Here is a 49,723-nt window from a genome sequence, read left to right as displayed (position 1 = left end):
CCTGTGGCCCGGTGGCCCGGTGGCCCGGTGGCCCGGTGGCCCGGTGGCCCGGTGGCCCGGTGGCCCGGTGGGCCGGTGGCCCGGGTGGCCGGGTGGCGTGGGGAGGCTTGCGGTGATCGTGTTCCTGTCGGCCAAGTCGTGATCGTTTCGTGAGTGAAGTCGGTTTGGAATTTAGGTGCGTCGGGCAATTAACGGTCACGACAGGAAGCACACACATCGTGTGTCAGACATTCTTGAAGGAGGGTGGCCGTGGAGCTCACCGTGTGGGGCATCATCACTGCGATCGTTGTTGGTCTCATCGTCGGCGCGCTCGGCCGCTTGGTCGTCCCGGGCCGGCAGAACATGCCGATCTGGCTGCACCTGCTGATCGGTGTCGGCGCCGCGCTGCTGGGCACCGTGCTGGCGCGGGCCATCGGCATCGCGACCGAGACGAGCGGTGTCGACTGGGGCGAGCTGCTGGTGCAGGTCGTGGTGGCCGCGATCGCGGTCGCGCTGGTGGCCGGCGTGGGTCGCCGCCGCAGCGTCACCCGATAACGACCCGGCATCATCTGGCGACACCGCAGCACTGGTAGAAGAGCACGACTGAAAGAGCGCCCGGCCGAGAGCCGGGCGCTCTTTCGTGCTGAAGTGCCCGACTTCGGCCCGGTGTCCGGGCGCCGTTGGTCGTGCCGCTGCGGTACGGTCGCGACGCTTCGGCCGGTCCCGCCCACTGTCGTAAAGGAATTCTCCGTACTAGGGTGCGGCGGAGAAGGTTAGTTCCAGGCGGCGCGAGGGGAGAAGTGGCGTGAACAGGTGGAAGCGGCTGGCCCCGGTCACCGCCATGGTGGCCTCGGCCGCGATGGTGCTGACCGGCTGTGGGGGCTCCGGCGACGACGCGGCCGACGACAGCAAGCTCACGGTCTGGATGATGGGCGAGGGCGGGGACGCGCAGAACTCCTTCCTCGACGGTGTCGAGTCCGAGTTCCGTCAGAAGCACCCCGACACCGACGTGGTCGTGCAGTACATCCCGTGGCTTGAGGCGCCGAAGAAGTTCCAGGCCGCGCTCGCCGGCGGTGAGGGACCGGACATCACCGAGCTGGGCAACACCGAGACTCAGGGCTGGGCCGCGCAGGAGGCGCTCGCCGACGTGAGTGGTCGGATGGGCGGCTGGGCCGACGGCAAGGATCTGCTGCCCGACTTGGTGCGCAACGCGCAGCTCGATGGCAAGCAGTACGGCGTGCCCTGGTACGCGGGTGTGCGCGCCATCTACTACCGCACGGACTGGTTCGCCGAGGCCGGCGTTCAGCCCCCGAAGACCTGGGACGACCTGGTCACCGTGGCCAAGGCCGTGCAGGCGAAGAAGAAGGGCACCTACGGCATCGCGCTGCCGGGCAATTCCGAGCTGCCCTTCTACTCCTTCCTCTGGGGCGCGGGCGGCGAGATCGCCAGCAACCAGGGCGGCACCTGGAAGTCTGGCTACACCACCCCCGAGGCGCAGCGGGCCGTCAAGTTCTGGACCGACCTGGTGACCGTGCACAAGGTGGCTCCGCCGGCGGCGGCGGGCTGGAACGAGATCGACGCGCGTACGCAGTTCGCCACCGGCAAGGCCGCGATGGCCTTCGCCGGCAGCTGGCAGCAGGGCGCCATCAAGAAGGACAACCCCGAGATCGAGAAGGTCTGGGGTACGTTCCCGATCCCCGGCCCGGACGGCAAGGCGGCGCCCGGTTTCGCGGGCGGGTCGGACGTGGCGATCTGGAAGGACAGCGAGCGGCAGGACCTGGCTTGGGACTACCTGACGGTGCTGCTGAACAAGAAGAACGCGCAGAGCTTCGCGAGCAGCCTCGGCTTCTTCCCGGTCTACCAGGACCTGGTCTCCGGGGACGCGTACGCGAACGACAAGGTGATGGCGGCGTTCGCCACCACCATGCAGAACACCAAGCTCACGCCGCTCACCCCGAAGTGGGTGGAGGTCAGCCGGACGAAGACGGTGACCCAGGCGATGAACAGCTCGGTCATGAAGGGTCAGAAGACGGTCGAGAAGGCTACCGCCGATGCGGCCGGTGAGATGGAAAGCATCCTCAACGCCAAGTGACCACGCTGACCGAGGTGCCGGAGGCGGCTGCCGCGCGGGAGACCCCCGCGCGGCGGCGTCGCCGGGTGGACCGCCTGCCCTACCTGCTGCTCCTGCCCGCTCTGGTGATCATCGGGGTGCTGCTGCTCTGGCCGCTCGGCCAGGTGGTGGTGATGTCCTTCTACCGGTTGAACAACGTCCGGCAGTTGCGCGGCGACCGGGAGTGGCCGTGGGTGGGGCTCGGCAACTACACCGAGATCCTCTCCGATCCGTTCTTCCTGACCGTGCTGCGCAACACGGTCCTGTTCGCCGCGGCCAACGTGTTGCTCACGATGGTGCTCGGGACCCTGGTGGGGCTGCTGCTCAACCGGCTGGGTCGCAAGATGGCCACGTTCGTGGCCAGCTGCGTGATGCTCGCCTGGGCCACCCCGGCGCTGACCGGCACGATCGTTTGGAAATGGATCTTCGACGACACGAGCGGCCTGGTCACCTGGCTGTTCAACGCGCTGCCGGACGGTCTCTCGAACAGCCTGTTCGGGCGCAGCGACTGGACCGGCTACGGCTGGTTCAACTCGCCGCTGCTCTTCTTCGCCATCCTCACCCTGGTGGTGGTCTGGCACTCGTTCCCGTTTATCGCGGTGAGCGTGCTGGCTGGTCTCAAGAGCGTGCCGAGTGAGCTGCACGAGGCGGCCCGGGTGGATGGCGCGAGCCCGTGGCGGGTGTTCTGGAAGATCACCTTCCCGTTGCTGCGCCCGGTCTTCGGGATCCTGATCGTGCTCTCCACCATCTGGGACTTCAAGGTCTTCACCCAGCAGTTCGTGTTGGCCGGCGGCACCCAGGACCGGCCGACGTTCATGCTCGCCATCTACTCGTACGCCGAAGCCTTCTCTCCGCCGCCGAAGTACGGGCTCGGCGCGGCCATCGCGGTGATCCTCACGCTGATCCTGCTCGTGGTCACCGGCTTCTACGTACGGATGGTGCTCAGGCAGGAGGACGAGTCGTGAAGAAGGTCGCCCTCAACGGCGCCGGGCTGTTGGTCGCGCTCTTCGCGGCGTTCCCGGTCTATTGGATGATCTCCACCTCGTTGAAGCCGAGCAGCGAGATCTTCTCGGCGACCCCGCAGCCGGTGCCGACCCATCCGACGTTGGCGCACTACCGGGAGATCCTGACCGGCAACCTGATCCCCGGCGTCAGCTTCCTCGACTTCTTCCTCAACAGCGCGCTGGTCGCGGTCTCCACGGTGGTGCTCAGCGGTCTGGTCGCGTTGCTCGCCGCGACCGCGGTGGCCCGGTTCCGCTTCAAGCTGCGGACCAGCTTCCTGATCATGCTGCTGGTGGTGCAGATGATCCCGCTGGAGGCGCTGGTCATTCCGCTGTTCCTGATGATCCAGCGACTGGGCCTCTACAACACCCTGCCCAGCCTGATCCTCACCTACCTGGGCTTCTCGCTGCCGTTCGCGGTCTGGATGCTGCGCGGCTTCGTCGCCGCCGTACCCAAGGAGTTGGAGGAGGCGGCGGCGATCGACGGGGCGAGCCGGGCCCAGACCTTCCGCCGCGTCCTCTTTCCGCTGGTGGCGCCCGGCCTGGTGGCCACCAGCATCTTCTCCTTCATCACCGCGTGGAACGAGCTGATCTTCGCGTTGACGTTCATCAACGACCAGGGGAGCTACACGCTGCCGGTGGCGATGACCTTCTTCTTCGGTCGGGACGACACCAACTGGGGGCCGGTGATGGCCGCGTCCACCCTGTTCACCCTGCCGGTCATCATCTTCTTCCTGCTGGTGCAGCGCCGGATGGTCTCCGGCCTGGTGGCCGGCGCCGTGAAGGGCTGACGCCGACCCCGACCCCGGCCCCGGCCCCGCGCCGCACGGGGCTGGCCCGGCCCTGGACCGCCACTAGGCTGACGGGCATGACGGGCAGGGTGGCAGCGGTGAACCTCGGCATCGTGACCGAGGCGCAGTGGGCCGGCGACGCGAGCGGTCGCAGCGGCATCGACAAGCGGCCGGTCGACGGACCGGTGCCGCTGCTCACCGGCGGCCTCGCGGGCGATTTCATCGGCGAGCGCGCCCATCACGGTGGTCCTGACCAGGCGGTCTACGCCTATGCGGAGGAGGACGCCGTCTGGTGGACGGCCGAACTGGGGCGGCCCGTACCACCCGGCGGCTTCGGTGAGAACCTGACCACCTACGCGATCGACGTGACGGGTGCGGTGATCGGCGAGCGGTGGCAGGTCGGTTCCGCCCTGCTCCAGGTCACCAAGCCGCGAACCCCCTGCACCACCTTCGCCGGGTTCTGGGGCGTACCGGATCTGATCAAGCGGTTCACCGTCCGGGCATCGCCCGGGGCGTACCTGCGGGTGCTGCGCGAGGGGGAGGTCGGCGCGGGTGACCCGATCGAGGTGGTGGAGCGGCCCGCGCACGGCGTGACCATCGGCGAGGTGTTCCGGGCTACCAGCCTGGAGCCGGAGTTGCTGCCTCGGCTGCTCGACGCCGAGGACCTGCCGGAGCCGATCCGGGAGAAGGCCCGCCGCCGTCTCGCCGCCCACGGCTGACCGGCCGGGTTCGCTGACCCAGCACCGGGCCGGCCGACGGCATCCGCCCCCGATCCCGTGACGGGTGTCCGGCCGTGCCGACGGGCCCGGCACCGGATTCGGTTCGGAAGAACCCCGATGGCGGGTTCACCGGTGGACTTGCCCGTATCGTCCCCACGGAGGGCATGCGGCGGGGACCGGGTGGAGCGCGATGTCGATGGCAACGGACGGCGGTGCCGCGGCGGCGTCACCCACCGATCCGGACTTCGAGCGCCCGGCGTTCCTGGAACTCTTCTTCGACCTCGTCTACGTCTTCGCGCTGGTCACCTTGGCGACGGTGCTGACCGACGACCTGACCTGGACCGGCCTCGCCGAGACGCTGGTGTTGCTGCTCGGGTTCACGATGATCTGGGCGCTGACCGTGTGGGCGGCGGACAGCGTCGACCTGTCCCGCCCGGCCGGGCAGGGGCAGTTCGTCTGGGTGGCGGCGGCCAGCCTGCTGTTGGCCGCGCTCGCGGCCGACGCGTACGGCGACCGTCGGCTGCTCTTCGCCACCACGTACGTGGTCATCCATCTCAGCACCACCGCCTATTACGTCCTGGTCGTCTCGTCCAGGAGACCGCCGCGGCGCACCATCCGGATCCAGGTCTGGGAGGCGGTCGCCGGCATCGGCTGGATCGGTGGGGCGCTCGTCGGCGGTTCCGGGCAGTTGGCGATCTGGGGGCTCGCTGTCGCCGTCGAATACTGCGCGGCCGTGCTGGGCTGGCCGGTGCCCGGCATCGGCCGCTCACGTCCGCGCGACTGGCGGCTGGTCGGCGCGCGGGTGGCGGAGCGTTACCGGCAGTTCGTCATCGTCGCGCTCGGTGTCTCGATCTTCGTGACCGGAACGACCTTCAGCATGAGCGAGTACACGCTGGAGCGGGCCTCGGCACTACTCGTGGTGTTCAGCACCGTCGTGTTGATGTGGAGGATCTACATCTACCGCGCCGGTGAGCTGCTGACCGACGCCATCGCCCGGTCGTCCAACCCGGCGCTGCTCACCCAGTCCGCCGCGGTCACCCATCTGATCATGGTCGCCGGCATCGTCGGCGCGGCGGTTACCAGCCGGCTCGTGGTGAGCCGCCCGTTGGGCGAGACCCCGCCCTCGTGGGCGGCGGTGATCCTCGGCGGACCCGCGTTGTACCTGGTCGGTCGGGGCGTCCTCGATTTCACCGTGTTCGGGCGGATCTCGCGGTCCCGGTCGGCCGGGCTGGTGCTGCTGGCGGGCGTGGCACCGGCCACGCCTCTGCTGCCGCCGGTGCTGGTCGCCCTGCTCGCCATGACGGTGCTGCTCCTGATCGCCGCGGCGAACCTGGTGAGCACCCGGCGACACGCCCGTGCTCCGGCGCCGCCGATGCTTCGGTGACTCGGGACGGCGGCCCCGGACGGCCTTTCACGGCGATGGCGTGGCGGCCTCGACCAGGCGACCTCGCGCGGCCAGCCCTTCCCCGACCAGAGTGATCAGCAGGACCAGGTTCGCCAGCACCAGCGCGGCCAGGGGCGGAAGCAGGAGTGTGGCGGGTGCCATCAGGGCACACAACACCACGATCGCCACCACCCGGGACCAGAGCGTCCGGCCGGTCACCACGGCATCGAACAGGACGCTGCCGAGCAGGAACAGGACCGGCCCGCCGAGGGTGGCGACCATCAGCTCGACCGGGGCGCGGCCGAACGGCCGGTCGATGACCAGCGAGGTGCTGGTCGAGACCAGCACCACCCCGGCCACCATGACCAGATGGCTGTACGAGGTGGAGGTGCCGGAGCGGACCCGTTCCACGGTTGCGACGCTCGGTGGCGCCAGGATCCGCTGGACCCGCTCGAAGTAGAGCTGGAACAGCAGGACCGCGCTGGCGAACGCGACCGCGCCGGTGGCCACCGCGCCGGCCGTGAAGCCGCTTCCGGCCAGTCCCGTGCCGGTGCTCAGGATCAACTCGCCGAGCGCGACGATGAAGATGGCACGGTGCCGCTCGGAGAGGTGGACGCCGGTGAAGATCTGGCTGGCCAGCTCGGTACGCCCCAGCCCCGGCGTGGGCCAGCCGACCCGGGCCGAACCGAGGTCGACCGCCACGGCGAGCGACCAGAGCACCAGCCGAGCCGTCCCGTCCACGAACACCCCGGCGACCCAGGGCACCACGGTGAGGCCGAACCAGAAGAACACCCGGATGCTCCTGGCCTGGATCGACGGGTTGACCCGGGTGCCGGGGATCAGCACGGCGTCCCGGACCAGGTGAATGCCGAAGTAGGCCGCGACGAAGAGCCACCCGTACCGACCGAAGGCGTGCGGAGTCGCGATCGCCATCAGCAGGGTGCCGAGCATGACCAGCAGGGTGGTCGCCTGGATGATCGGCAGTCGGGGGTTGAACAGGTCGGTGAGCCACGCGGTCAGCACCCAGACCCACCAGGCGGCCAGCAGCAGGACGGCGGTCTGCGCCGCGCTCCGGGCGGTGAGGTTCGCGGCCAGGCTGGCAGCGAGCCGGGAGAAGATGAAGATGTAGACCAGATCGAAGAACAGTTCCAGGAAGGTTGGGTACGCGGGCTCGCCGCGGCGGCGGAGGATCCGGGGGAGCGGAGCGGACGTCACTGCGCTGCCTCCTGTGCCACCCCACGCCTGGGCGCCGCGCCCCGACCTGCGCACCCGCCACGCTACCGACAGCGCGGTCCCGATGGTCGGGAACGGGCCCGCCCGAGCGGCCGGGGCCGCAGACGAGGAACGGCCCCCTGCCGTCGCTCGACGAGGGCAGGGGGCCGTTCTACCGGCGGGCGGTCAGCGCAGCCAGGGGATGTTGCGGTCGAGCAGGCCGCGCTCCTTGAGCTCCTTGCGCAGCGGGATCTCGTCGTCGACGTACCCGTCCCAGTTGATGCCCCAGTAGTTGGCGGTGTGGGTGCCCTCACCGATCAGCTGGCGCTGCACGGGGGTGCGGTTGCGGTACCACTCGCCGTTCACGTCGGGGTGCAGCTCGTCCAGCGGACGGATCCACCGGTAGGTGTAGCCGACGAAGAGCATCTTGCGGGTGATGTTCGACAGGTTCGTCGACCGCGAGTGCCACTGCCGACGGTCGAAGATGAAGGCGTCACCCGGGTTGGCGGTGATCTCCACCGTGCCCTCCGGGTCCGGGTTGTGCACGCTGAGGTCCTTGGGCCGGTCCAGCGAGTTCCACAGGTGGCTGCCCGGGATGACCTTGGTGGCGCCGCGGCCGGTCTCGGAGAGGTCCGACAGCACGTACGCGACCTTCAGCGAGAACATCGGCCGGGGCAGGTTCGGGTCCATCGTCTCCGGGTCGGAGTTCTGCCGGTACCCGTCCTGGTGCCAGCCCCAGTAGGGCTTCTCCGGCTCGAGCGCCGGGGGCGTGACGTCCAGGTGGTTGTGGTGGGTGTAGATGTTCCAGCCGGCCAGCCCCCACATGTACGGGAAGGCGATCGGGTGGGTCAGCAGCTCGCCGAAGAGCTCGTCGCGCTCCAGGAAGCCCAGCAGGTGCAGCGTGCCGTCCTTCTTGGTGGTGCCCTTCGCCTGCTCCTCCGCGTAGACGCGGTCGACCGCCGCCTCCAGCGCCGCCCGGTGGTCCTCCGTCAGGACGTTGCGCAGCAGGAGGAAACCCTGCTCGTGGAACTCCTTGCGGTCAGTGTCGCTGATCGGTTCGTAACCGGTCCGGTCGCCGTAATCGAACACCGCGTCGTACCCCTCCCCATGAGGTGAAACCTTTTCTGGCACAGGCCGCCGATCGTAACGCGGTGGTCCAGACATCGGGGAGGGTGTGTTGCCGGCATTGGGCCGCAGCGGGACCGCCCGCAGCGAGGAAAACGCACAGAGTGAGATTTAGGAGATCAATAGAGCGCTCTAATGAGATTTGTCCGATTGTGCGGTGACTGCCGGTTAAGAGATCCGGGCCGCTCAACCCTCGTTGAACACCTCGGCCACCACCTGACCGGCCGGGCCTTGCTGGCCGTCCACCCGGCCCCAGGAGCCGTTCCGGGCGGTCCACTCCAGGTCGCCGAAGCGGACCCGCTTCACCCCGTGGTCCTGGGCGTGTGACACCAGCCAGTGCGCGTACCGCCAGCCGTCGCGCTGGTCGCCGGGGGTGACCGCCAGCCCGGTCGGGTCGGTCGGGTCGGTGCCCTTCAACCCCCAGTCCAGCACCAGGTTGCGGGTCAGCTGCGCGGCCGCCGCCGCGCCGTGCATCACCGGGGTACGCCCCACCGTGCAGGCGACCGCTCCGCTCGCGTCGCCGAGCAGGGCTCGGCTGAGGACCTCGGAGTCGTCGGCCCACTTCTGGTACGCCTCGGGGAAGGCCGAGCGCTGCACCCGCTGGGCGGCGTCGGTGACCCGCATCTTCTCCCAACCGCGCACCTTCTTGAGGGCGGCGTAGAACCGGTTGGCCGCGTAGCGCGGGTCGCGGATCTGGGCGGCGGTGCCCCAGCCCTGGCTCGGTCGCTGCTGGAACAGGCCGACCGAGTCGCGGTCGCCGTCGGCGAGGTTGCGTAGCCCGGACTCCTGGTACGCGGTGGCGAGCGCGACCACCACGGCCCGTTCGGGCATGCCGCGCTTCGCGCCGATCGCCGCGATGGTCGCCGCGTTGGCCATCTGGTCGGCGTCCAGCGCGACCCGGCCATCGGCCTGCACGGTGCACTTGCGGGCCACCAGGGGCAGTTGGAGGTTGTCGCCGACCTGCCGTGCGACGAGCCAGATTGCGATCACGGCGACGAGGATGAGCACCACTCCACCCGCCACGGTTGCCCGAGTTCGCACCCACACCCCCAGATCGACAGTCTGCCAAGCGTACGTCCCCGCGCGGCCCCTCCGGGTCGTCCGAGCGGTTCAGGCCCGCCCTGGCCGGGTCCGGCCGGTTCGGGGTCGGCTCCGCTGTCGGGTGCCGGTTGGCGACGTTCCCGCTCTGGATGCGATCTCACCTGCCGTGCCGTTCTGTCACCCGTCCCTGCGGCGGCCGGGCCGTCCTGCGTCGGCCGGGCCGTCCTGCGTGCCCACCCAAGATCGTGCTTCATCCAGGGAAAAGGCCCCTCCCCGAGGCGCGAGGCCACTACCACAAGGATCGAGCACGATCATCGAGTGGCGGCCGTCGCTCATCATCGCGCGCCGCTGCCGCCCGTCATCGGGCGATCGGGACAGTCAGCGTGTTGGCGCGCGGGCGGATCGGCCGTGGGCGCGTGTGGACACCACGGGGAGCGTTATGACACACAGGCATATTCATGCCTGTGTGTCATAACGCTCAACAGGAACCTGCCGCCGACCGGTGGGCGTCCGGGCTGTGCGGCGGAGGCGAGGCGGCGACAGCGAGGGCAGGCACGTCACTGGGCCGGCGGCGGTCCGCGCGCTCGGGCTTCGAGTGCCCAGCAGGGCGCTTCGATGCGGCTCCCAGGCCCACTGCCGCCCGGTCGAGGGCTGTCGTGCGCGTCACCGGGTAAGCGAAACGGGAAGCGATTGACCGGTCAAGGACTTATCGCTGTTGACATGTCAATCAGACCTACCGCCTATACCGGACGCGCAGGTCATCGAACGAGGGGAAGTTCCATGGGAACGCTCGACGGCAAGGTCGTGCTCATCACCGGCACCGGCGGCGGTCTGGGCCGCGTCGCGGCGCTGACCTTCGCCCGCGAGGGCGCGAAGGTCGTCGGGGCCGACCTCCAGGTCGCCGGCAACGAAGAGACGGTCGAGCTCGTCCACCGTGCGGGCGGCGAGATGACCGGGATGGCGCCGGTCGACCTGACCGACACCGAGCAGGTACGCAAGCTCGTCGACGACGCTGCCGCCGCCTACGGCGGGCTCGACGTGGTCTACAACAACGCGGCGGCGCTCCGCTTCGGCCCGATGCCCGACTTCTCCGTGCAGGACTGGCGCTACACCATCGCCGGAGAACTCGACATCCCGTACCTCGTGTCGAAGTTCGCCTGGCCGCACCTGGTCCGGCGCGGTGGGGGCGTCATCATCAACGCCGCCTCCATGGCCGGAATGATCGCCGGGCACGTCCCGCCGATGGTCGGTCACACCGCCGCGAACGCCGGCATCATCGGCATGACCCGGCAGCTCGCGCTCGAGGGCGCGCCGCACGGGATCCGGGCGGTGGCGGTCAGCCCCGGGCCCACCCTCACCCCGGCCAGCGAACGCGACCTCGGTGACAACCAGGAGGCGCGGGACGCCATCACCGCCAAGACGCTCCTCAAGCGCTTCGCGCGCCCCGAGGAGGTCGTCGAGTTGGTGGTGTTCCTCGCCTCCGACCGGGCGTCGTACATCACCGGGGCGAACTACCCGGTCGACGGCGGCGCGACCGCCTGGTGAGCCGACCGCCTGGTGAGCCGACCGCCTGGTGAGCCGACCGCCTGGTGAGCCGACCGCCTGGTGACCCGGCCGAAACGGGGGCGCCGCCACTCGTCGACGACGGCGCCCCGAACCCCCTCAGTCGTCCAGAGCGGGCACCCAGCGCGCCGGTCGACGTTCGCGGAACGCGGTGACCCCCTCGCGCCCCTCGTCGGAGAGGAAATAACCGGTCGAGACGGCGGAGAGCCGGGCCAGGTCAGCGCGTAGCTCGGTGCTGCCCGGTCGACGCAGCAGCTCCTTCGCACCGGCCAGCGCCCTGGGCGCGCCACGCACCAGCGAGTCGCAGTAGCCCCGTACCGCGTCGTCCAGCCCGTCCGCCGGAACCGAGGCCGTGACCAGGCCGATCTCGGCGGCCCGGCGGCCGTCGAAGGTGTCCCCGGTCAGGTACAGCTCGGCGGCGGCGCGGGCGTGCAGGCGCGGCAGCACGGTCGCCGAGATCACCGCCGGGATCACCCCGATCCGTACCTCGGTGAACGCGAACGTCGCCTCGTCCGCGCAGACCGCCAGGTCGGCGGCGGCGATCAGGCCCAGCCCACCGGCCCGCGCCGGCCCACCGACCCGGGCCAGCACCGGCTTCGGGCACTCCCAGAGCGCCGCCAGCACGTCGCCCAGCATCCCGGCCGGCACCGTGCCACTGGCGTACGCCGCGGCGGTCTCCTTCAGGTCCGCGCCCGAGCAGAAGACCGGGCCGGTGTGGTCGAGCACGATCACCCGGACCGCCTCGTCGGCGACCGCGTCCGCCAGCCCGGCCAGCAGTTGGGTCATCAGGCCGGTGGAGAGCGCGTTGCGGTTGTGCGGGCTGTCCAGGGTGAGGGTCGTCACCCCACGGGCCGTGGCGACCCGCACGAGGACGTCGGGAGAGGTCATGCCGGGCACACTAGTGGCCATGCCCGGCGTCCTTCCAGATGGTGAGACCGTCCCCGTCGACGGTTCGTTGCCCGCCACCGCCACCTTGGCGGTCGGCGCGCGCGGCTTCGGCGTGTACGTGCACGTCCCGTTCTGCGCCAGCCGCTGCGGCTACTGCGACTTCAACACATACACCGCCGCCGAACTGGGCGGCGGCGCCAGCCGCGAGGCATACGCCGACACCGTCCTGGCCGAGCTGACGCTCGCCGCCCGGGTGCTCGGCGACAACCCGCCGCCCCGGGTCGACACCGTCTTCGTCGGCGGCGGCACACCCACCCTGCTCCCCGCCGACGACCTGGCCCGCATCCTCGACGGCATCGACCGCACCTGGGGGCTGGCCGCCGACGCCGAGGTGACCACCGAGGCCAACCCCGAGTCGGTCACCCCGGAATCGTTGAAGCTGCTGCGGGCCGCCGGCTACACCCGGATCTCGCTGGGCATGCAGTCCGCCTCCCCGGGGGTGCTGGCGATCCTGGACCGCAAACACAGCGCCGGCCGGGCCACCGCCGCCGCACTGGAGGCGCGCGACGCCGGGTTCGAGCACGTCAACCTGGACCTGATCTACGGCACTCCGGGGGAGCGGGCCGAGGACTTCGCCGCCTCGCTGGAGCAGGTCGTCGCCGCCGGGGTGGACCACGTCAGCGCGTACGCCCTGATCGTCGAGGACGGCACGCGGCTCGCCGCCCGGATGCGGCGCGGCGAGCTGGCGTACCCCAGTGACGACGTGGCCGCCGACCGCTACCTGGCCGCGGAGGCCGCGCTCGACGCGGCCGGCCTCTCCTGGTACGAGGTCTCCAACTGGGCCCGCAACGAGGAGGCCCGCTGCCGGCACAACCTGCTCTACTGGACCGGCGCGGACTGGTGGGGGCTGGGGCCGGGGGCGCACAGCCACGTCGGCGGGGTGCGCTGGTGGAACGTCAAACACCCCTCGGCGTACGCCCAGCGGTTGGCCGCCGGCGCGTCGCCCGGCCTGGCCCGCGAGGTGCTCACGGTCGACGAGGCGCACATGGAGGACGTGATGCTGCGGCTGCGGCTGGCCAGCGGCCTGCCGCTGGCGGTGCTCGACGCGACCGGCCGGGCCGGCGCCGAGCGGGCGCTAGCCGGGGGCCTGCTGGCCGCCGACGAGTACGCCGCCGGCCGGGCCGTGCTCACCCTGCGCGGACGACTGCTCGCCGACGCGGTCGTCCGCGACCTGCTGCCCTGAGCGGAACCGCTACCCCCGCACGAGGGCAGCGGTGCTCCGGACCGGCCGGGGGAGCGGCCGGCCCGGTTCACTTGATGAAGTTGGCCGTCATCGGGTAGCGGTACGGGGTGCCCTCGTTGGCCTTCATGCCGGCGATGATCCCGAACAGGATCTGGATCACCACGACGGCGATGCTGGGCAGGAAGAGCAGGCACCAGCTCACGAAGAGCAGCACGAACGCGATGATCGACCAGAGGATCTGGAAGTTCAGGGCGGCCAGGGCGTGCGCCCGGACGGTCGGCGACTGCTGGCCGCGGGCCAGGTAGGCGATGAGCGGGGCGACGAAGCCCAGCGGACCGAAGCTGACCAGAGCGCCGAGTGCGCCGCCGAAGTGCGCGACAAGCGCCCAGGTCTTGTCCTCGTTGTTGGCGTAGCCGCCGCCGGGACCGCCGTACGCCCCGCCGGCCGGGTAGCCGCCGGGCGGGGGATAACCACCGGGCGGAGGGTAGCCGCCTGCCGGAGGGTAGCCGCCCGACGGCGGTTGGTCACCGGTGGGCGGCGGATAGCCACCGGGCGGGGGATAGCCGGCCGGGCCGGGCGCCCCGGACAGTGGTGCGGTGGGCGGCTCGGCCGAAGACGGACCCGGGGAGGTCGGCTCCGGCGGGTAGTTGCCGGGGTCACCCGACCCGGGAGGGCGAGGAGGTTCAGTCATGGATGTAACGGTAGGGGCCGGTGGCAACGCCGCACCAGAGTGACACCGTCCGGCAGTGCGGGCCCGATCGGCCCAGCGGGGTGGCGTGGGCCGCACCGACGGGTGGCCGTTGATCATCGCGTCGGCGGGCCCGCCGACGTAGACTGGCACTCGTTACAGTCGAGTGCCAGGACGGCCTGGCCGGCCCACGGCGCCGGCGGCCGACGTGCGACAGGAGGTGCGGAGGATGGGTCTCGATGACCGGAAACTCGCCGTGCTCCGCGCCATCGTCGAGGACTACGTCTCCACCCAGGAGCCGGTCGGCAGCAAGGCGCTGGTCGAGCGGCACCAACTCGGGGTCTCCCCGGCCACGGTCCGCAACGACATGGCCGTGTTGGAGGAGGAGGGCTACATCCGGCAGCCGCACACCAGTGCCGGCCGGGTGCCCACCGACCGCGGCTACCGCCTCTTCGTCGACCGGTTGTCCCGGGTCAAGCCGCTCAGCCCGGCCGAGCGCCGGGCCATCGAGCGCTTCCTGGTCGGCGCGGTCGACCTCGACGACGTGGTGCACCGCACGGTCCGGCTGCTCGCGCAGCTGACCCGGCAGGTCGCCGTCGTGCAGTACCCGTCGCTGGCCCGCTCCTCGGTGCGTCACCTGGAGCTGGTGCCGATCTCCACCACCCGGCTGATGCTCGTCATGATCGCCGACACCGGGCGGGTGGAGCAGCGACTCGTCGAGCTGCCCGGCCCGGTGCCGGCCGACGACGTCACCGACCTTCGTCGACTGATCAACGAGAAGCTCGCCAACGCCCGGCTGTCCGAGACGCCACCGTTGGTGCAGGCGCTGGTCGAGGAGGCGCCGCCCGAGCTGCGTCCGACCATGACCACGCTCGCCACCGTCCTGCTGGAGACGCTCGTCGAGCGGCACGAGGAGCGGATCGCCCTCGCCGGCACCGCGAACCTGACCCGGGGCGGCCTGCTCGACTTCCAGGGCTCGCTACGGCCGATCCTCGAGGCTCTGGAGGAGGAGGTCGTGCTGCTCAAGCTCATCGGCGAGACCGAGCCGAGCACGACCCGGGTGCTGATCGGCGACGAGAACGAGTTCGACAACCTGCGCGCCGCCTCGGTGGTCAGCACCGGCTACGGCCCGGGCACCACCATCGTGGGCGGCCTGGGGGTGCTGGGGCCCACCCGGATGGACTACCCCGGCAACATCGCCACGGTGCGCGCCGTGGCACGCTACGTGGGCGAGTTGCTGGCCCAGAACTGATTGGTCAGGGCCGATGCGGCCGGCTGCGGCCGCCGACCGGCGCAACGCGAGACGAACATGAGGACACGGAACGCAGTGGCCAGGGACTACTACGGCATTCTCGGTGTGAGCCGGGAAGCCTCCGATGACGAGATCAAGCGCGCCTACCGCAAGCTGGCGCGCCAGTTCCACCCGGACGTCAATCCGGACCCGGAGGCTCAGGAGAAGTTCAAGGACATCAACGCCGCGTACGAGGTCCTCTCGGACGACCGGAAGCGGCAGATCGTCGACCTGGGTGGCGACCCGCTCGCCCCGGGTGGCGGCGGCGCGGGCGGGCCGGGCGGTCCCGGCGGCGCCGGCCCGTTCGTCGGCTTCCAGGACATCATGGACGCGTTCTTCGGCGGTGCGGGCGGCGGCGCCCGTGGCCCGCGTCCGCGTACCCGCCCGGGTGCCGACGCGATCCTGCGGCTCGAACTCGACCTGCACGAGACGGCGTTCGGCGTCGAGGCTCCGATCACGGTCGACACCGCGGTGCTCTGCACCACCTGCTCCGGCGCCGGCACGGCCGCCGGCACCCACCTGGCGACCTGCGAGGCGTGCGGCGGTCGGGGCGAGGTGCAGTCGGTGCAGCGCACCTTCCTCGGCCAGGTGGTCTCCGCCCGCCCGTGCACCGTGTGCCAGGGCTACGGCACCACCATCCCGCACCCCTGCCCCACCTGCGCCGGTGACGGCCGGGTGCGTACCCGCCGCTCGCTGACCGTGAAGATCCCGGCCGGTGTCGAGGACGGCATGCGGATCCGGCTGGCCCAGCAGGGCGAGGTGGGCCCCGGCGGCGGCACCGCCGGCGACCTCTACGTGGAGATCCACGAGCGCCCGCACGACGTGTACTCCCGCAAGGGTGACGACCTGCACTGTCGGGTCACCGTGCCGATGACGGCGGCGGCGCTGGGCACCCGGCTGACCATCAAGACGCTGGACAGCGAGGAGACCGTCGACGTCAAGGCCGGCACCCAGCCGGCCAGCACCCTGCGACTGCGCGCCCGCGGGGTGCCGCACCTGCGCGGCACCGGCCGCGGCGACCTCTACGTGCACCTGGACGTGCGCACGCCGACCAAGCTCGACCCGGACCAGGAAAAGATGCTGCGCGACTTCGCCAAGACCCGTGGTGAGGAGGTCGCCGAGCTGTCCAAGCAGGGCGGCTTCTTCTCCCGGATGCGCGACGCGTTCAACGGGCACGCCTGAGGTGTCCGCGCCGCTGTTCCTGGTCGAGGCGCTGCCCACCGGCGACGCGCTGACCCTGGACGGCCCGGAGGGGCACCACGCCGCCACCGTGCAGCGGCTGCGCGTCGGCGAGGAGCTGCTGCTCGCCGACGGCCGGGGTGGCACGGCCGCCGCCGTGGTCACCGCCGTCGGCCGGGGCAGCCTGGAGGCCACCATCACCTCCCGGGGGTACGCGGACGCGCCGGTCCCCCGGATCGTGGTGGTGCAGGGCATCGCCAAGGGTGACCGGGGCGAGTTGGCCGTGCAGGCGATGACCGAGGTCGGGGTCGACGAGATCGTGCCCTGGGCGGCATCGCGTTCGGTGACCCAGTGGCGCGGCGACCGGGGCGTACGCGCCCGGGAGAAGTGGGTGGCCACCGCCCGGGAGGCCGCCAAGCAGGCCCGCCGGCCGTGGCTGCCGCTGGTGGCCGGCGCGCCGGACGAGTCCACCGCCACGGTGGCCCGTCGGATCGCCGGTGCCGCCGCCGGGTTCGTGCTGCACGAGGAGGCCGAGGAGCGGCTCACCACCGCCGAGCTGCCGTCGGTCGGCGAGATCGTCCTGGTGGTCGGCCCGGAGGGTGGCATCGCCCCGGCGGAACTGACCGCCTTCCAGGAGGCCGGTGGTCGACCCGTACGCCTCGGGCCGGCCGTGCTGCGCACCTCCACCGCCGGGGTGGCGGCCCTCAGCGTGCTCGCCACCCGCCTCGGCCGCTGGTGACCGTTCAGGGCCTCGGAAACACCGGCACCACTTCCTCCTCCGGCCCCAGGTCCAGCCCTGCGGGCCCGATGATCTGCGGATCCGGGGTGCCGACCACCTCGGGGTCCTTGCCGGTGTAGTCGAAGCGGTGCAGCACGTGCCGCATCGCCTCCAGGCGGGCCCGCTTCTTGTCGTTGCTCTTCACCACCGTCCACGGCGCGTCGGCCGTGTCGGTCCAGAAGAACATCGCCTCCTTGGCCTCGGTGTACTCGTCCCACCGGTCCAGCGAGGCGATGTCCATCGGCGACAGCTTCCACTGCCGGACCGGGTCCACCTGGCGGATCGCGAACCGGGTGCGTTGTTCGTTCTGCGAGACGGAGAACCAGAACTTGACCAGCCGGATGCCCGAGCGCACCAGCATCCGTTCCAGCTCCGGCGCCTGACGGAGGAACTCCAGGTACTCCTTGCGGCTACAGAAGCCCATCACCCGTTCCACGCCGGCCCGGTTGTACCAGGATCGGTCGAACAGCACGATCTCGCCGGCCGCCGGCAGGTGCGCCAACCACCGCTGGAAGTACCACTGGGCGGCTTCCCGTTCGTCCGGCTTGGCGAGCGCCACCACCGAGGCGCCGCGCGGATTGAGGTGCTCCATGAAGCGTTTGATGGTGCCGCCCTTGCCGGCCGCGTCCCGGCCCTCGAAGAGGATCACCAGACGCTCGCCGGACTCCTTGATCCAGTCCTGGAGTTTCAGCAGCTCGATCTGGAGCAGCCGCTTGTCGCGGTCGTACTCGTCGCGGTCCAGCCGCTCGTCGTACGGGTAGTCCTCGCGCCAGGTGTCGACCGGGGTGCCGTCGGGGCGGAGCAGGACAGGGTCGTCGTCGTGGCCATCGGCCACCCGGTAGTCGGCGGTCAGGTCGAGCAGCGCGGAGTCGGCCATGTCGATGGGACTTACCCCGCGCGGGAACCGCCAACCACCTCCCCGGCCGGGTGATCTGCCGACGGGGCCGACGTCAGCTGCGCAGGTAGGAGGCGCCGTTGACGTCGACGATGGTGCCGGAGGCCCACACCGCCTCCGGCGAGGCCAACCAGTGCACGGCCGCCGCGATCTCCTCCGGTCGGCCCACCCGGTCGAACGGGCTCTGCGCCCGGATCGCCGCGCCCTCCTCGCCGCGCAGGTACTCGGTGACCATGTCGGTCGCCACGAAGCCCGGCGCGACGGTGGCGACCGTGATGCCGTACGGCGCGAGCGCCACGGCGAGCGACTGGCCCAGTGCGTTCAGCCCCGCCTTGCTGGCCCCGTACGCCGGCTGGTGCGGCTCACCCCGGAACGCGCCCCGGGACGAGACGTTGACGATCCGCCCGCCGCGCCCGCGCATGTGCTGGGCGGCGCACCAGGTGACGTTGCCGGCGCCGGTCAGGTTGGTCTCCAGCACCTGCCGCCAGCGCTGCTGCCACTCCTCGTAGGAGGCGCCGAAGATCGGGTGCGGATCGTCCCGGTCGCCGTACGTCCCGGCGTTGTTGACCAGCACGTCCAGCCCGCCGAGCAGCTCGGCGGCCCGGTCGACCATGGTCCGGACCGCGTCCGGGTCGGTGAGGTCGGCGCGGACCACCACGTGCCCGGCGCCGGGCAGCTGCGCGCGCGTCTGCTCGGCCGCGTCGGCCGAGTCGCGGTGGTGGATGGCCACCCGGTCGCCGCCGGCCGCGAACGCCATCGCCACCGCCCGGCCGATCCCGCGCGAGGCCCCGGTCACGAGTACCGCCCGATCCGTCATGCCGGCCATCCTGCCGCAGCCGTACTTTTCCCCCGCGCACGGGCCGGCGGCCATGCCGCGCCGGAGCGCCCCCGGCCCGTTAGTCCTTAGACTGCCCCGATGGGATCCGACTGCCTGTTCTGCCGCATCGTCGCCGGGGAGATCCCGGCCACCGTGGTCCGGGAGACCGACACCACCCTCGCCTTCCGCGACATCGACCCGAAGGCGCCGGTGCACGTCCTGGTCATTCCGAAGGAGCACTACGCCGACGTCGCCACGCTCGCCCAGGGTGACCCGGCGCTGGCCGCCGACGTGCTGGCGACGTCCGCCGCCGTGGCCGAGGACGAGGGCCTGCTCGGTGACGGCTTCCGGCTGATGTTCAACACCGGCGCGTACGGCGGGCAGGAGGTGTTCCACGCGCACGCGCACCTGCTCGGTGGTGCGCCGCTGGGCCCGATGCTCGCCCGGAACCTGGCGTGACGGCGGCGCCCGCCACCCGTGCCGACGAGCACCTGGGTCGGTTGGTCCGGCGGGTGCAGGCCGAGGCCCGGGTGCCGGCGGTGTCGGTGGCGCTGCACCGGGCCGACCGGCCGCTGTGGAGTTGCACCGTCGGCGCGACCGGCACCGACCGGGCGCTGGGGCCGGACACCCAGTTCCGGATCGGCTCGGTCACCAAGACGTTCACCGCCGTGCTGGTCCTGCAGTGCCGCGACGACGGGCTGCTGGACCTGGACGACCCGGTGGGCCGGCACCTGGACCTCCCGGCGCACGGCGAGCTGACCGTACGCCGGTTGCTGTCGCACACCGGTGGCCTGCAACGCGAGCCGTTCGGCGACGTCTGGGACAGCCTGCGCGCGCCGGACGCCGAGCGACTCGTCGCGGAGCTGGACCGGGCCGAGCGGGTGCTCCCGACCGGCCGCCGGTTCCACTACTCCAACCTGGGCCTGGCCGTCCTCGGCCAACTCGTCGCCCGGCTGCGGGGTGTGAGTTGGGCGCAGGCGCTCACCGAGCGGATCCTGACACCGCTCGGGCTGACCGACACCACCGTGACGCCCCGGCCGACGGCGGCCACCGGCTTCCTGGTCGACGCGTACTCCGACGAGGCGCACCCGGAGCCGCCGACCGACTTCGGCGCGGTCGGCCCGGCCGCCCAGCTCTGGAGCACCGCCACCGACATGGCCCGCTGGGCGGCGTTCCTGGCCGACCCGGCCGCGTTGGATCCGGCCGACGCGGTGCTCGCCCCGGCCACCCTGGACGAGATGCGCTGGCCGCTGACCACCACCGACGAGACGCTCTGGGGCGCGGGCTTCGGGCTCGGGCTGATCCTGGTCCCGCAGGGGGAGCGGGTGATGCACGTGGGGCACGACGGAGCGATGCCCGGATTCCTCGCCGGGGTGTACGGCCGCCGGGGCGGTGACGGCACGGCCGGCGCGATGGGCGCCGCGGTGCTCGGCTCGTCCGGCACGGCGACCGAACTGTTCGATCTGCCGCACCGGCTGCTCGCCGCGGCAGTGGAGTACGACCCGGCGGAGATCGAGCCCTGGCGACCCGGGGCACCCGCTCCGGCGGCCCTGCGGGGTGTCCTCGGCCGGTGGTGGGGGGAGGGCTTCGAGTACATCTTCTCCTGGCACGACGGGGCGCTGCGGGCGCGCGGGGCCGGTGACCCGGCCGGCCGCCCACCGGCGATCTTCACCGCGCTGGCGGACCAGCCGGACGTGTTCCGCACGGTATCCGGTCGGGAGGCCGGTGAGCTGCTGCGGCTCACCCGGGACGAGGCCGGCGCGGTGGTCCGGATGCACTGGGCGACGTACCGGTTCACCCGCCACCAGGAGACCTTCGACCGGTACGACTTCCGGGCCGGGAGTTGATCGCGGCCAGCGGAAATGGGCGCGATGCGGCCCGCGTTGAACCGATACGATGGGTGTAACGTCCGCACGCCAGGCCAGCAGGCCGGCGCCGAGATCGAGAGCAGGTGCGCAGGGCCCTTCGGCCCAACCTATGACCGGCACCCCACCTCCCGGCCCGCCCCGGGTGCAGACCAAGATCACCGTGCCCGATCCGAAGATCATGGTCAATCTGCTCGGCGCAGGCGACGAGATCCTTCGACTCGTCGAACGCTCGGTCAACAGTGACGTGCACGTCCGCGGCAACGAGATCACCATCACCGGTGACCCCGCGGACAACGCCCTCGCCGAGCGGGTCTTCAGTGAGCTCCTCGAACTCATCGAGAAAGGCGAGACCCTGACCACTGACGCCGTCCGGCGTACCGTCGGCATGCTCGAAGAGGGCAGCGCCGAGCGGCCCGCCGAGGTTCTGACGCTCAACATCCTCTCCCGGCGCGGGCGCACCATCCGTCCCAAGACGCTGGGGCAGAAGCGGTACGTCGACGCCATCGACACCCACACCATCGTCTTCGGCATCGGCCCGGCCGGCACCGGAAAGACCTACCTGGCGATGGCGAAGGCCGTCCAGGCGTTGCAGGCCAAGCAGGTCAACCGGATCATCCTCACCCGGCCGGCGGTGGAGGCGGGCGAGCGGCTGGGCTTCCTGCCCGGCACGCTGAACGAGAAGATCGACCCGTACCTGCGCCCGCTCTACGACGCGCTGCACGACATGCTCGACCCGGAGACGATTCCCAAGCTGATGGCCGCCGGCACGATCGAGGTCGCCCCGCTGGCCTACATGCGGGGTCGGACGCTCAACGACGCGTTCATCATCCTGGACGAGGCGCAGAACACGACGCCCGAGCAGATGAAGATGTTCCTCACCCGACTCGGCTTCAACTCCAAGATCGTCGTGACCGGTGACATCACCCAGGTGGACCTTCCCGGCGGGACGAGCAGCGGCCTGCGCGTGGTGCGGGAGATCCTGGAAAACGTCGACGACGTGCACTTCTCCCAGTTGTCCAGCTCCGACGTGGTCCGCCACCGGCTGGTCGGGGAGATCGTCGACGCGTACGCCCGCTGGGACGCCGAGCGGGAGAATCAGCAGGCGCAGGGCGTTCACGCCGTGCCTGGGCGACCCGCCCAGGGCGGCCGGGCCGGCCGCCGCCGCTAAAGCAGAGGAAAGCAGTTGTCCATCGAGATCGCCAACGAGTCCGGTGTCGACGTCGACACCGACGCCGTGCTCGCCGTCGCCCGGCACGCCCTCGACGAGATGGGGGTCAACCCCCTCGCCGAGTTGTCCGTGCTGCTGGTCGACATCGACTACATGACCGAGCTGAACCACCGCTGGATGGGCGGCGACGGCCCGACCGACGTGCTCGCCTTCCCCATGGACGAGGGCAGCGTCGACCACGGCCCGGGCGAGTCCGCTCCGGCCGGCGGCGAGCCCGCCCTGCTCGGCGACATCGTGCTCTGCCCCGAGGTGGCCGCCAAGCAGGCGGCGACCGCCGGGCACGCGCCGGCCGACGAGCTGCACCTGCTCACCGTGCACGGGGTCCTGCACCTGCTCGGCTACGACCACGCCGAGCCGGAGGAGGAGCGGGAGATGTTCGCCCTCCAGGCTCGACTGCTGGCGAGCTGGCGGTCGACCCGCACCCAGTGATGTCCACTCCTCCGTTACTGGCGGCCGGCGCCACCGCCGGCCTTCCCGACTTCCAGCTGATCGTCTTCGCGGCCGGCCTGGTGGTGTTGGCCGGCCTGATCGCGATGACCGAGGCGGCGCTCGCCGCGGTCTCGCCGGCCCGAGCCGCCGAGTTGGCCCGCGACGGCGTACGCGGCGCCCGCACCCTCCAGGCCGTGGCCGGCGACGTCGTCCGGCACCTCAACCTGCTGCTGCTGTTGCGGCTGCTCGCCGAGCTGACCGCCACCACGCTGGTGGCACTCGTGGCCGTGGACAGCTTCGGCGCCGGCTGGCGGGCCGCCCTGGTGACCGCCGGCGCGATGACCGTGGTCAGCTTCGTGGTGGTGGGCGTCGCCCCGCGCACCATCGGCCGACAGCACGCGTACGCCGTGGGTCGTGCGGTGGCGCCGCTGGTCCGCTGGCTGGGCCGGGCGCTCAACCCGCTCGCGTCGCTGCTGATCCTGATCGGCAACGCGGTCACCCCGGGGCGCGGCTTCCGGGAGGGCCCGTTCGCCTCCCAGGTGGAGTTGCGTGAGCTGGTCGACCTGGCCGAGCAGCGCGGCGTCGTCGAGCACGGTGAGCGCCAGATGATCCACTCCGTCTTCGCGCTCGGCGACACCATCGCCCGTGAGGTGATGGTGCCGCGTACGGAGATGGTGTGGATCGAGGAGGGCAAGACGCTGGCGCAGGCGCTGGCGCTCTTCCTGCGCTCCGGTTTCTCCCGCATCCCGGTGATCGGCGAGAGCGTCGACGACGTGCTCGGTGTGCTCTACCTCAAGGACCTGATCCGGCGCTCCCGCGGCGGAGACCCGGGGGCCGAGCAGTTGCCGGTGGCCGAGCTGATGCGCCCGGCGACCTTCGTACCGGAGTCCAAGCCGGTCGACGACCTGCTGTCCGAGATGCAGGCGGCCCGCAACCACCTGGTCATCGTGGTCGACGAGTACGGCGGCACCGGCGGTCTGGTCACCATCGAGGACATCCTGGAGGAGATCGTCGGTGAGATCACCGACGAGTACGATGTCGAGCGCCCGCCCGTCGAACGTCTGGCGGACTCCTCGGTGCGGGTGACCGCCCGCCTGCCGGTGGAGAATCTGGGCGAGATGTTCGACACCGACCTGCCCACCGACGAGGTGGAGACGGTCGGCGGCCTGCTCGCCCAGTCGCTGGGGCGGGTGCCGATCCCGGGTGCCGAGGCCGAGGTCGCCGGTCTGCGCCTGGTCGCCGAGGGCACCACCGGCCGGCGCAACCGGATCGACACCGTCCTGGTCAGCCGGGTGGAGCCGGACCACGAACAGGACAACGCGGGGCGCGGCGAGCACGCCGGCCCCGGGGACGACACGGACAACTACCGAGACGACGAGAGGCAACCCGCCGATGCCTGACACACCCGCCGCGCCTGCCGCCCGGCCCGCCCCCACCGCGTCGGGCACGCTGAGCGCCGAGGACGGCAAGCTCGTCGTCCTGGCCCGGGGAGCCCGCGCGCGGGTCGGCGCCGTGGAGGGCGCCGCCGTCCGCGACCAGGACGGCCGGACGTACGCGGCGGCCAGCGTCGCGCTGCCGTCGCTGACGCTCACCGCGTTGCAGTTGGCGGTCGCCTCGGCGGTGGCGGCCGGGGCGAGCCGACTGGAGGCCGCGGTGGTGGTGACCGAGGCGTCGACGCTGGACGGCGCCGGCTACGCGGCGGTTCGGGACCTCGCGGCGGACGCCCCGGTCCATGTGGCCGCACCGGACGGCACGGTCCTCGGCACGGTGATCCAGTGAGCCCGGTGCAGGATCCGGAGGCGCGACCGTACCGGGCCGGGTTCGGCTGCTTCGTCGGTCGGCCCAACGCCGGCAAGTCGACGCTGACCAACGCCATCGTCGGCACCAAGATCGCCATCACCTCGAACAAGCCGCAGACCACCCGACACGTCATCCGGGCGGTGCTGCACCGGCCGGAGTCGCAGCTGGTCCTCGTCGACACTCCGGGTCTGCACCGCCCCCGTACGCTGCTCGGCGAACGCCTCAACGACCTGGTCCGCTCCACCTGGACCGAGGTCGACGTGATCGGCCTGTGCATCCCGGCGGACGAGCCGGTCGGGCGCGGCGACCGGTTCATCACCGGTGAGCTGGCCGAGTTGAAGGCGACCGTGCTGGCGGTGGTCACCAAGACCGACCTGGTGGACAAGCGTCGCCTGGCCGAGCAGCTGCTCGCGGTCAGCAAGATGGGGGAGTTCGCCGAGATCGTGCCGGTGAGCGCGGTCTCCGGGCATCAGGTGGACACACTCGTCGACGTGATGACCAAGTACCTGCCGCCGTCGCCGCAGCTCTACCCGGACGACATGCTCACCGACGATCCCGAGCAGGTGCTGGTCGCCGAGCTGATCCGGGAGGCCGCCCTGGAGGGGGTCCGCGACGAGCTGCCGCACTCCATCGCCGTGGTGGTGGAGGAGATGATCCCCGAGGGTCAGGTCATGAAGATCTACGCCGACCTGTACGTGGAGCGGCCCAGCCAGAAGGCCATCGTGCTCGGTCACAAGGCGAGCCGGCTCAAGGAGGTCGGCACCACCGCCCGCAAGCAGATCGAGGAGTTGCTCGGCGGCCGGGTCTATCTCGACCTGCACGTACGGGTCGCGAAGGACTGGCAGCGCGATCCGCGGCAGCTGCGCAAGCTGGGCTTCTGACCCACCTCGCCGAGCGGCGGCCCCGGGCGGCGTCGTAACCCCGAATGGGATGTTAACCCCCGGTTGGGGTCGTGGCCGTTTCGTGCGGGCAGCGTGCGGGGTAGGGGAGATGTACCCCGAGCCCCGACCCTGGCAGGCTGATGCGCAACCGGTACCTAGACCTCCTCCGTTTCCTGGCCATCGTCCGAGTGGTGGTCTACCACGTCACCGGATGGGCGACCCTCACCCTCGTCTTCCCCGCCATGTCGGTGATGTTCGCGCTGGCGGGCTCGCTGATGGCCGCGTCGCTGACCCGCTCCGGGCCGGCGGCGGTCGGGCGTCGGCTGCGCCGACTGCTGCCGTCGCTGTGGGTGGTCGCGGTGGTCTTCGTGCCGGCCATGCTGTTCACCGGGCTGCCGATGAGCCCTCGGGTGCTGCTGTGGCTGTTCCCGATCGCCGACCCGCCGGCCAACTACTGGGGCGCGTTGGCGTTGAGCGTCATCTGGTACCTGCGCGACTACCTGTGGTTCGTGCTCGCCTCGCCGGTCGCGTTCTGGCTGTTCCGGCGGGCCCCGCTGCCGACCCTGCTCGCCCCGTACCTGCTGCTGGTGACGATCGAGGTGGGGATCTACCCGGCGCCGCCGGTGCTGCGCGAGTTCGGGCTCTACTTCGGAGCGTGGCTGCTCGGCTTCGCTCACCACGCCGGGATGCTGCGCCGACTCTCCGGCCGGCTGCTGTACCCGTTGGCGCTCGCCCTCGCCGTGGCCGGCGGCGCCTGGATCGTCGGGCACCCCGGCCCACGCGGGTACGACCTGAACGACAACCACCTGGGCAACGCACTCTGGTCGGCCGCGTTCATCCTGGTCGTGCTGGGCCGGGCGCCGTCCGCGGTGGCCTGGCTGAGCCGAAGCCGGCTGGCCGACCGAGCGGTGACCGTGGTCAACCGGCGCGCGCTCACCGTCTACCTCTGGCACATGCCCTTCGTGGTGGCGCTCACCCCGCTGGTCGACGTGGTGGGCTGGTCCCACCAGGATCCGCTCGGATTGGCCATCCGGGTGTTGCTCGTCTTCGCGCTGGTCGGGCTGGTCACCCTGGCCGTCGGGTGGGTGGAGGACGTGGCCGCCCGCCGTCGTCCGGAGCTGATCCCCGGTGGCTCGACCCGGCCGGTCGGGACGCCCGGCGCCTCGCAGCCCGGCGCCCCGCAGCCCGACGTCGGGGCCGACGCGGGGTCGCCGCCCGCCCGATCGGGTGCCGGAGCGGGCCGGCACTTCACCGACCGGGTCGTGGTGCCGGCCCAGCGGTCGGCCGGAAAGCCGGCCGGCGTCGACCTCAACGCTGGCTGATCGTCACGTCGCCGCTACCGGTCGAACCGTCGAGCACCAGGGACGCTGCCGGGTCGTCGGCGACGGTGACCTGTGCGTCGCCGGAACCGGTGTGGGAACGCACCCGGTAGCTGCCCGCCGGCACCAGCATCGTCACATCACCGCTGGACGCGTGCACCCGCGCGGCGGCGGGCTTGTCCAACTCGACGGTGACGTTGCCGGAGCCGGCCTCGGCGTCCGTCGCGCCACCGAGCCGCCGCGCGGTGATGTCGCCCGACCCGGCGCGCAGGCGGACGGCCCCGTTGACCTCGCTGACCTCGATGTCGCCGGAGCCGGTCTCCACCTCGACCGCGCCGGTGGCACCGGTGACCCGCACATCGCCCGACCCCAGTCGAATGTCCACCGCGCCGACCTTGCTGAGCTCGACGTCGCCGGAACCGGACTCGCCCTGGAGCGTCACGCCCTCCGGGACGGCCACCTCGTAGGAGACCGAACACCGGTCGCCGCAGTCGGTGTCCAACACCAGGTCGGCGCCCTTGATCTCGTATCGGGCCCGAGGCTCGCCGCCCTGGTAGCGCACCACGCGCTTGATCCGCACCTCGCCCGCGGCGCCACCGCCGCGGACGATCACGTCACCCGCACCCGGCAGCACCCGGATCGTGGTGATCTTCACCGGCTCGGTGTCGTCGTAGTCGAGCCGACGCATCGCCAGGTTGTCGCACCCGGCGAGCACGATGAGGGTGGCGGCGAGCCCCAGCGCGACGGGAGCGGCGACGCGACGACGGCGCGGGGTGGTGGTCAGGTGCATTGCCATGGCCAGCACGCTACGGCCGGGCACGCATCCGACGCATCGGGGTTCCTCCGCGCTTGCACCCCGAACCAACCCTGATTCCACACCCCGAGGGAGAATGGCCCGATGGCCGGGTATCGCCGACAGCTCTACCGCGACGACGCGGTGGTGCTGCGTGTGCAGAAGCTCGGCGAGTCCGACCGGATCATCACTCTGCTCACCCGCCGGCACGGCCGGCTGCGCGCGGTGGCCCGAGGGATCCGCCGCACCACCAGCAAGTTCGGTGCCCGGCTGGAACCGTTCGGCCACGTCGACCTCCAACTCGCCGGTGACCCGAAGGGCAACCACGGCAGCTCACTGCACACCGTCAGCCAGGTCGAGGGCATCGACCTGTACGGCAAGCGGTTCCTCGGGGATTACCCGCGCTACACGGCGGCCAGTGCGATCGCCGAGACCGCCGAGCGGCTCACCCCGGTGGAGCGGGAGCCGTCGCTGCGGCTGTTCCAGCTCACCCTGGGCGCGCTGAAGGCGCTGTCGCGGGGCGAGCACGCCACCACCCTGGTGCTCGACGCGTACCTGCTGCGGGGGATGTCCCTCGCCGGCTGGGCGCCGGCGCTGGTCGCCTGCGCGGTCTGTGGCACGCCCGGGCGACACCGGGCGTTCTCCGTACCGGCCGGCGGCGCGGTCTGTCCGGATTGCCGGCCACCCGGGGCGGCCCATCCCGCGCCGGCCACCATCGACCTGATGTCCGCGCTGACCACCGGCGACTGGGTGCTCGCCGACGCCACCGACACCGCCGTACGCCGGGAGTGCAGTGGGCTGGTCGCGGCTCACCTGCAGTGGCACCTGGAGCGCGCGCTACGCTCGCTGCCGCTGGTCGACCGGGGTTCCTCGGCGGCCGGCGCGGCCTCACCGTCGGAAGGCGCCGGGGCCGTGGTGCTCCGGCCACGTGGTGACATCGAGGCCGGGGTGGACGGCGCGAACAGGGAGTGACCGAGTGATCCGATCGAAGAAGGCCGGCCGGCGCGAGCCCACGCCGCCGATCCCGCATCCGTCCGGCGCCCGGCCGCCGGCGCTGCCCACCGAGGCGGTGCCGAAACACGTGGCGGTGGTGATGGACGGCAACGGTCGTTGGGCCAAGGACCGTGGGCTGCCCCGCACCAAGGGGCACGAGGCGGGGGAGCACAGCCTCTTCGACACCATCGAGGGCGCCATCGAGATGGGCATCCCGTACCTCTCGGCGTACGCGTTCTCCACCGAGAACTGGCGGCGCTCGCCCGACGAGGTCCGGTTCCTGATGGGGTTCAACCGGGACGTCATCCGTCGTCGCCGCGACCAGCTGGTCGACCTCGGCGTACGGGTGGTGTGGTCGGGCCGGCCCGGCCGGTTGTGGAAGAGCGTCATCTCCGAGTTGCAGACCGCCGAGGAGATGTCCCGTGACAACTCGACGCTGACCCTGCAGTTCTGCGTCAACTACGGCGGGCAGGCCGAGATCGGTGACGCCGCCGCCGCGATCGCCCGGGACGTGGCAGCCGGCCGACTTGACCCGGCGAAGGTCACCGAGAAGACCGTGGCGAAGTACCTCTACCACCCGGAGATCCCGGAGGTGGACCTGTTCCTGCGCCCCTCCGGGGAGGAGCGGATCTCCAACTTCCTGCTCTGGCAGACCGCGTACGCCGAGTTGGTCTTCCTGGACACGCTCTGGCCCGACTTCGATCGCCGCCACCTCTGGTATGCGTGCGAGCTGTACGCGCAACGGGATCGACGCTTCGGCGGCGCGCTGCCCAACCCGGTCGCCCCGGTTATCTGAGCCGACGCGCTTACCCGCACGTCACTCTGGGTATCAGAGACGTCAGGAGCCACTGACGGAGGTGAACCCACATGATCCAGAAGCGCATTGCCCAGTGGGCGGTGATGGCGATCGCGGTGCCGCTGGCGGCTGCCGGTGCCCGCCGGCTCAGCCACACCCTGGAGGCCCGGCGTGGTCCCTCCGGGGCGACCCGGTTGCTGACCAAGGGCGCGGACCTGATCCGTCCGCAAAAGGCCAAGCGCCGCCGCCTCTTCTGAGCACCCCCCCATCTCCCCCTCGGCGCCGCCCGCACCCGCAGGCGGCGCCGAACCCGTCCCCGCCTCCGCCCCCGCCTCGGTCCCCTCGTCCCCCGCCCCCACCCCTCGCCCCGTCGATCATGGAGTTGTGGTGGGGGATGTAAGTAGTGAAGGGGGATGAAACGGCCACCACAAGTCCATGATCGACTTGGTCTTGCCCTATGCCGCACCTGCGGGGGGACGGGTGGTGCGTCGGGGCTCGTTGTTTTCCGGCTTCCGGGGGAGGGCGGCCGGTAGGGTCCGGAAGTGGCGGACTCGGTGGTGGGGGTGGGTGTGCGGGATCTCCGGTACAAAATGATCATGGCGTTGAACGCCGCTGATCTGGGTGACCCGATCTGCGAGCAGGTGGCCGACATCTGCGCCGAGATCGCCGAGCAGCACTGCGCCGAGTTCGGTCACACGCCGCAGGTGCGTACCGGTGAGATCGCCGAGCTGGCCACCGGCGAGCCGGCCCTGACCTGGGCGCCGTCCGAAGCCGGGCAGCGTGCCTGGTGACCAGCCCCGCTCCCCAGGTCGACGTACGGCGGGCCGACGACCGGTTCGCCACCCGGATCTCCTGGCTGGACTCCAAGCACTCCTTCTCGTTCTCCCGGCACTACGATCCGGCCAACACCCACCACGGCTTGCTGCTGGTGAACAACGACGACGTGGTCCGACCGGGGGCCGGCTTCGAGACCCACCCGCACCAGGACATGGAGATCGTCACCTGGGTGCTGCGCGGCTCGCTGGTGCACCAGGACTCCACCGGCCACTCCGGAGTGATCTACCCAGGTCTGGCGCAGCGGATGAGCGCCGGCACCGGCATCCTGCACTCGGAGAAGAACGACGCCTGGCGACTCGACAACCAGGAGCCGCACACCGACCCGGTGCACTTCGTGCAGATGTGGGTGCTCCCCGACGAGCAGGGCGTCGACCCCGGCTACGAGCAGCTGGAGATAGAGGACGAGCTTTTACGCGGGGGCCTGGTGCCGATCGCCTCCGGGATGGACCGCTACGACGGGGCGTCCGCGATCCGGATCCGTAACCGGTACGCGACACTGCACGCCGCCCGTCTGGCTCCCGGCGACGAGGTCACCATCCCGGACGCGCCCTACGTGCACCTCTACGTACCCAACGGCACGGTGACGCTGGAGGGCAGCGGCCCGCTCGGCACCGGCGACGCCGCCCGGCTCACCATGACCGGTGGCCGACGGGTCACCGCCGACGAGCCGGCCGAGATTCTCGTCTGGGAGATGCACGCGACCGTCGCCTGACCGCCGTCGGGTTCGCGCCCCGTCGTCTCCCATGATCGCACTCGAACATGGATGTAGTGGCCTCCGCAAAGGCGGAGGCCACTACATCATGGATCCAGCACGATCTTGCCGGGTGCCGGGTGCCGGGTGCCGGGTGCCGGGTGCCGGGTGCCGGGTGCCGGGTGCCGGGTGCCCGGCACCGGGCGCGGGCGCCTGACGCCGGGCGCCCGACGTCGAGCGTTGGTACGGGCGTTGGGCGTTGGACGCCCGGCGTTGGGTGTGAGCGACGGGCGCCCGGCGTTGGGTCTGGGCGTCGGGCGTTGGAGGCCGTTCCGGCTAGGCCGGGGACTCGGTGCGGTCGGCGGCCCAGGTGGTGTGGAACGAGCCGTCGCGGTCCACCCGCTGGTAGGTGTGCGCGCCGAAGTTGTCCCGCAGACCCTGGATCAGCGCGGCGGGCAGTCGCTCCGCGCGCAACGCGTCGAAGTACGCCAGCGACGACGAGAACGCGGGCGTCGGCACGCCGGCCCGGGTCGCGTCGGCCACCACCCGTCGCCAGCTCGGCACGCCGGCGCTGACCGCCTCGGCGAAGTACGGCGCCACCAGCAGCGTCGGCAGGTCCGGCTGCTCGTCGTACGCCTCGCGGATCCGGTTGAGGAAGCGGGCCCGGATGATGCAGCCGCCCCGCCAGATCGTCGCGGTGCCGCCCAGATCGATGTCCCAGTCGTACTCCTGGCTGCCCGCGCGAATGTGGTCGAAGCCCTGCGCGTACGCGACGATCTTGGAAGCGAGCAGCGCCCGGCGGACGTCCTCGACGAACGCCTCCCGGTCGGCGACCTGCCACTTCTCACCCGCGTCGGGGAATGCCCGCCGGGCCGCCTCGCGCTGGTCGACGTGCCCGGAAAGCGAACGGGCGAAGGTCGCCTCGGCGATCCCGGTGATCGGGATGCCCAGGTCCAGGGCGCTCTGCACGGTCCACCGACCGGTGCCCTTCTGCTCGGCCCGGTCCTGCACGATGTCCACGAACGGTCGGCCGGTCGCCGCGTCGGTGTGCGCGAGCACGTCGGCGGTGATCTCGATGAGGAACGACTCCAACTCGCCGCTGTTCCAGTCGCGGAAGATCTCCGCGATCTCGGCCGGCTTCGCGTCCAGTCCGGCCCGGAGCAGGTCGTACGCCTCGGCGATGAGCTGCATGTCGGCGTACTCGATGCCGTTGTGCACCATCTTGACGAAGTGCCCGGCGCCGTCCGGCCCGACGTGCGTGCAGCACGGCACGCCGTCCACCTGTGCGGCGATCTTCTCGAACATCGGCCCGAGCTTGGCGTACGACTCGGCGGAGCCGCCCGGCATGATGCTCGGCCCGCGCAGCGCGCCCTCCTCGCCACCGGAGACACCGGTGCCGCTGAAGTGCAGCCCCTGCGCGCGCAGCGCCTCCTCCCGACGGCGGGTGTCGGCGAAGTGGGCGTTGCCGCAGTCGACGATGATGTCGCCCTCGTCGAGCAGTGGCACCAACTCGTCGATCACCGCGTCGGTGGGCGCGCCGGCCTTGACCATGACGATCACCGCGCGGGGTCGTTCCAGTGACGCCACAAAATCGGCCATCGTCTCGCCGGGGACGAACGTGCCCTCGTCGCCGTGCTCGGCGACCAGGCTGCGGGTGCGCTCCGGCGAGCGGTTGTGTACTGCCACCGTGAAGCCGTTGCGGGCCAGGTTGCGGGCCACATTGCGCCCCATCACCGCCAGCCCGGTCACACCGATCTGTGCCCTCGCCTGATCAGCCATTCGTGCCGCCACCTCTCGTCACACCACTATCAGCGTTTGGAAACTTACCGTGATGTGAGCCGATACGGACCAGTGATCGACGTCCCGTTACTGCACGTGACGCGAGCGTTGCCGAGGCCGGTTCGGGCCCTCGACAGTGGTCGGTGAGGCCCGCGCAGGCAAACATGTCGTCATTGCGCGCCGGGCGTGTCAGCCTTCGGCGAGACGGGCTTCGATTCGGGCGATCTTCCCGGTGAGCGCGTCGGTGACCCCGGGCCGGACGTCGGCCTTGAGCACCACACTCACCCGGGGTGCCTGTGCCGCGACCACGTCGACCGCCCGCTTCACCACCGCCATCACCTCGTCCCACTCACCCTCGACGGTGGTGAACATGGCATCGGTCCGGTTCGGCAGGCCGGACTCCCGGACCACCCGAACCGCCTCGGCGACCAGGTCACCCACGGAGTCGCCACCGCCGAGCGGGGTGATCGAGAACGCGATCAGCATGTGCCGATCGTGCCAGTAAAAACGGATGCGCGTCCGGTCGGGCGATGGTTAGGGTGCTGGCATGCGTAACTGACGCCCCATCCTCCGAGCCGGCCCGCCGTCCCGCGTCGCGGTCCGCGTGCTCCCGGGCGTCCCGCATCTCCTCTCCGCCGTTCGGCGGCGCTGGCCCTGCCTGGCCCCGGTGAGCAGTCCCTTCCCACTCGACCGTCGCGCGACGACGGTCACCAGCCGATCCGACCGACCGCCGTACGCGGGACCGGCCGTGCCGGTCGGCACTGAAGGAGGCCCGGATGCCTGCCAGGCGTAACCCGAAGAAGACCCGTACCCCGAAAACGACGCCGCCCCGCACCGACCCGGCGGCCAGCCACGGACCGCTCCTGCCCACCCGCGCCGACCTCGCGGCCGAACCGCCCCTGCCGGCGGTGCTTGTGGAACCGGGAACGCTGGCCGAGCCGGCGCTGCTGGCGGTGCTCGCCGATCCGGCGCTGCCGGTAGATATGCCGGCAGCGGTCGACGCGCCGACGGTGGACGACCTGCCGAGGGCGGCCGGGCGACCGAAGGCACCGACGGCCGGCCCGCCGCAGGGTGGCGGCAACCGCTCCGGTGGCGGCCGCAGTCAACAGGCCGGCCAGGCCCGCCGCTACGCCTTCCGGCGCAGCTGACCAACCCCGACCCGCACCCAGCCCCCACCCCCACCCTCACCCCAGCCCTTTGTCCCGCGATCTTGCACTTTCTGTCCTCGCATCACCGCCATATCGGGATGAACCGGCGACAGAAACTGCAAGATCGGCGGGGGCGGGGCGGGGGCGGGGGCGGGGGTGGGTCAGCTGATTAGGGGGCGGAAGGTGCCCAGGGTGACGCTCGTGGCCAGGGCGGCGGCGGCCAGCAGGGCGGCCCCGGTGATGAGCAGGGCGTCGGCGCGGGTGAAGTGCTGCCGGCGGGCGACGGTACGGGGTGTGCCGGCGTCGAAGCCACGCGCGTCCATCGCCACGGCCAGCCGGGTGCCGCGACGGATCGCCCCCACCAGCAGCGCGAACGCGGTGGAGGTGAACAGCCGCAGCTTGGCCACCGGGTTGCGACCGGCGTCGACGCCCCGCGCGCGGCGCGCCATGCTGATCATCTGCCACTCCTGGCCGAGCAGCGGCACCAGCCGGAACGCGGCCAGCGCCCCGATGGCGAAGCGGGCCGGCGCCTTCGCGTTCTGGATCAACGCGTCGGCCAGGTCGGTGGGGTCGGTGGTCGCGAAGACGATCACACCGGGCAGCGCCACCGCGAACACCCGCAGCACCAGGCCGAGGGCGGTGAGCAGTACGCCGGTGCTCACCAGCACCGGTCCCGCGTCGAGCAGGACCCGGCCGGACCGGTCGGCGGCGAACAGCACCAGGGTGACCAGGATGCCGGCGGCGCTGAGCAGCAGTGGCCAGGCCCGCCGGGCCAGCACCCGGTAGCGGATGCCGAACAGCGGCAGCACGGCGAGTTCGAGGGCGATGGCGATCGCCGGGGCCACCGGGTCCAGGGTCGCCAGCAGCGTGAACGAGAAGACCAGCGCGGCGGCGACCTTCGCCACCGGGTTGCGGCGGGCCAACGGCGCGTCCGGCGCGGCGACCGGCTCGATGCTGATCATCGGTGGTCCGGGGTGCGTCGCAGGGTGACGGTGCGGTCGGCGAGCGCGGCGACGAAGTCCGCGTCGTGGGTGACCGCGACCAGGCCGTGCCCGGCGTCGCGTAGCTCGGCGAAGAGGTCCACCAGCTCCCGCCAGGTCCGTCGGTCCTGCCCGAAGGTGGGTTCGTCGCAGATCAGCAGGCGGGGCGCGGTGGCCAGGGCCGTCGCCACGCTCAGCCGCCGCGCCTCACCACCCGAGAGGGTGTACGGGTTGGCGGCGGCGAGCCGGTCCAGCCGCAGTCGACCCAGCAACCCGGCCACGGTGTCCCTGACGACCGCCTCGGGTTGACCGGTGCGGCGCGGGCCGAGCGCCAGCTCGTCGAAGACGGTGCTGGTGACGAACTGGTGCTCCGGGTCCTGAAAGACCGATCCGATCCGCCGGGTGAGGGCGGGGGCCCGCCAACGGTGTGGGGGAGTCCGGTGATCAGCGCCGGCCAACTCCGCGGACGCGGTGACCCGCCCGGTGCCCGGCCGGAGCAGACCGCCGAGCAGCAACGCCAGGGTGGACTTGCCGGCACCGTTCGGTCCGCGTACGGCGAGTGCCTCACCGGCGCGTACCCCCAGGGTGGTGGGGCCCAGCCGGGGCGGCAGGCCGAGCTGGTCGGCGGTGAGCAACAGCTCCCCGGGGCCGGCGGCGGCGGGCCGGGGCGCGATGGGGTGACCGGGCACCCACACCCCCTCGGCGGCCAGGGCGGCGCCGTGCGCGGCGAAGACCGCCTCGGGTGTGCCGTCCGCGCGGACGCCGCCACCCGGCTCCAGGACGATCACCCGGTCGACCAGCGGCAGCGCGTCGGCGACCCGGTGCTCGACGAGGATCAGCGTGGTGTCGGCGTCCAACGCGCCGGCCACCGCCTGTCGGACGAGTTCGGCCCCGGCCGGGTCGAGGTTGGCGGTCGGCTCGTCGAGCAGCAGCAGCGCGGGGCGCAGCGCGAGCGCGCCGGCCAGGGCGAGGCGCTGCTGCTCGCCGCCGGAGAGGGCTGCGGTGTTGCGGTCCCGGGGGTACGGGAAGCCGACCCGGTGCAGCGCCTCGTCCACCCGGGGCCAAATCTCGTCGGCCGGCACTCCCCGGTTCTCCAGCCCGAACGCGACGTCGTCGCCGCAGCGCGCCATCACCAGCTGCGTCTCCGGATCCTGGAAGACGATGCCGACGCGTTCCCGCCCCTTGCGCGGGTCGAGCCCGTCGATCTCGACGGTGCCCTCCTGCTCGCCGGAGTCCTCGGGGAGCAACCCGGCCAGCGCGCTGAGCAGGGTGCTCTTGCCGGCCCCCGACGGCCCGAGCAGCAAAACCCGCTCCCCGGCATCAATCCGCAGGTCAACTCCGCGCACGGCCCAGGCACGCCGCCCAGCGTGCCGCCACCCGAACCCCCGCAGCAAAACCCCGCCCACCAACCCCGCCCCCTCCCGGCCCTCGGCCTGCCCGCGCAGCGCCCCCGCTCACCCCCGTTGATCAAGAGGTTTGCGTCAGAAAGTCACCGTCCGTTGACGCAAACCTCTTGATCAACACCAGTGGGGGTGGGGTCAGATCAGGGCTCGGTTGCGGCCTACCGGGAAGCGGTCCAGGACGCCGGTGTTGGCCAGGGCCTGGGTCAGCAGCCAGCCACCGACGCCGGCGATCACGGTGGCGCTGACGATGGTGAGCAGCGCGTACGGGATGCGGTAGTCGGTCAGCTCGTAGTCGACGTTCCAGACGAAGAAGTCGAACAGCGCGGCGCTGAGGCCGGTCAGCGCGCCGGCGAACACGGCGGTCGGCAGCCGGAAGGACCGGTACCGGAAGGCGGCGAAGGCCAGCTCGGCGCCGATGCCCTGCACGATGCCCTGCGGGATCACCGTGCCGGCCCACTGGCTGCCCAGCAGCGCGGAGAGGACCGCGGCCACCGTCTCGCAGTAGAGCGCGGCGCCGGGCTTGCGGATGACCAGCCCGCCGATCACCGCAGGCATCAACCAGACGCCGTAGAGCAGCGTCTGTGCCGGTGGAAAGAAGGCGAACGCGCCCTCGGTGGCGCTCCAGACCAGGCCCCAGGCCCAGAAGATGACGCCGAAGGCGACCGCGATCACCGAGGCGACCACGATGTCGATGGTGCGCCAACGGTTGGTGGTGTTGTCCATGGTTTGCTCCCAGTTCAAGTGAAGAGAACCAGGAGAAGACGCACGCCGCGTCCGGTGGCACCGGACTGCGGCGCGGCTGGAGGTCGACCGAACTCCCTGCGCTGGCATTACCCAGATCAGGTTCGAGGGTCTGCGGGCGTGCCCGCACTCTCAGCGCTGTGCGCTCCCCTGTCGGATATGAAGTTGTCTCGCTGACGCTAGCACCGGTCAGGGTCGTGGGCCCAGCAGGCATTCGCCTGACCTGCGGGAGCGACCGGCCGGCCGCCGGCTGGGTACGCTTCCGATCATGCGGGTTGACGCGCGAGGCTTCACGTTCGAGGTGACCGTCGACGGTCCGCCGGACGGCGTACCCGTCCTGCTGCTGCACGGTTTTCCGCAACACAGCGGCGAGTGGGACGACGTGGTGCCGACGCTGCACCAGGCCGGGCTGCGCACGTACGCGTTGGACCAGCGCGGCTACTCGCCCGGCGCCCGGCCCACGGCGGTGGCCGACTACCGGATCCCCGAGCTCGTCGCCGACGTGGTGGCGGTGCTCGACGCGCTCGGGCTGGACGCCGTGCACCTGGTCGGCCACGACTGGGGCGCGATCGTGGCCTGGGCGGTCGCCGCCCGGCACCCCGAGCGGGTCCACACCCTGACCGCGGTGTCCGTACCGCACCCGGCGGCCATGGCGCACGCCCTGGCCACCGACGGCCAACAGAAGGCCCGCTCGTCGTACATCGCGCTGTTCCGCAAGCCGGACAAGGCGGAGAAGGTCCTGCTGGCGTGGCACGCCACCGCGCTGCGCAAGCTGCTCGGCGGGGTGGGCGACACCTCCCGGGTGAACCGGTACGCCGACCCGATGCGCGAGCCGGGCGCGCTCACCGCCGCGCTGAACTGGTACCGGGCGATGTCCCGCGCCGACCTGGCCGGCGTCGGTCCGGTCGCGGTGCCCACCACGTACGTCTGGAGTGACCGGGACGTCGCCATCGGTCGGACCGCCGCCGAGGCGTGCGCGGCGAACGTCACCGGGGACTACCGCTTCGTGCAACTGCCCGGGGTGAGTCACTGGATCCCGGACGCGGCGCCCGGCCCGCTCGCCGAGGCGATCCTGGCCCGAGCCGGCGGAACGGCCCGAGCCGGCGGAACGGCCTGAGCGGCGGTGGACGCCAACGAACGACGGAGGACGTATGACAGTGAGTGCCGAGGACTACCTGGCCGTGGTGACCGAAACGATCGGCCGGGTGGCCGCCAGCCAGCGGGAGGCGGTGGGCCGGGCCGCTGACCTGATCGCCGAGGCCGTACGCGCCGACGGGGTGGTGCACGCGTTCGGCACCGGACACTCGGAGGCCCTCGCCATGGAGATCGCCGGCCGGGCGGGCGGTCTGGTGCCGACCAACCGGATCGCGCTGCGCGACCTGGTGCTGCTCGGCGGCGAACCGGCCGAGCGGCTCGGCCCGCTGCTGGAACGGGACCCGGAGGTCGCGCACCGCCTCTACGAGCTGGCTCCGGTGCGACCCACCGACGTCTTCGTGCTCGCCTCGAACTCCGGGGTCAACGGCGCGATGGTGGAGTTCGCCACGCTGGTCAAGGAGCGTGGCCACGGCCTGGTGGCGATCACCTCGGCGCGGCACTCCGGCCGGATGGCCTCCCGGCACCCGTCCGGGCGCAAGCTGAGCGACATCGCCGACGTGGTGCTCGACAACGGCGCGCCGTACGGCGACGCGACGCTGCCGCTGCCCGGCGGCGGCGCGGTCGGCGCGGTCTCCTCGATCACCGCGGCGCTGCTGGCCCAGCAGATCACCGTGGAGGTGGTGGCCCGGCTGCTGGCGGCGGGGGAGCGGCCCCCGGTCTACCTGTCGGCGAACATTCCGGACGGCGACGCGCACAACAACGAGCTGGAGGCCCGGTACGCGGGTCGGATCCGACGCGGTTCCTGACGTCGGGCGGCCGACTTGCGTCGCCGAGATGAACGGCAGGTGTCGTGAACCTGTTTCGCGCTCGGCCGGGTGGGGCATTGGCGTTGCTGCCGGCGGCCGGGACCGCCGGCAGTAGCGTCTCACCGGAGGTAGCGCGTGTCCAAGGAGACCGAGAAGCAGCGCTGGCAGCGCAACTTCGCCGACCTGCTACAGGAGTTGCGGGTCGCGCAGACCGGCGTGCAGATCCTCTTCGCCTTCCTGCTCACCCTGCCGTTCAGTAACGGGTTCACCCAGACCACGGAGTTCCAGCGCGACGTCTACATCGTGGCGTTGCTCGCGGCGGCAGCCGCCACCGCGATGATCATCTCACCGGTGGCGTTCCACCGGGCGCTGTTCCGGCAGGGACGCAAGCCGGAGCTGGTCCGCTTCGCGCACCGGATGGCCACCGGCGGCCTCGCCTTCATGCTGATCGCGATGGTCAGCGCGGTGCTGCTGATCACCGATTTCGTGCTGGACCGGCCGATCGCCTTCGTGCTCAGTGCCCTGACCGGGCTCTGGTTCCTCACCTTCTGGATGCTCCTGCCGTTCGCCCGCCGCAACTGGGGCGAGGACGACATCGACGACGATGACGACGACCCGGACACCATCCACGGTCGCTGACCGCGCGGATCTTCACGCAGCGCTACCCCTGGGTAACAACCGGGGGTAGCGTGGCGGTAGTCGCGCACGTCGAGCAGCCGCACCGAGCTTCGAGGGGGCAGCCGTGACCACGACGCAGAACGGCCGACCGGCACCGGACGACCCCGACTCCGACACCACCACGGGTGCCGCCGCGGCACTGCCCGCCGAGGCCGGGCAGGTCTCGGAGAAGGAGGCCCGGCAGGTCGCCGAGGCCGCTCGCCAGTCCACCTGGGACCGACCCAGCTTCGGCAAGGAGCTGTTCCTCGGCCGGTTCCGGCTCGACCTGATCGACCCGTGGCCCCGATCCGATCCGGACGACGTGGCACGCGCGGAGGAGTTCCTCGGTCGGTTCCGCGCCTTCCTGACCTCCGAGGTGGACGGCGCCGCCATCGAACACGACGCGTCCATACCCGACTCGGTGTTCCACGGCCTGGCCGACCTCGGCGCGTTCGGCATGAAAATCGATCGGAAGTACGGCGGTCTCGGGCTGAGCAACCTGCACTACTGCCGGGCACTGATGCTGGCCGGTTCGGCCAGCCCGGCCATCGGCGCGCTGCTCTCGGCGCACCAGTCGATCGGGGTGCCGCAGCCACTGAAGATGTTCGGCACCGCCGAGCAGAAGCAACGCTTCCTGCCCCGGCTCGCCGCCGGCGAGGTGTCCGCGTTCCTGCTCACCGAGCCGGATGTCGGCTCCGACCCGGCCCGGCTGGCCACCATCGCCGAGCCGACCGAGGACGGCACCGGTTACCGGCTCAACGGGGTGAAACTCTGGGCCACCAACGGCATCGTGGCCACCCTGCTGGTGGTGATGGCCCGGGTGCCGGCCACCGAGGGACGTCGGGGCGGGATCACCGCGTTCGTGGTGGACGGCGACAGCGCGGGCATCACCGTCGAGCGGCGCAACGAGTTCATCGGCCTGCGCGGCCTGGAAAACAGCCTGACCCGGTTCCACGACGTGTTCGTCCCCGCCGAGAACGTCATCGGCGGCGAGGGCAAGGGGCTGAAGATCGCCCTGACCACACTGAACACCGGCCGGCTCTCGTTGCCGGCCATGTGCGTGGGCGCCGGAAAGTGGGCGTTGAACGTGGCCCGGGGGTGGGCCGCCGACCGGGTCCAGTGGGGCCGACCGGTGGGCGAGCACGAGGCGGTCGCCCAGAAACTCTCCTTCATCGCCGCCACCACCTACGGCATGGAGACCATGCTCGACCTCTGCTGCCTGCTCGCCGACGACGACCGCAACGACATCCGGATCGAAGCGGCACTGGTCAAGCTGTACGCCAGCGAGATGGCCTGGAAGATCGCCGACGAGCTGATCCAGATCCGGGGCGGGCGCGGCTACGAGACGGCCGACTCCCTGGCCGCCCGCGGCGAACGCCCGGCCGCGGTCGAGCAGATGCTACGCGACCTGCGGATCAACCGGATCTTCGAAGGTTCCACCGAGATCATGCACCTGCTGATCGCCCGGGAGGCGGTCGACGCCCACCTGTCGGTCGCCGGCGACATCATCGACCCGGACGCGGGGCTGGGCCGCAAGGCACGAGCCGGCGCGCGGGCGGGCGCCTTCTACGCGAAGTGGCTGCCCACCCTCGCCGTGGGCCGGGGGCAGCACCCCTCGGCGTACGCCGAGTTCGGGCCACTCGCCGCGCACCTGCGGCAGGTGGAGCGCTCGTCGCGCAAGCTGGCCCGGTCGACGTTCTACGCGATGTCCCGCTGGCAGGGAAAGATGGAGCGTAAGCAGGCGTTCCTCGGCCGCGTGGTGGACATCGGCGCCGAGTTGTTCGCCATGTCCGCGGTCTGCGTGCGGGCCACCGCCGAACGGGACAGCCGCCCGGAGAACGTCGAGTTGGCCGACCTGTTCTGCCGGCAGGCGCGGGTGCGGGTGGATGCCCTGTTCGCCGCCCTGTGGGACAACACCGACTCGGTCGACACCGCCGCCGCGAAGCGCATCCTCGCCGGCCGCCACGCCAGCCTGGAGGAGGGCGTGCTCACCCCGTCCGACGAGCTGCCCTGGGTGGCCCGCTGGTCGCCCGGCCCGTCCACCGCCGAGGACGTCCGCCGCCGCATCCCGCCGAAGCCGTAAACCACGCCGCGCGCTGGTCGCCGTGCGGGCCGGCGGCGTGCGGCGGCGTCGGTCAGGCGGCGCGGCGGCGGTCGGCCTCAGGCGGCGCGGCGGGGGTCGGCCTCAGGCGGCGCGGCGGCGGTCGGCGGTCAGCGGGAGACCGCCCAGGCCAGCACCCCCGCCAGGATCAGGCCGTTGAGACCGGCCAGCGCCAGGTACGCCGCGGGTGGGATCTTCCTGCCCCGGCGTACGAAGGAGACCAGGACGGCGGCGTAGCCGAGCAGCAGGACGGCGATGACGACGAGGAAGTAGAACACCCGACGACTTTAACGACACCCTCGTCGGGCTGGACCTGCGCCCGGCCGAACGGCTGTTCGTCAACCCATCCTGCCGGGCAGCACCCTGGCTCCAGGGCCGCCTCCCGCACCGCGCCCGGGGACGGTGGTCTCGGTGCCCTGCCGGGCGTGTGCTGGTGAGCCATATGCCAGGGAGTCATATTCATGCCTCAGAGGCATATCGCTTACCGGAGTGCCGCTGCCCCGACGGGGGTCACCCAGACGGCGAGCCGGCCGGCGAACGACGTCAGCGGCCCCGGCCGCGCAGGCCGAGTTGGCGCAGCTCCAAGGCGGCCAGGGCGTCGACCGTCGCGTCGTCGCCGCGCCGCCACGCCTCGGCGACGTCCGGGCCGATCCGGGTCAGTTTGCCAAGTGGTTGGGTGGCCAGCGCGCGGAGGGCGAGCAGGTCCCGGCCGGCCGGCCCGACGGCCAACTTCGCCGCCGACCCGGCCCGGCGCATCCAGCGCACCCGCAACGGCAGCCAACCGAAGAGCACCAGGCCGAGCGGGAAGATCAGCACCGCGATGGCGAGGGCGAGGGCCAACTGGTCGACCAGGTGCTGCTGGTCGCGGCCGGCGTCGGCGAGCCCTCGGGCGGCGTCGGCGGCCTGCCGGAACGGCGCGGTCAGCTCGTCACCGACCAGCGGCACCCGGCGGACCTTGCTGCCGGCGTCGGCGAGGTTGTCGGCGAGCCCGCTACCGGCGCCCTCCAACTTCTGCCCCGGTACGGCGAGCTTCTGCACCAGGTCGTGCAGCCACAGCGCGCCGCGGATCGCCGCGTACACCCAGGCGACGACGAGCAGGTCGGTGAGCAACTGACGGGCGGCGGTCGGAAACCGATCGGCATAGATTTTCACGCCGGCCAGCGTGCCACGAACGGACCGGGACCGGCACCCGCCGGATCAGCACGCCCGATTGTCAGCGGACGCAGGTCGGGCAGGTGCCGAAAATCTCCAGAGTGTGGCTGACGTCGGCGTAGCCGTGCTGCGCGGCGACCCGGTCGGCCCAGCTCTCCACGGCCGGGCCGGCCACCTCGACGGTGCGCCCGCAGGCCCGGCAGACCAAATGATGGTGGTGCCCCTCGCTGCACCGGCGGTAGAGGTGCTCGCCGCCCGGCGGGCGCATCACGTCGATCTCGCCCGCGTCGGCCAGGCCCTGGAGGGTGCGGTAGACGGTGGTCAGGCCGACCCGCTCGCCGCGCTGGCGCAGCATCGCGTGCAGGTCCTGAGCGCTGTGGAAGCCCTCCATCTCGCCCAGCAGCGCGCTCACCGCCGAACGCTGCCGGGTGTTGCGCACCGCAGCGCTGCCCTCGCTCATGATCCCTCCCCGGCGTGGCTGACCGCGTCCGCCACGATGTGCGCGACGTGCTCGTCGACCAGGCTGTAGGCGATCTCCCGGCCTCGGCGGGAGCCGCGCACCACGCCCGCGCCGCGCAACACCCGCAGGTGCTGGGAGACCAGGGGTTGCGCCGCGCCGAGCTTCTCCACCAGCTCGTGCACGCACCGTTCGCCGCCGGCCAACTCGCTGACGATGGCCAGCCGGATGGGCGCGGACAGAGCGCGGAGTAACTCGCTGGCCCCGTCGAACCCGTCGTACCCCGTCGCGCTGGTCATTCTGCAACGGTAACCAATACCACCGACGTCCCGCTGATCAGGCTCAGCTCAGCACGACCTCGTGCGGTTCCGGCGTCGGCGCGACGGTCGGCGTCGCCCGGCGGCGCACCACCCGCCAGACACCGCCGGCCACGGCCACCACCAGGAACGAGGCGATCGCCACCAGCACCACCGAGGCGCCCGGCGCGGTGTCCGCGGTGGCCGCCACCCAGACACCCGAGCCGGCGGCGAAGAACCCGAGCGCCATCGCGGCGGCCATCGTGCTGCGGAACCCCCGGGTGACCTGCTGGGCGGTGGCGACCGGCACCACCATCAGCGCGCTGATCAGCAGCACGCCGACGGCCCGCATGGCGATGGTCACGGTGACCGCGGTGGCGACCGCGATCAGCAGGTTCAGCGTGCGGACCGGGAGGCCGGAGACCCGGGCGTACTCCTCGTCGTGACTGACCGCGAACAGCGCCGGCCGCAACGCGATCATCGTGACCAGGATCGCCGCGCCGAGCACCGCGATGGTGGTCAGGTCGGCGGGCGAGATGGTGGTCAGCGACCCGAACAGGTACGCGTTGAGGTTCGCGCTGGTCGCGTCGGAGAGACCAACCAGGAGTACGCCGCCGGCGATGCCGCCGTAGAAGAGCAGGGCCAGGGCCAGATCACCGGAGGTACGCCCACGAGAGCGGACGATCTCGATGGCGACCGCGCCGATGGTGGCGGCGATCACCGCGACCAGCACCGGCGAGCGGTTGAGCAGCAGCCCCGCCCCGACGCCGGTCAGCGCCACGTGCCCGACACCGTCGCCGATCAACGCCAGCCGGCGTTGCACCAGGTAGATGCCGAGCGCCGGCGCGGCCAGGCCGATCACCAGCGCGCCGATCAGGGCGCGCTGCATGTAGGGGTACTGGAAGAGTTCCATGGGGTCAGTTGCTCCACAGCCCGGCGGGCTCGTCGTAGCAGTGCGGATGCACGTGGTCGTGGTCGGGCTCCGCGTGGTGGCCGGCCGGGTCCGGCACCGCGCCGTCGTGCGCGATGCGACCCTCGTGTACGACAACAGCCCGGCTGATCACCGGTCGCAGCGGCCCCAGCTCGTGGGCGACCAGCAGCACCGTCCCGCCGTCGGCGACGAAGTCGCGAAGCGCGCCGGCGAACGCCTCCTGGCTGGCCGCGTCCACCCCGGCGGTGGGCTCGTCGAGCACCAGCAGCTCCGGCTGGCCGGCAAGGGCGCGGGCGATCAGGGTGCGCTGCTGCTGACCACCGGAGAGCGTGGACACCGGGTCACCGGCCCGGTCGGCGAGCCCGACCGCGCCCAGTGCGGCGTCGACGGCGGCCCGGTCGGCCCGACCCGGCGGACGCAGCACTCCCCGACGGGCCAGCCGGCCGGAGGCCACCACCTCACGGACGGTGGCCGGTACGCCGCCGCCGGCGCCCAGGCGCTGCGGGACGTACCCGATGCGGGCCCACTGCCGGAAACGGCGCAACGGCCGGTCGAAGAGGGTGACCGTGCCGGCGCTGATCGGCACCAGCCCGAGCACGGCGCGGATCAGGGTGGACTTGCCGGAACCGTTGGCGCCGAGAATCGCGACCACCTCGCCAGCGGTCACGGTGAGCGAGATGTCCCGGAGCACGGGGCGGCCGTCGTAGCCGACCACCCCGTGCTCGACGGTGATGACAGGTGTGGTCACGAGCAGCTCAAGGCCGTCTGCAGGGTCTGCAGGTTGGTACGCATCACCGAAAGGTAGTCCCCGTCGCTGCCGGCGGCGAGCCCTTCGATCGGGTCGAGCACGGCGGTCTTCGCGCCGACCTGACCGGCGATGGTCTCGGCGACCTTCGGACTGACCAGGGTCTCGAAGAAGATCGTGCTGGCCCGGTGCTCCTTCGCCTCCTCGATCACGTGCGCGAGGCGCTGCGGCGAGGGCTCGACGTCCGGGCTCAGCCCGGTGATGCCGACCTGCTCCAACTGGTAGCGGTCGGCGAGGTAGCCGAACGCGGCGTGGCTGGTCACGATCTCCCGCCGCTGGCAGGTCGCCAGACCGTTCCTGAACTCGCCGTCCAGCGTCGTCAGGTCGGTGCGCAGGGTGGCGGCGCGGGCGGTGTAGTCGGCGGCGTGGTCCGGGTCGGCCTTGCCGAGCCGCTGGGCGAGCTGGTCGCCGATGCCGGCGAGCCGGGTCGGGTCGAGCCAGACGTGCGGGTCCTTGCCGGCGTTGCCGCCCTCGGTGTGCCCCTCCTCGCCCTCGTGGTTGTGCCCGCCCGCGGACGCGTCCAACAGCGGTTGCACGCTGGTCACGTCGAACGCCCGGTCGCCGCCGTTCTGGGCGACGGCGTCGTCCACCGCCGGTTGGAAACCCTTGAGGTAGACGATCAGCTCCGCGTCGCTGACCTGACCGACCTGGCTCGGGTTGAGCTCCAGGTCGTGCGGCTCGGCACCGGGCTTGGCCAGGTTGGTCACCCGGACCGCGTCGCCGCCGATCCGCTCGGCCAGGAACTGGAGGGGGTAGAACGCGGCCACCACGTCGACTCGTTGCGGGTCGGCGCCGGCGGCGCCGCCGGTGGAGCAGCCGGCCCCGGCACCCAGGGCGAGGAGGGCGGTCGCGGCGGCCAGGACACGGTACGTGGTGCGGTTGGTCATGTCCTCAACTGTCCGTGGCAACGATAATGATTGTCAAAAACGCATGATTGCATGTCAGAGCAGCTTCGCGAGGCCCACCGTCACCAGCAGGGTCAGCATCAGCAGACGGATCAGCCGAGTCTGCGGCGCCTGAACCGCCCAGGTCGTCGCCAACAGGGCGATCAGCGCCGCGGCGAGCGCGAGCGTCAGCAGCCCGCCGATCACCCCCGGCGTGAAGAACGCCACCAGCACCACCACCAGGGTGAGCAAGAACACCGACGTCGGGTTCGCCCCGGCCAACCGGGCGAGCAGAGGGCGCTGCGTACGCTGCATCCCACAGACTCTACGAGGAGGAACCCCCGGTGCTGGTGACCAACCGGTTCGTGGTCGACGTCGATGCCGCCGACGGCTTCACCGAACGGGCGCACGCCGCCCTCACCGCGCTGGCCGCCCGCCCCGGCTACCTGCGCGGTCAACTGGTCCGGGCACTCGACGACCCCCGGCACTGGTCGCTGGTCACCGAATGGGAGTCGGTCGGGACCTACCGGCGGGCCCTGGGCGCCTTCGAGGTCAAGGTCAGCGCCGTACCGCTGCTCGCCGAGTCGGTGGACGAACCCTCCGCCTACGAGGCGCTGGCCACCGCCGCCCCCGGCGGGGCCGTGGTCATCGCCGAGAGTGATCGGGCTGCGGGTCCTTACCGCTGAGCGGTGGGACACTACGCTGCTCCTATGACCGCACCCGCCCCGCCGCCCGGTCCCGGGGTGGCGCCGCCGTTCGCCGCGCCCCCCACCGAGGGCCGCCGGACCCGGCTCTGGATCGGCCTCGGCGTCGGCGCGCTCGCCGTGGCGCTCTGCTGCGGTGGAGGCGGTGCCGCCGTCGTCGGCCTGGCCGTCAGCGGGGTTCAGGCGATCCGGGAGCAGGCCCACACCGTGACCGGTGACTACTACCAGGCGCTGGTCGAGCGAAACTACGGGCGCGCGTACGACCAGCTCTGCGACGACGCGCAGCGGCGCGAGTCCCGGCCGGAGTTCGAGCGGCGCGCCGCCGCCGAACCGCAGATCGCCGCGTTCCAGGTGGGTGAGGTGGACACCACCAACCTGACCGTGCCGGTCGACGTGACCCTCGACGGCGGTGACCGGGAACGGCAGCAGGTCAGCCTCGGCCAGGACGGGCAGACCGGCGGCGTGGAGGTCTGCGGGGTCAGCTGACCCGTCCCCGGTATTCTGCTGGGCTCGGGGGGACGGTGGTCGTACCGTTGTCCCGAACCTACCGTTCCATCCACATCTCGCCCCCGCCGACCGCCAGCCGGCGTAGGAGGAAACATGCCAGCCGACCGTATCGACGCCGTCGTCAGCCTCGCCAAGCGCCGAGGCTTCGTCTTCCCCTCCAGTGAGATCTACGGGGGCACCCGATCGGCGTGGGACTACGGCCCGCTCGGCGTGGAGCTCAAGGAGAACGTCCGCCGGCAGTGGTGGAAGACCATGGTCCAGCAGCGCGACGACGTCGTCGGCCTGGACTCCGCGGTGATCCTGGCCCGCAAGGTGTGGGAGGCGTCCGGCCACATCGCCGAGTTCGTCGACCCGCTCACCGAGTGCCAGTTCTGCCACAAGCGGTTCCGGGCCGACCACCTGGAAGAGGCGTACGCCGAGAAGCACGGCAAGCCACTGACCTCGCTCGCCGAGCTGAACTGCCCCAACTGCGGCAACAAGGGCACCTTCACCGAGCCGAAGATGTTCAACGGTCTGATGAAGACCTACCTGGGCCCGGTGGAGAGCGACGAGGGGCTGCACTACCTGCGCCCGGAGACCGCGCAGGGCATCTTCGTCAACTACAAGAACGTCGAGACGGTCGCCCGCAAGAAGCCGCCGTTCGGCATCGCGCAGACCGGCAAGTCGTTCCGCAACGAGATCACCCCGGGCAACTTCATCTTCCGGACCCGTGAGTTCGAGCAGATGGAGATGGAGTTCTTCGTCGAGCCGGGCACCGACGAGCAGTGGCACGAGTACTGGCTTCAGGAGCGCTGGAACTGGTACCTCGACCTCGGCCTGTCGGCGGACAACCTGCGCCTCTACGAGCACCCCAAGGAGAAGCTCTCGCACTACTCGAAGCGGACGGTGGACATCGAGTACCGGTTCCAGTTCGGCGGCACCGAGTTCGCCGAGCTGGAGGGGGTCGCCAACCGCACCGACTTCGACCTCTCCACGCACAGCAAGCACTCCGGCGTCGACCTGTCGTACTTCGACCAGAGCAAGAGTGAGCGCTGGATGCCGTACGTCATCGAGCCGGCCGCGGGTCTGACCCGCGCGGTGCTCGCCTTCCTGCTGGAGGCGTACGACGAGGACGAGGCGCCGAACACCAAGGGCGGCGTGGACAAGCGCACCGTGATGCGGTTCGACCCGCGACTCGCCCCGGTCAAGGTGGCGGTGCTGCCGCTGTCCCGCAACGAGGCGCTGTCGCCCAAGGCCAAGGACCTCGCGACGCTGCTGCGCAAGCGCTGGGTGGTGGAGTTCGACGACTCGCAGGCCATCGGCCGCCGCTACCGCCGGCAGGACGAGATCGGCACCCCGTTCTGCGTGACGGTCGACTTCGACACCCTTGACGACAACGCCGTGACGGTGCGCAACCGGGACACCATGGCCCAGGAGCGAGTCTCCCTCGACCAGGTCGAGCGGTACCTGATCGAGCGTCTCCCCGGCTGCTGAGACTCCGCGCACGGGGCCTCGGCCGACGCGATCAGCGCCGGTCGGGGCCCCGTACACTTGTCCGGTGACTGCCTCGACCGTGCCCGCGCTGCGCCCGCTGACTCTCGGCCAGCACCAGGTGTGGCCGCCGGTCGTGCTCGCGCCGATGGCCGGGATCACCAACATCGGGTTCCGTCGGCTCTGCCGCGAGCAGGGCGGCGGCATCTACGTCTGCGAGATGATCACCACTCGGGCGCTTGTCGAGCGCAACCCGAAGACGCTGCGCATGATCGCGTTCGGCGACGACGAGAGGCCGCGCAGCCTCCAGCTCTACGGCACCGATCCGGAGATCACCGCCGCCGCCGTGCGGATCGTCGTCGAGCGCGACCTGGCCGATCACATCGACCTCAACTTCGGTTGCCCCGTACCCAAGGTCACCCGGCGCGGCGGTGGCGCGGCGCTGCCGTGGCGGCGCCGGCTCTTCGCGCGACTGGTGCGGGCCGCGGTGGCCGCCGCGGCACCGTCCGGGGTGCCGGTCACGGTCAAGATGCGCAAGGGCATCGACGACGACCACCTGACGTACGTCGAAGCCGGGCTCGCCGCCCAGGAGGCCGGCGTGGCCGCGGTGGCCCTGCACGGGCGCACGGCGTCGCAGCGCTACTCGGGCACCGCCGACTGGGACGCGATCGCCACCCTGAAGCAGGCCCTCGACGTGCCGGTGCTCGGCAACGGCGACATCTGGGAGGCCGACGACGCGCTGCGGATGGTGGCCCACACCGGCGTCGACGGCGTGGTCATCGGGCGCGGCTGCCTGGGTCGACCGTGGCTCTTCGCCGACCTGGAGGCCGCCTTCAACGGTCGCCCGGAGCGACGACTGCCCACCCTCGGCGAGGTGGCGGTGACCATGCGCCGGCACGCCGAGCTGCTGGTCGACCAGTTCACGGCCGGTGCCCGCAACCCGGCCCGAGGCGAACGCGACGGCTGCACCGACTTCCGCAAGCACGTCGCCTGGTACCTCAAGGGCTTCCCCGTCGGGGGCGAGCTGCGTCGCTCGCTGGCGATGATCGAAAGCCTGGCCCAGCTCGACGACCTGCTCGGCAAGCTCGACCCGACGGAGCCGTTCCCGCTGACCGCCCTCGGTCAGCCACGCGGGCGGACCAACTCGCCGGGCAAGGTCTTTCTGCCGGACGGCTGGCTCGCCAGCCGCGACGACGACACGGTCCCCGAGGGTGCCGAGATGGACGACTCCGGCGGCTGAGCCCCGGGTCGACCGACTGCCGGGCCAGGCGGTCGCCGCGAAGATGTTGCTGACCTGGGCATGACGAAGGGCCGGGCCCCGTGGTGGGGGTCCGGCCCTTCGGCTCGTGCTGGTGTGCTGTTGTGCTGGTGTACGGGTCGCGGGTCAGCTGGTGGCGTAGCCGCGGGTGGCGATCCAGTCGGCGAGGTGCTCGACGGTGACCTCGTAGGAGGCGGTGTTCGGGTCGGC

At 71.6% G+C, this 49,723-nt stretch carries 54 protein-coding genes, 1 pseudogene and 1 riboswitch; of the genes and pseudogenes, 33 read left to right on the top strand and 22 right to left on the bottom strand.

What is annotated here, in order from left to right:
• Positions 1-249: 249 nt before the first annotated feature.
• From AB0J33_RS27555 to AB0J33_RS27530, 6 genes are all read left to right on the top strand, one after another.
• Positions 250-534: a GlsB/YeaQ/YmgE family stress response membrane protein gene (locus tag AB0J33_RS27555; protein ID WP_124774501.1), complete on the top strand. Its 285-nt coding sequence runs from the start codon at positions 250-252 to the stop codon at positions 532-534.
• A gap of 250 nt (positions 535-784) precedes the next feature.
• The gene (locus AB0J33_RS27550) at positions 785-2,071 is read left to right on the top strand and encodes a sugar ABC transporter substrate-binding protein (protein ID WP_363617394.1); all 1,287 of its coding nucleotides are present in this window, start codon (positions 785-787) and stop codon (positions 2,069-2,071) included.
• A complete protein-coding gene (locus AB0J33_RS27545) occupies positions 2,068-3,054 on the top strand; it encodes a sugar ABC transporter permease (protein ID WP_363617392.1) in 987 nt (328 codons plus the stop codon). Before AB0J33_RS27550 ends, AB0J33_RS27545 begins: the two co-directional genes overlap by 4 nt.
• Positions 3,051-3,881, top strand: a complete 831-nt coding sequence (locus AB0J33_RS27540; protein WP_363617390.1) for a carbohydrate ABC transporter permease — start codon at positions 3,051-3,053, stop codon at positions 3,879-3,881. The genes AB0J33_RS27545 and AB0J33_RS27540 overlap by 4 nt, the downstream gene beginning before the upstream one ends.
• Positions 3,882-3,958: 77 nt before the next feature.
• The gene (locus AB0J33_RS27535; RefSeq protein WP_363617388.1) at positions 3,959-4,600 is read left to right on the top strand and encodes an MOSC domain-containing protein; all 642 of its coding nucleotides are present in this window, start codon (positions 3,959-3,961) and stop codon (positions 4,598-4,600) included.
• 190 nt (positions 4,601-4,790) lie between these two features.
• The gene (locus tag AB0J33_RS27530; protein ID WP_363617386.1) at positions 4,791-5,984 is read left to right on the top strand and encodes a low temperature requirement protein A; all 1,194 of its coding nucleotides are present in this window, start codon (positions 4,791-4,793) and stop codon (positions 5,982-5,984) included.
• 27 nt (positions 5,985-6,011) lie between these two features.
• On the opposite strand, the gene AB0J33_RS27525 is transcribed toward AB0J33_RS27530, so the two are convergent.
• The 3 genes from AB0J33_RS27525 to AB0J33_RS27515 form a co-directional block, all read right to left on the bottom strand.
• A complete protein-coding gene (locus tag AB0J33_RS27525; RefSeq protein ID WP_363617384.1) occupies positions 6,012-7,199 on the bottom strand; it encodes a low temperature requirement protein A in 1,188 nt (395 codons plus the stop codon).
• Between the two features lie 183 nt (positions 7,200-7,382).
• Entirely contained in the window at positions 7,383-8,285 is a 903-nt protein-coding gene (locus AB0J33_RS27520) for a phytanoyl-CoA dioxygenase family protein (protein ID WP_363617382.1), read from the bottom strand.
• Between the two features lie 222 nt (positions 8,286-8,507).
• A complete protein-coding gene (locus AB0J33_RS27515; protein ID WP_363617380.1) occupies positions 8,508-9,368 on the bottom strand; it encodes a hypothetical protein in 861 nt (286 codons plus the stop codon).
• A gap of 774 nt (positions 9,369-10,142) precedes the next feature.
• Here AB0J33_RS27515 and AB0J33_RS27510 point away from each other — a divergent pair.
• Positions 10,143-10,907: an SDR family NAD(P)-dependent oxidoreductase gene (locus AB0J33_RS27510; protein WP_363617378.1), complete on the top strand. Its 765-nt coding sequence runs from the start codon at positions 10,143-10,145 to the stop codon at positions 10,905-10,907.
• 117 nt (positions 10,908-11,024) lie between these two features.
• Here AB0J33_RS27510 and AB0J33_RS27505 read toward each other — a convergent pair whose 3' ends face one another.
• Positions 11,025-11,813, bottom strand: coding sequence for an enoyl-CoA hydratase-related protein (locus AB0J33_RS27505; protein WP_363617376.1), 789 nt, complete (start codon positions 11,811-11,813; stop codon positions 11,025-11,027).
• Between the two features lie 19 nt (positions 11,814-11,832).
• On the opposite strand from AB0J33_RS27505, the gene hemW reads away from it, so the two are divergent.
• The gene (gene hemW / locus AB0J33_RS27500) at positions 11,833-13,056 is read left to right on the top strand and encodes a radical SAM family heme chaperone HemW (RefSeq protein ID WP_363617485.1); all 1,224 of its coding nucleotides are present in this window, start codon (positions 11,833-11,835) and stop codon (positions 13,054-13,056) included.
• Positions 13,057-13,123: 67 nt separating this feature from the next.
• Here the strand turns inward: hemW and AB0J33_RS27495 are convergent, their stop codons facing one another.
• Positions 13,124-13,747 (bottom strand): DUF4870 domain-containing protein, encoded by a 624-nt coding sequence (locus AB0J33_RS27495; RefSeq protein WP_363617374.1) that lies wholly within the window; start codon positions 13,745-13,747, stop codon positions 13,124-13,126.
• A 226-nt stretch (positions 13,748-13,973) separates the two neighbouring features.
• Here AB0J33_RS27495 and hrcA point away from each other — a divergent pair, with 226 nt between their 5' ends.
• From hrcA to AB0J33_RS27480, 3 genes are all read left to right on the top strand, one after another.
• Positions 13,974-14,996, top strand: coding sequence for a heat-inducible transcriptional repressor HrcA (gene hrcA, locus AB0J33_RS27490; RefSeq protein WP_363617372.1), 1,023 nt, complete (start codon positions 13,974-13,976; stop codon positions 14,994-14,996).
• A gap of 75 nt (positions 14,997-15,071) precedes the next feature.
• On the top strand, positions 15,072-16,217 hold the full coding sequence (gene dnaJ, locus AB0J33_RS27485; RefSeq protein WP_181518639.1) for a molecular chaperone DnaJ: 1,146 nt from the start codon (positions 15,072-15,074) through the stop codon (positions 16,215-16,217).
• A 1-nt stretch (position 16,218) separates the two neighbouring features.
• Positions 16,219-16,953, top strand: a complete 735-nt coding sequence (locus AB0J33_RS27480; RefSeq protein ID WP_363617370.1) for a 16S rRNA (uracil(1498)-N(3))-methyltransferase — start codon at positions 16,219-16,221, stop codon at positions 16,951-16,953.
• Between the two features lie 4 nt (positions 16,954-16,957).
• On the opposite strand, the gene ppk2 is transcribed toward AB0J33_RS27480, so the two are convergent.
• Both ppk2 and AB0J33_RS27470 read right to left on the bottom strand, forming a co-directional pair.
• Complete coding sequence (gene ppk2 / locus AB0J33_RS27475; RefSeq protein WP_203124696.1) at positions 16,958-17,869, bottom strand: polyphosphate kinase 2; 912 nt, start codon at positions 17,867-17,869, stop codon at positions 16,958-16,960.
• A 73-nt stretch (positions 17,870-17,942) separates the two neighbouring features.
• The gene (locus AB0J33_RS27470) at positions 17,943-18,704 is read right to left on the bottom strand and encodes an SDR family oxidoreductase (RefSeq protein WP_363617367.1); all 762 of its coding nucleotides are present in this window, start codon (positions 18,702-18,704) and stop codon (positions 17,943-17,945) included.
• Positions 18,705-18,803: 99 nt separating this feature from the next.
• Between AB0J33_RS27470 and AB0J33_RS27465 the strand changes: the two genes are divergently transcribed.
• The 8 genes from AB0J33_RS27465 to AB0J33_RS27430 all read left to right on the top strand — a co-directional run bounded on the left by AB0J33_RS27465 (position 18,804) and on the right by AB0J33_RS27430 (position 26,232).
• Positions 18,804-19,163, top strand: coding sequence for a histidine triad nucleotide-binding protein (locus AB0J33_RS27465; protein ID WP_196919275.1), 360 nt, complete (start codon positions 18,804-18,806; stop codon positions 19,161-19,163).
• The gene (locus AB0J33_RS27460) at positions 19,160-20,551 is read left to right on the top strand and encodes a serine hydrolase domain-containing protein (RefSeq protein ID WP_363617365.1); all 1,392 of its coding nucleotides are present in this window, start codon (positions 19,160-19,162) and stop codon (positions 20,549-20,551) included. Before AB0J33_RS27465 ends, AB0J33_RS27460 begins: the two co-directional genes overlap by 4 nt.
• A 130-nt stretch (positions 20,552-20,681) precedes the next feature.
• The gene (locus AB0J33_RS27455) at positions 20,682-21,740 is read left to right on the top strand and encodes a PhoH family protein (protein ID WP_363617363.1); all 1,059 of its coding nucleotides are present in this window, start codon (positions 20,682-20,684) and stop codon (positions 21,738-21,740) included.
• 15 nt (positions 21,741-21,755) lie between these two features.
• On the top strand, positions 21,756-22,229 hold the full coding sequence (gene ybeY / locus AB0J33_RS27450; protein ID WP_030491788.1) for an rRNA maturation RNase YbeY: 474 nt from the start codon (positions 21,756-21,758) through the stop codon (positions 22,227-22,229).
• A complete protein-coding gene (locus tag AB0J33_RS27445; RefSeq protein ID WP_363617483.1) occupies positions 22,205-23,629 on the top strand; it encodes a hemolysin family protein in 1,425 nt (474 codons plus the stop codon). The genes ybeY and AB0J33_RS27445 overlap by 25 nt, the downstream gene beginning before the upstream one ends.
• On the top strand, positions 23,622-24,008 hold the full coding sequence (locus AB0J33_RS27440) for a cytidine deaminase (RefSeq protein WP_363617361.1): 387 nt from the start codon (positions 23,622-23,624) through the stop codon (positions 24,006-24,008). The genes AB0J33_RS27445 and AB0J33_RS27440 overlap by 8 nt, the downstream gene beginning before the upstream one ends.
• Positions 24,005-24,910 carry a GTPase Era gene (gene era, locus AB0J33_RS27435; protein WP_363617359.1) on the top strand — a complete coding sequence of 302 codons (906 nt, stop codon included), beginning with the start codon at positions 24,005-24,007 and terminating at the stop codon, positions 24,908-24,910. The genes AB0J33_RS27440 and era overlap by 4 nt, the downstream gene beginning before the upstream one ends.
• 140 nt (positions 24,911-25,050) lie before the next feature.
• Positions 25,051-26,232: an acyltransferase gene (locus AB0J33_RS27430; RefSeq protein WP_363617357.1), complete on the top strand. Its 1,182-nt coding sequence runs from the start codon at positions 25,051-25,053 to the stop codon at positions 26,230-26,232.
• Here AB0J33_RS27430 and AB0J33_RS27425 read toward each other — a convergent pair.
• Positions 26,219-27,025: a DUF4097 family beta strand repeat-containing protein gene (locus AB0J33_RS27425; protein WP_363617355.1), complete on the bottom strand. Its 807-nt coding sequence runs from the start codon at positions 27,023-27,025 to the stop codon at positions 26,219-26,221. The two genes, AB0J33_RS27430 and AB0J33_RS27425, sit on opposite strands and share 14 nt — an antisense overlap.
• Positions 27,026-27,127: 102 nt before the next feature.
• Here AB0J33_RS27425 and recO point away from each other — a divergent pair, with 102 nt between their 5' ends.
• The 5 genes from recO (at position 27,128) to AB0J33_RS27400 (ending at position 30,360) form a co-directional block, all read left to right on the top strand.
• Positions 27,128-27,994 (top strand): DNA repair protein RecO, encoded by an 867-nt coding sequence (gene recO / locus AB0J33_RS27420; RefSeq protein WP_363617353.1) that lies wholly within the window; start codon positions 27,128-27,130, stop codon positions 27,992-27,994.
• Positions 27,995-27,998: 4 nt separating this feature from the next.
• On the top strand, positions 27,999-28,811 hold the full coding sequence (locus AB0J33_RS27415) for an isoprenyl transferase (RefSeq protein ID WP_363617351.1): 813 nt from the start codon (positions 27,999-28,001) through the stop codon (positions 28,809-28,811).
• Between the two features lie 71 nt (positions 28,812-28,882).
• Positions 28,883-29,068, top strand: coding sequence for a hypothetical protein (locus AB0J33_RS27410; RefSeq protein ID WP_354973300.1), 186 nt, complete (start codon positions 28,883-28,885; stop codon positions 29,066-29,068).
• A 285-nt stretch (positions 29,069-29,353) separates the two neighbouring features.
• On the top strand, positions 29,354-29,602 hold the full coding sequence (locus AB0J33_RS27405; RefSeq protein WP_363617349.1) for a thioredoxin reductase: 249 nt from the start codon (positions 29,354-29,356) through the stop codon (positions 29,600-29,602).
• Positions 29,599-30,360, top strand: coding sequence for a pirin family protein (locus AB0J33_RS27400; RefSeq protein ID WP_363617347.1), 762 nt, complete (start codon positions 29,599-29,601; stop codon positions 30,358-30,360). Before AB0J33_RS27405 ends, AB0J33_RS27400 begins: the two co-directional genes overlap by 4 nt.
• Before the next feature lie 315 nt (positions 30,361-30,675).
• On the opposite strand, the gene gndA is transcribed toward AB0J33_RS27400, so the two are convergent.
• Both gndA and AB0J33_RS27390 read right to left on the bottom strand, forming a co-directional pair.
• The gene (gene gndA / locus AB0J33_RS27395; RefSeq protein WP_363617345.1) at positions 30,676-32,118 is read right to left on the bottom strand and encodes an NADP-dependent phosphogluconate dehydrogenase; all 1,443 of its coding nucleotides are present in this window, start codon (positions 32,116-32,118) and stop codon (positions 30,676-30,678) included.
• 189 nt (positions 32,119-32,307) lie between these two features.
• Positions 32,308-32,604 (bottom strand): MTH1187 family thiamine-binding protein, encoded by a 297-nt coding sequence (locus AB0J33_RS27390; RefSeq protein ID WP_030491799.1) that lies wholly within the window; start codon positions 32,602-32,604, stop codon positions 32,308-32,310.
• A 290-nt stretch (positions 32,605-32,894) separates the two neighbouring features.
• Between AB0J33_RS27390 and AB0J33_RS27385 the strand changes: the two genes are divergently transcribed.
• The gene (locus tag AB0J33_RS27385; RefSeq protein WP_363617343.1) at positions 32,895-33,266 is read left to right on the top strand and encodes a hypothetical protein; all 372 of its coding nucleotides are present in this window, start codon (positions 32,895-32,897) and stop codon (positions 33,264-33,266) included.
• Between the two features lie 161 nt (positions 33,267-33,427).
• On the opposite strand, the gene AB0J33_RS27380 is transcribed toward AB0J33_RS27385, so the two are convergent.
• From AB0J33_RS27380 to AB0J33_RS27370, 3 genes are all read right to left on the bottom strand, one after another.
• Positions 33,428-34,228 carry an energy-coupling factor transporter transmembrane component T gene (locus AB0J33_RS27380; RefSeq protein WP_363617341.1) on the bottom strand — a complete coding sequence of 267 codons (801 nt, stop codon included), beginning with the start codon at positions 34,226-34,228 and terminating at the stop codon, positions 33,428-33,430.
• The gene (locus AB0J33_RS27375; protein ID WP_363617339.1) at positions 34,225-35,652 is read right to left on the bottom strand and encodes an ABC transporter ATP-binding protein; all 1,428 of its coding nucleotides are present in this window, start codon (positions 35,650-35,652) and stop codon (positions 34,225-34,227) included. The genes AB0J33_RS27380 and AB0J33_RS27375 overlap by 4 nt, the downstream gene beginning before the upstream one ends.
• 132 nt (positions 35,653-35,784) lie before the next feature.
• Entirely contained in the window at positions 35,785-36,372 is a 588-nt protein-coding gene (locus AB0J33_RS27370; RefSeq protein WP_363617337.1) for an ECF transporter S component, read from the bottom strand.
• Positions 36,373-36,447: 75 nt separating this feature from the next.
• Positions 36,448-36,552: riboswitch (TPP riboswitch) on the bottom strand.
• A gap of 106 nt (positions 36,553-36,658) precedes the next feature.
• Here AB0J33_RS27370 and AB0J33_RS27365 point away from each other — a divergent pair.
• The 4 genes from AB0J33_RS27365 to AB0J33_RS27350 all read left to right on the top strand — a co-directional run bounded on the left by AB0J33_RS27365 (position 36,659) and on the right by AB0J33_RS27350 (position 41,031).
• Positions 36,659-37,507, top strand: coding sequence for an alpha/beta fold hydrolase (locus AB0J33_RS27365; protein ID WP_363617335.1), 849 nt, complete (start codon positions 36,659-36,661; stop codon positions 37,505-37,507).
• Between the two features lie 34 nt (positions 37,508-37,541).
• Positions 37,542-38,291 (top strand): SIS domain-containing protein, encoded by a 750-nt coding sequence (locus AB0J33_RS27360; protein ID WP_363617333.1) that lies wholly within the window; start codon positions 37,542-37,544, stop codon positions 38,289-38,291.
• Positions 38,292-38,426: 135 nt separating this feature from the next.
• Positions 38,427-38,930, top strand: coding sequence for a DUF6328 family protein (locus AB0J33_RS27355; protein WP_363617331.1), 504 nt, complete (start codon positions 38,427-38,429; stop codon positions 38,928-38,930).
• Between the two features lie 178 nt (positions 38,931-39,108).
• On the top strand, positions 39,109-41,031 hold the full coding sequence (locus AB0J33_RS27350; protein ID WP_363617481.1) for an acyl-CoA dehydrogenase family protein: 1,923 nt from the start codon (positions 39,109-39,111) through the stop codon (positions 41,029-41,031).
• A gap of 128 nt (positions 41,032-41,159) precedes the next feature.
• Here the strand turns inward: AB0J33_RS27350 and AB0J33_RS27345 are convergent, their stop codons facing one another.
• The 8 genes from AB0J33_RS27345 to AB0J33_RS27310 all read right to left on the bottom strand — a co-directional run bounded on the left by AB0J33_RS27345 (position 41,160) and on the right by AB0J33_RS27310 (position 45,889).
• On the bottom strand, positions 41,160-41,327 hold the full coding sequence (locus AB0J33_RS27345; RefSeq protein ID WP_179780499.1) for a hypothetical protein: 168 nt from the start codon (positions 41,325-41,327) through the stop codon (positions 41,160-41,162).
• Between the two features lie 265 nt (positions 41,328-41,592).
• Positions 41,593-42,201, bottom strand: a complete 609-nt coding sequence (locus AB0J33_RS27340; RefSeq protein ID WP_363617329.1) for a hypothetical protein — start codon at positions 42,199-42,201, stop codon at positions 41,593-41,595.
• A gap of 61 nt (positions 42,202-42,262) precedes the next feature.
• Positions 42,263-42,661, bottom strand: coding sequence for a Fur family transcriptional regulator (locus tag AB0J33_RS27335; RefSeq protein WP_363617327.1), 399 nt, complete (start codon positions 42,659-42,661; stop codon positions 42,263-42,265).
• The gene (locus AB0J33_RS27330) at positions 42,658-42,957 is read right to left on the bottom strand and encodes a metalloregulator ArsR/SmtB family transcription factor (RefSeq protein ID WP_030338189.1); all 300 of its coding nucleotides are present in this window, start codon (positions 42,955-42,957) and stop codon (positions 42,658-42,660) included. The genes AB0J33_RS27335 and AB0J33_RS27330 overlap by 4 nt, the downstream gene beginning before the upstream one ends.
• A gap of 43 nt (positions 42,958-43,000) precedes the next feature.
• A complete protein-coding gene (locus AB0J33_RS27325; RefSeq protein ID WP_363617325.1) occupies positions 43,001-43,867 on the bottom strand; it encodes a metal ABC transporter permease in 867 nt (288 codons plus the stop codon).
• A gap of 4 nt (positions 43,868-43,871) precedes the next feature.
• Positions 43,872-44,633: a metal ABC transporter ATP-binding protein gene (locus AB0J33_RS27320; RefSeq protein WP_363617323.1), complete on the bottom strand. Its 762-nt coding sequence runs from the start codon at positions 44,631-44,633 to the stop codon at positions 43,872-43,874.
• Positions 44,630-45,577: a metal ABC transporter substrate-binding protein gene (locus AB0J33_RS27315; RefSeq protein WP_363617321.1), complete on the bottom strand. Its 948-nt coding sequence runs from the start codon at positions 45,575-45,577 to the stop codon at positions 44,630-44,632. Before AB0J33_RS27315 ends, AB0J33_RS27320 begins: the two co-directional genes overlap by 4 nt.
• Before the next feature lie 54 nt (positions 45,578-45,631).
• The gene (locus AB0J33_RS27310; RefSeq protein WP_357936188.1) at positions 45,632-45,889 is read right to left on the bottom strand and encodes a hypothetical protein; all 258 of its coding nucleotides are present in this window, start codon (positions 45,887-45,889) and stop codon (positions 45,632-45,634) included.
• Between the two features lie 29 nt (positions 45,890-45,918).
• Here AB0J33_RS27310 and AB0J33_RS27305 point away from each other — a divergent pair, with 29 nt between their 5' ends.
• The 4 genes from AB0J33_RS27305 to dusB all read left to right on the top strand — a co-directional run bounded on the left by AB0J33_RS27305 (position 45,919) and on the right by dusB (position 49,495).
• On the top strand, positions 45,919-46,260 hold the full coding sequence (locus tag AB0J33_RS27305; RefSeq protein ID WP_363617318.1) for an antibiotic biosynthesis monooxygenase: 342 nt from the start codon (positions 45,919-45,921) through the stop codon (positions 46,258-46,260).
• 24 nt (positions 46,261-46,284) lie between these two features.
• Positions 46,285-46,764: a hypothetical protein gene (locus AB0J33_RS27300; protein WP_363617316.1), complete on the top strand. Its 480-nt coding sequence runs from the start codon at positions 46,285-46,287 to the stop codon at positions 46,762-46,764.
• Between the two features lie 114 nt (positions 46,765-46,878).
• Positions 46,879-48,258 (top strand): glycine--tRNA ligase, encoded by a 1,380-nt coding sequence (locus AB0J33_RS27295; RefSeq protein ID WP_203150767.1) that lies wholly within the window; start codon positions 46,879-46,881, stop codon positions 48,256-48,258.
• Between the two features lie 64 nt (positions 48,259-48,322).
• Positions 48,323-49,495, top strand: a complete 1,173-nt coding sequence (gene dusB, locus AB0J33_RS27290; RefSeq protein ID WP_363617314.1) for a tRNA dihydrouridine synthase DusB — start codon at positions 48,323-48,325, stop codon at positions 49,493-49,495.
• A gap of 144 nt (positions 49,496-49,639) precedes the next feature.
• Here dusB and AB0J33_RS27285 read toward each other — a convergent pair.
• Positions 49,640-49,723: pseudogene (locus AB0J33_RS27285) on the bottom strand (phytochelatin synthase); the annotation flags it as partial.

The organism is Micromonospora sp. NPDC049645 (assembly GCF_040675155.1).
Taxonomy (GTDB): Bacteria; Actinomycetota; Actinomycetes; order Mycobacteriales; family Micromonosporaceae; genus Micromonospora.
The sequence above is the reverse complement of the archived record's forward strand: the minus strand, read 5'-3'. Positions and strand labels throughout refer to the sequence as shown.

Bases quoted from the DNA above. Each gene is read 5' to 3' on its own strand.
- AB0J33_RS27535 (WP_363617388.1), top strand. From the start codon at position 3,959: ATGACGGGCAGGGTGGCAGCGGTGAACCTCGGCATCGTGACCGAGGCG.
- AB0J33_RS27530 (WP_363617386.1), top strand. From the start codon at position 4,791: ATGTCGATGGCAACGGACGGCGGTGCCGCGGCGGCGTCACCCACCGAT.
- AB0J33_RS27510 (WP_363617378.1), top strand. From the start codon at position 10,143: ATGGGAACGCTCGACGGCAAGGTCGTGCTCATCACCGGCACCGGCGGC.
- AB0J33_RS27505 (WP_363617376.1), bottom strand. From the start codon at position 11,813: ATGACCTCTCCCGACGTCCTCGTGCGGGTCGCCACGGCCCGTGGGGTG.
- hemW (WP_363617485.1), top strand. From the start codon at position 11,833: ATGCCCGGCGTCCTTCCAGATGGTGAGACCGTCCCCGTCGACGGTTCG.
- AB0J33_RS27495 (WP_363617374.1), bottom strand. From the start codon at position 13,747: ATGACTGAACCTCCTCGCCCTCCCGGGTCGGGTGACCCCGGCAACTAC.
- hrcA (WP_363617372.1), top strand. From the start codon at position 13,974: ATGGGTCTCGATGACCGGAAACTCGCCGTGCTCCGCGCCATCGTCGAG.
- ppk2 (WP_203124696.1), bottom strand. From the start codon at position 17,869: ATGGCCGACTCCGCGCTGCTCGACCTGACCGCCGACTACCGGGTGGCC.
- AB0J33_RS27470 (WP_363617367.1), bottom strand. From the start codon at position 18,704: ATGACGGATCGGGCGGTACTCGTGACCGGGGCCTCGCGCGGGATCGGC.
- AB0J33_RS27465 (WP_196919275.1), top strand. From the start codon at position 18,804: ATGGGATCCGACTGCCTGTTCTGCCGCATCGTCGCCGGGGAGATCCCG.
- AB0J33_RS27455 (WP_363617363.1), top strand. From the start codon at position 20,682: ATGACCGGCACCCCACCTCCCGGCCCGCCCCGGGTGCAGACCAAGATC.
- AB0J33_RS27440 (WP_363617361.1), top strand. From the start codon at position 23,622: ATGCCTGACACACCCGCCGCGCCTGCCGCCCGGCCCGCCCCCACCGCG.
- AB0J33_RS27430 (WP_363617357.1), top strand. From the start codon at position 25,051: ATGCGCAACCGGTACCTAGACCTCCTCCGTTTCCTGGCCATCGTCCGA.
- AB0J33_RS27425 (WP_363617355.1), bottom strand. From the start codon at position 27,025: ATGGCAATGCACCTGACCACCACCCCGCGCCGTCGTCGCGTCGCCGCT.
- recO (WP_363617353.1), top strand. From the start codon at position 27,128: ATGGCCGGGTATCGCCGACAGCTCTACCGCGACGACGCGGTGGTGCTG.
- AB0J33_RS27410 (WP_354973300.1), top strand. From the start codon at position 28,883: ATGATCCAGAAGCGCATTGCCCAGTGGGCGGTGATGGCGATCGCGGTG.
- gndA (WP_363617345.1), bottom strand. From the start codon at position 32,118: ATGGCTGATCAGGCGAGGGCACAGATCGGTGTGACCGGGCTGGCGGTG.
- AB0J33_RS27390 (WP_030491799.1), bottom strand. From the start codon at position 32,604: ATGCTGATCGCGTTCTCGATCACCCCGCTCGGCGGTGGCGACTCCGTG.
- AB0J33_RS27385 (WP_363617343.1), top strand. From the start codon at position 32,895: ATGCCTGCCAGGCGTAACCCGAAGAAGACCCGTACCCCGAAAACGACG.
- AB0J33_RS27380 (WP_363617341.1), bottom strand. From the start codon at position 34,228: ATGATCAGCATCGAGCCGGTCGCCGCGCCGGACGCGCCGTTGGCCCGC.
- AB0J33_RS27370 (WP_363617337.1), bottom strand. From the start codon at position 36,372: ATGGACAACACCACCAACCGTTGGCGCACCATCGACATCGTGGTCGCC.
- AB0J33_RS27365 (WP_363617335.1), top strand. From the start codon at position 36,659: ATGCGGGTTGACGCGCGAGGCTTCACGTTCGAGGTGACCGTCGACGGT.
- AB0J33_RS27360 (WP_363617333.1), top strand. From the start codon at position 37,542: ATGACAGTGAGTGCCGAGGACTACCTGGCCGTGGTGACCGAAACGATC.
- AB0J33_RS27335 (WP_363617327.1), bottom strand. From the start codon at position 42,661: ATGAGCGAGGGCAGCGCTGCGGTGCGCAACACCCGGCAGCGTTCGGCG.
- AB0J33_RS27330 (WP_030338189.1), bottom strand. From the start codon at position 42,957: ATGACCAGCGCGACGGGGTACGACGGGTTCGACGGGGCCAGCGAGTTA.
- AB0J33_RS27325 (WP_363617325.1), bottom strand. From the start codon at position 43,867: ATGGAACTCTTCCAGTACCCCTACATGCAGCGCGCCCTGATCGGCGCG.
- AB0J33_RS27315 (WP_363617321.1), bottom strand. From the start codon at position 45,577: ATGACCAACCGCACCACGTACCGTGTCCTGGCCGCCGCGACCGCCCTC.
- AB0J33_RS27310 (WP_357936188.1), bottom strand. From the start codon at position 45,889: ATGCAGCGTACGCAGCGCCCTCTGCTCGCCCGGTTGGCCGGGGCGAAC.
- AB0J33_RS27300 (WP_363617316.1), top strand. From the start codon at position 46,285: ATGACCGCACCCGCCCCGCCGCCCGGTCCCGGGGTGGCGCCGCCGTTC.
- AB0J33_RS27295 (WP_203150767.1), top strand. From the start codon at position 46,879: ATGCCAGCCGACCGTATCGACGCCGTCGTCAGCCTCGCCAAGCGCCGA.